The organism is Rhizobium sp. CF142 (assembly GCF_000281145.1).
GTDB lineage: Bacteria > Pseudomonadota > Alphaproteobacteria > Rhizobiales > Rhizobiaceae > Rhizobium.
This window is the reverse complement of sequence record NZ_AJWE01000037.1, coordinates 1-52,976: the sequence shown is the minus strand read 5'-3', so window position 1 is coordinate 52,976 and position 52,976 is coordinate 1. Positions and strand designations below refer to the sequence as shown.

The 52,976-nt window shown below is 61.5% G+C and carries 65 protein-coding genes and 1 pseudogene (1 of these 66 running past the window's edge); 37 read left to right on the top strand and 29 right to left on the bottom strand.

Features of this window, described 5'->3' with window-relative positions; all coding sequences use genetic code 11:
• Together PMI11_RS10425 and PMI11_RS10420 are read left to right on the top strand one after the other, a co-directional pair.
• Positions 1 to 65 carry the 3' portion of an ABC transporter permease gene (locus PMI11_RS10425; protein ID WP_007816414.1) on the top strand. Its footprint begins 697 nt before the window's first position, so 65 of the gene's 762 nt are visible here — the last part of the coding sequence; the start codon falls outside the window, past its left edge; the stop codon is at positions 63 to 65.
• Positions 66 to 173: 108 nt separating this feature from the next.
• A complete protein-coding gene (locus tag PMI11_RS10420) occupies positions 174 to 1,016 on the top strand; it encodes an isocitrate lyase/PEP mutase family protein (RefSeq protein WP_007816411.1) in 843 nt (280 codons plus the stop codon).
• An 18-nt stretch (positions 1,017 to 1,034) separates the two neighbouring features.
• Here PMI11_RS10420 and PMI11_RS10415 read toward each other — a convergent pair whose 3' ends face one another.
• Together PMI11_RS10415 and PMI11_RS10410 are read right to left on the bottom strand one after the other, a co-directional pair.
• A complete protein-coding gene (locus tag PMI11_RS10415) occupies positions 1,035 to 1,508 on the bottom strand; it encodes a hypothetical protein (RefSeq protein WP_244430553.1) in 474 nt (157 codons plus the stop codon).
• Positions 1,509 to 1,658: 150 nt separating this feature from the next.
• Positions 1,659 to 2,213, bottom strand: a complete 555-nt coding sequence (locus PMI11_RS10410) for an NUDIX hydrolase (protein ID WP_037071071.1) — start codon at positions 2,211 to 2,213, stop codon at positions 1,659 to 1,661.
• Between the two features lie 111 nt (positions 2,214 to 2,324).
• Between PMI11_RS10410 and PMI11_RS10405 the strand changes: the two genes are divergently transcribed.
• The 3 genes from PMI11_RS10405 to PMI11_RS10395 all read left to right on the top strand — a co-directional run bounded on the left by PMI11_RS10405 (position 2,325) and on the right by PMI11_RS10395 (position 4,643).
• On the top strand, positions 2,325 to 2,969 hold the full coding sequence (locus tag PMI11_RS10405) for a DUF47 domain-containing protein (protein WP_007816404.1): 645 nt from the start codon (positions 2,325 to 2,327) through the stop codon (positions 2,967 to 2,969).
• A complete protein-coding gene (locus PMI11_RS10400) occupies positions 2,969 to 3,973 on the top strand; it encodes an inorganic phosphate transporter (RefSeq protein WP_007816402.1) in 1,005 nt (334 codons plus the stop codon). Before PMI11_RS10405 ends, PMI11_RS10400 begins: the two co-directional genes overlap by 1 nt.
• Before the next feature lie 79 nt (positions 3,974 to 4,052).
• Entirely contained in the window at positions 4,053 to 4,643 is a 591-nt protein-coding gene (locus PMI11_RS10395; protein ID WP_081493233.1) for an NUDIX domain-containing protein, read from the top strand.
• 65 nt (positions 4,644 to 4,708) lie between these two features.
• On the opposite strand, the gene PMI11_RS10390 is transcribed toward PMI11_RS10395, so the two are convergent.
• The 4 genes from PMI11_RS10390 to PMI11_RS10375 form a co-directional block, all read right to left on the bottom strand.
• On the bottom strand, positions 4,709 to 5,260 hold the full coding sequence (locus PMI11_RS10390) for a DUF1062 domain-containing protein (RefSeq protein ID WP_244430552.1): 552 nt from the start codon (positions 5,258 to 5,260) through the stop codon (positions 4,709 to 4,711).
• A gap of 481 nt (positions 5,261 to 5,741) precedes the next feature.
• On the bottom strand, positions 5,742 to 6,482 hold the full coding sequence (locus PMI11_RS10385) for an SDR family oxidoreductase (protein WP_007816397.1): 741 nt from the start codon (positions 6,480 to 6,482) through the stop codon (positions 5,742 to 5,744).
• Positions 6,483 to 6,818: 336 nt separating this feature from the next.
• Positions 6,819 to 7,802 carry an aldo/keto reductase gene (locus PMI11_RS10380; RefSeq protein ID WP_007816395.1) on the bottom strand — a complete coding sequence of 328 codons (984 nt, stop codon included), beginning with the start codon at positions 7,800 to 7,802 and terminating at the stop codon, positions 6,819 to 6,821.
• A complete protein-coding gene (locus PMI11_RS10375) occupies positions 7,802 to 8,209 on the bottom strand; it encodes a (R)-mandelonitrile lyase (RefSeq protein WP_007816394.1) in 408 nt (135 codons plus the stop codon). The genes PMI11_RS10380 and PMI11_RS10375 overlap by 1 nt, the downstream gene beginning before the upstream one ends.
• A 108-nt stretch (positions 8,210 to 8,317) precedes the next feature.
• Between PMI11_RS10375 and PMI11_RS10370 the strand changes: the two genes are divergently transcribed.
• Entirely contained in the window at positions 8,318 to 9,211 is an 894-nt protein-coding gene (locus tag PMI11_RS10370) for a LysR family transcriptional regulator (protein ID WP_007816393.1), read from the top strand.
• Positions 9,212 to 9,213: 2 nt separating this feature from the next.
• On the opposite strand, the gene PMI11_RS10365 is transcribed toward PMI11_RS10370, so the two are convergent.
• The gene (locus PMI11_RS10365; protein WP_007816392.1) at positions 9,214 to 9,897 is read right to left on the bottom strand and encodes a glutathione S-transferase family protein; all 684 of its coding nucleotides are present in this window, start codon (positions 9,895 to 9,897) and stop codon (positions 9,214 to 9,216) included.
• A gap of 192 nt (positions 9,898 to 10,089) precedes the next feature.
• Between PMI11_RS10365 and PMI11_RS10355 the strand changes: the two genes are divergently transcribed.
• Positions 10,090 to 11,037, top strand: coding sequence for a LysR family transcriptional regulator (locus PMI11_RS10355; RefSeq protein WP_007816391.1), 948 nt, complete (start codon positions 10,090 to 10,092; stop codon positions 11,035 to 11,037).
• A gap of 39 nt (positions 11,038 to 11,076) precedes the next feature.
• Here the strand turns inward: PMI11_RS10355 and PMI11_RS10350 are convergent, their stop codons facing one another.
• On the bottom strand, positions 11,077 to 11,787 hold the full coding sequence (locus PMI11_RS10350; protein WP_007816390.1) for a DNA helicase: 711 nt from the start codon (positions 11,785 to 11,787) through the stop codon (positions 11,077 to 11,079).
• 379 nt (positions 11,788 to 12,166) lie between these two features.
• Here PMI11_RS10350 and PMI11_RS10345 point away from each other — a divergent pair, with 379 nt between their 5' ends.
• Positions 12,167 to 12,895, top strand: coding sequence for a glyoxalase superfamily protein (locus PMI11_RS10345; protein ID WP_007816389.1), 729 nt, complete (start codon positions 12,167 to 12,169; stop codon positions 12,893 to 12,895).
• 24 nt (positions 12,896 to 12,919) lie between these two features.
• Here the strand turns inward: PMI11_RS10345 and PMI11_RS10340 are convergent, their stop codons facing one another.
• Positions 12,920 to 13,135, bottom strand: coding sequence for a hypothetical protein (locus PMI11_RS10340; RefSeq protein ID WP_007816387.1), 216 nt, complete (start codon positions 13,133 to 13,135; stop codon positions 12,920 to 12,922).
• Between the two features lie 50 nt (positions 13,136 to 13,185).
• On the opposite strand from PMI11_RS10340, the gene PMI11_RS10335 reads away from it, so the two are divergent.
• The 6 genes from PMI11_RS10335 (at position 13,186) to PMI11_RS10310 (ending at position 17,086) form a co-directional block, all read left to right on the top strand.
• Positions 13,186 to 13,554 (top strand): NIPSNAP family protein, encoded by a 369-nt coding sequence (locus tag PMI11_RS10335; RefSeq protein ID WP_007816385.1) that lies wholly within the window; start codon positions 13,186 to 13,188, stop codon positions 13,552 to 13,554.
• 121 nt (positions 13,555 to 13,675) lie between these two features.
• Positions 13,676 to 13,942: a PepSY domain-containing protein gene (locus PMI11_RS10330; RefSeq protein ID WP_007816383.1), complete on the top strand. Its 267-nt coding sequence runs from the start codon at positions 13,676 to 13,678 to the stop codon at positions 13,940 to 13,942.
• A gap of 3 nt (positions 13,943 to 13,945) precedes the next feature.
• Entirely contained in the window at positions 13,946 to 14,512 is a 567-nt protein-coding gene (locus PMI11_RS10325) for a cytochrome b/b6 domain-containing protein (RefSeq protein WP_007816381.1), read from the top strand.
• Positions 14,509 to 15,186: a response regulator gene (locus PMI11_RS10320; RefSeq protein WP_007816379.1), complete on the top strand. Its 678-nt coding sequence runs from the start codon at positions 14,509 to 14,511 to the stop codon at positions 15,184 to 15,186. Before PMI11_RS10325 ends, PMI11_RS10320 begins: the two co-directional genes overlap by 4 nt.
• Entirely contained in the window at positions 15,183 to 16,505 is a 1,323-nt protein-coding gene (locus tag PMI11_RS10315; protein ID WP_007816377.1) for a sensor histidine kinase, read from the top strand. The genes PMI11_RS10320 and PMI11_RS10315 overlap by 4 nt, the downstream gene beginning before the upstream one ends.
• A 50-nt stretch (positions 16,506 to 16,555) precedes the next feature.
• A complete protein-coding gene (locus PMI11_RS10310; RefSeq protein WP_007816375.1) occupies positions 16,556 to 17,086 on the top strand; it encodes an AAA family ATPase in 531 nt (176 codons plus the stop codon).
• Positions 17,087 to 17,099: 13 nt separating this feature from the next.
• Here PMI11_RS10310 and PMI11_RS10305 read toward each other — a convergent pair whose 3' ends face one another.
• Positions 17,100 to 17,723 carry a TetR/AcrR family transcriptional regulator gene (locus PMI11_RS10305; RefSeq protein ID WP_007816372.1) on the bottom strand — a complete coding sequence of 208 codons (624 nt, stop codon included), beginning with the start codon at positions 17,721 to 17,723 and terminating at the stop codon, positions 17,100 to 17,102.
• A gap of 196 nt (positions 17,724 to 17,919) precedes the next feature.
• Between PMI11_RS10305 and PMI11_RS10300 the strand changes: the two are divergent.
• Positions 17,920 to 18,658 (top strand): annotated as a pseudogene (locus PMI11_RS10300) (SDR family oxidoreductase).
• A 15-nt stretch (positions 18,659 to 18,673) separates the two neighbouring features.
• Here the strand turns inward: PMI11_RS10300 and PMI11_RS10295 are convergent.
• The gene (locus PMI11_RS10295) at positions 18,674 to 19,006 is read right to left on the bottom strand and encodes a hypothetical protein (RefSeq protein ID WP_007816355.1); all 333 of its coding nucleotides are present in this window, start codon (positions 19,004 to 19,006) and stop codon (positions 18,674 to 18,676) included.
• A 101-nt stretch (positions 19,007 to 19,107) separates the two neighbouring features.
• On the opposite strand from PMI11_RS10295, the gene PMI11_RS10290 reads away from it, so the two are divergent.
• From PMI11_RS10290 to PMI11_RS10275, 4 genes are all read left to right on the top strand, one after another.
• Positions 19,108 to 19,572: a hypothetical protein gene (locus PMI11_RS10290; protein ID WP_037071069.1), complete on the top strand. Its 465-nt coding sequence runs from the start codon at positions 19,108 to 19,110 to the stop codon at positions 19,570 to 19,572.
• 108 nt (positions 19,573 to 19,680) lie between these two features.
• Entirely contained in the window at positions 19,681 to 20,496 is an 816-nt protein-coding gene (locus PMI11_RS10285) for a chromate resistance protein ChrB domain-containing protein (protein ID WP_007816351.1), read from the top strand.
• Between the two features lies 1 nt (position 20,497).
• Positions 20,498 to 21,895, top strand: coding sequence for a chromate efflux transporter (gene chrA / locus PMI11_RS10280; protein ID WP_007816349.1), 1,398 nt, complete (start codon positions 20,498 to 20,500; stop codon positions 21,893 to 21,895).
• 117 nt (positions 21,896 to 22,012) lie between these two features.
• Positions 22,013 to 22,750, top strand: a complete 738-nt coding sequence (locus PMI11_RS10275) for an SDR family oxidoreductase (protein WP_007816347.1) — start codon at positions 22,013 to 22,015, stop codon at positions 22,748 to 22,750.
• On the opposite strand, the gene PMI11_RS10270 is transcribed toward PMI11_RS10275, so the two are convergent.
• Positions 22,713 to 23,636 carry a LysR family transcriptional regulator gene (locus tag PMI11_RS10270; protein ID WP_007816346.1) on the bottom strand — a complete coding sequence of 308 codons (924 nt, stop codon included), beginning with the start codon at positions 23,634 to 23,636 and terminating at the stop codon, positions 22,713 to 22,715. The genes PMI11_RS10275 and PMI11_RS10270 overlap by 38 nt on opposite strands.
• A gap of 218 nt (positions 23,637 to 23,854) precedes the next feature.
• On the opposite strand from PMI11_RS10270, the gene PMI11_RS10265 reads away from it, so the two are divergent.
• Positions 23,855 to 24,844, top strand: coding sequence for a hypothetical protein (locus tag PMI11_RS10265; protein ID WP_007816344.1), 990 nt, complete (start codon positions 23,855 to 23,857; stop codon positions 24,842 to 24,844).
• Positions 24,845 to 24,885: 41 nt separating this feature from the next.
• On the opposite strand, the gene PMI11_RS10260 is transcribed toward PMI11_RS10265, so the two are convergent.
• Positions 24,886 to 25,266, bottom strand: a complete 381-nt coding sequence (locus tag PMI11_RS10260; RefSeq protein ID WP_007816342.1) for a DUF4180 domain-containing protein — start codon at positions 25,264 to 25,266, stop codon at positions 24,886 to 24,888.
• A 16-nt stretch (positions 25,267 to 25,282) separates the two neighbouring features.
• Positions 25,283 to 25,705: a helix-turn-helix domain-containing protein gene (locus PMI11_RS10255; protein ID WP_007816327.1), complete on the bottom strand. Its 423-nt coding sequence runs from the start codon at positions 25,703 to 25,705 to the stop codon at positions 25,283 to 25,285.
• Positions 25,706 to 25,853: 148 nt separating this feature from the next.
• On the opposite strand from PMI11_RS10255, the gene PMI11_RS10250 reads away from it, so the two are divergent.
• Entirely contained in the window at positions 25,854 to 26,306 is a 453-nt protein-coding gene (locus PMI11_RS10250; protein WP_007816326.1) for a pyridoxamine 5'-phosphate oxidase family protein, read from the top strand.
• 50 nt (positions 26,307 to 26,356) lie between these two features.
• Here PMI11_RS10250 and PMI11_RS10245 read toward each other — a convergent pair whose 3' ends face one another.
• Positions 26,357 to 27,214, bottom strand: a complete 858-nt coding sequence (locus PMI11_RS10245; protein ID WP_007816325.1) for an MBL fold metallo-hydrolase — start codon at positions 27,212 to 27,214, stop codon at positions 26,357 to 26,359.
• Positions 27,215 to 27,336: 122 nt separating this feature from the next.
• On the opposite strand from PMI11_RS10245, the gene PMI11_RS10240 reads away from it, so the two are divergent.
• A complete protein-coding gene (locus tag PMI11_RS10240) occupies positions 27,337 to 27,957 on the top strand; it encodes a TetR/AcrR family transcriptional regulator (RefSeq protein WP_007816324.1) in 621 nt (206 codons plus the stop codon).
• Between the two features lie 148 nt (positions 27,958 to 28,105).
• Positions 28,106 to 28,501 carry a Rap1a/Tai family immunity protein gene (locus tag PMI11_RS10235; RefSeq protein ID WP_007816323.1) on the top strand — a complete coding sequence of 132 codons (396 nt, stop codon included), beginning with the start codon at positions 28,106 to 28,108 and terminating at the stop codon, positions 28,499 to 28,501.
• 3 nt (positions 28,502 to 28,504) lie between these two features.
• Here the strand turns inward: PMI11_RS10235 and PMI11_RS10230 are convergent, their stop codons facing one another.
• Positions 28,505 to 28,942 carry a hypothetical protein gene (locus tag PMI11_RS10230; protein ID WP_007816321.1) on the bottom strand — a complete coding sequence of 146 codons (438 nt, stop codon included), beginning with the start codon at positions 28,940 to 28,942 and terminating at the stop codon, positions 28,505 to 28,507.
• Positions 28,943 to 29,118: 176 nt separating this feature from the next.
• Positions 29,119 to 29,511 (bottom strand): Rrf2 family transcriptional regulator, encoded by a 393-nt coding sequence (locus tag PMI11_RS10225; RefSeq protein ID WP_244430551.1) that lies wholly within the window; start codon positions 29,509 to 29,511, stop codon positions 29,119 to 29,121.
• A 172-nt stretch (positions 29,512 to 29,683) separates the two neighbouring features.
• Between PMI11_RS10225 and PMI11_RS10220 the strand changes: the two genes are divergently transcribed.
• The gene (locus PMI11_RS10220) at positions 29,684 to 30,655 is read left to right on the top strand and encodes an alpha/beta fold hydrolase (protein WP_007816318.1); all 972 of its coding nucleotides are present in this window, start codon (positions 29,684 to 29,686) and stop codon (positions 30,653 to 30,655) included.
• Between the two features lie 67 nt (positions 30,656 to 30,722).
• Here PMI11_RS10220 and PMI11_RS10215 read toward each other — a convergent pair whose 3' ends face one another.
• The 4 genes from PMI11_RS10215 to PMI11_RS10200 all read right to left on the bottom strand — a co-directional run bounded on the left by PMI11_RS10215 (position 30,723) and on the right by PMI11_RS10200 (position 33,339).
• Entirely contained in the window at positions 30,723 to 31,568 is an 846-nt protein-coding gene (locus PMI11_RS10215; RefSeq protein WP_007816316.1) for an NAD(P)-dependent oxidoreductase, read from the bottom strand.
• A gap of 77 nt (positions 31,569 to 31,645) precedes the next feature.
• Complete coding sequence (locus PMI11_RS10210; protein WP_037071068.1) at positions 31,646 to 32,347, bottom strand: TIGR02281 family clan AA aspartic protease; 702 nt, start codon at positions 32,345 to 32,347, stop codon at positions 31,646 to 31,648.
• Entirely contained in the window at positions 32,344 to 32,541 is a 198-nt protein-coding gene (locus PMI11_RS10205; protein ID WP_007816313.1) for a DUF1289 domain-containing protein, read from the bottom strand. Before PMI11_RS10205 ends, PMI11_RS10210 begins: the two co-directional genes overlap by 4 nt.
• Positions 32,542 to 32,559: 18 nt before the next feature.
• On the bottom strand, positions 32,560 to 33,339 hold the full coding sequence (locus tag PMI11_RS10200; protein ID WP_037071066.1) for an adenosylcobinamide-GDP ribazoletransferase: 780 nt from the start codon (positions 33,337 to 33,339) through the stop codon (positions 32,560 to 32,562).
• Positions 33,340 to 33,513: 174 nt separating this feature from the next.
• On the opposite strand from PMI11_RS10200, the gene cobT reads away from it, so the two are divergent.
• The gene (cobT, locus tag PMI11_RS10195; protein WP_007816305.1) at positions 33,514 to 34,530 is read left to right on the top strand and encodes a nicotinate-nucleotide--dimethylbenzimidazole phosphoribosyltransferase; all 1,017 of its coding nucleotides are present in this window, start codon (positions 33,514 to 33,516) and stop codon (positions 34,528 to 34,530) included.
• Between the two features lie 124 nt (positions 34,531 to 34,654).
• Entirely contained in the window at positions 34,655 to 35,035 is a 381-nt protein-coding gene (locus PMI11_RS10190) for a diacylglycerol kinase (protein WP_007816303.1), read from the top strand.
• 12 nt (positions 35,036 to 35,047) lie between these two features.
• On the opposite strand, the gene PMI11_RS10185 is transcribed toward PMI11_RS10190, so the two are convergent.
• Positions 35,048 to 36,583: a sensor histidine kinase gene (locus PMI11_RS10185; RefSeq protein WP_007816301.1), complete on the bottom strand. Its 1,536-nt coding sequence runs from the start codon at positions 36,581 to 36,583 to the stop codon at positions 35,048 to 35,050.
• 106 nt (positions 36,584 to 36,689) lie between these two features.
• Between PMI11_RS10185 and PMI11_RS10180 the strand changes: the two genes are divergently transcribed.
• The 5 genes from PMI11_RS10180 (at position 36,690) to PMI11_RS10160 (ending at position 41,710) form a co-directional block, all read left to right on the top strand.
• On the top strand, positions 36,690 to 37,235 hold the full coding sequence (locus tag PMI11_RS10180; protein ID WP_007816299.1) for a thermonuclease family protein: 546 nt from the start codon (positions 36,690 to 36,692) through the stop codon (positions 37,233 to 37,235).
• Complete coding sequence (locus PMI11_RS10175) at positions 37,235 to 37,876, top strand: uracil-DNA glycosylase family protein (protein ID WP_007816296.1); 642 nt, start codon at positions 37,235 to 37,237, stop codon at positions 37,874 to 37,876. The genes PMI11_RS10180 and PMI11_RS10175 overlap by 1 nt, the downstream gene beginning before the upstream one ends.
• A 70-nt stretch (positions 37,877 to 37,946) precedes the next feature.
• Positions 37,947 to 38,435, top strand: coding sequence for an Lrp/AsnC family transcriptional regulator (locus PMI11_RS10170; RefSeq protein WP_007816294.1), 489 nt, complete (start codon positions 37,947 to 37,949; stop codon positions 38,433 to 38,435).
• A gap of 864 nt (positions 38,436 to 39,299) precedes the next feature.
• Positions 39,300 to 40,343, top strand: coding sequence for a porin (locus PMI11_RS10165; RefSeq protein WP_007816293.1), 1,044 nt, complete (start codon positions 39,300 to 39,302; stop codon positions 40,341 to 40,343).
• A 434-nt stretch (positions 40,344 to 40,777) separates the two neighbouring features.
• The gene (locus tag PMI11_RS10160; RefSeq protein WP_007816292.1) at positions 40,778 to 41,710 is read left to right on the top strand and encodes a LysR substrate-binding domain-containing protein; all 933 of its coding nucleotides are present in this window, start codon (positions 40,778 to 40,780) and stop codon (positions 41,708 to 41,710) included.
• A gap of 67 nt (positions 41,711 to 41,777) precedes the next feature.
• Here the strand turns inward: PMI11_RS10160 and PMI11_RS10155 are convergent, their stop codons facing one another.
• Both PMI11_RS10155 and PMI11_RS10150 read right to left on the bottom strand, forming a co-directional pair.
• Positions 41,778 to 42,461: a DNA alkylation repair protein gene (locus PMI11_RS10155; protein ID WP_007816291.1), complete on the bottom strand. Its 684-nt coding sequence runs from the start codon at positions 42,459 to 42,461 to the stop codon at positions 41,778 to 41,780.
• A gap of 13 nt (positions 42,462 to 42,474) precedes the next feature.
• Positions 42,475 to 43,344: an NAD(P)-dependent oxidoreductase gene (locus tag PMI11_RS10150; RefSeq protein WP_007816290.1), complete on the bottom strand. Its 870-nt coding sequence runs from the start codon at positions 43,342 to 43,344 to the stop codon at positions 42,475 to 42,477.
• Positions 43,345 to 43,609: 265 nt separating this feature from the next.
• On the opposite strand from PMI11_RS10150, the gene PMI11_RS10145 reads away from it, so the two are divergent.
• From PMI11_RS10145 to maiA, 6 genes are all read left to right on the top strand, one after another.
• Positions 43,610 to 44,575: an aliphatic sulfonate ABC transporter substrate-binding protein gene (locus tag PMI11_RS10145; protein WP_007816289.1), complete on the top strand. Its 966-nt coding sequence runs from the start codon at positions 43,610 to 43,612 to the stop codon at positions 44,573 to 44,575.
• A gap of 307 nt (positions 44,576 to 44,882) precedes the next feature.
• Entirely contained in the window at positions 44,883 to 45,848 is a 966-nt protein-coding gene (locus PMI11_RS10140; protein ID WP_007816288.1) for an aliphatic sulfonate ABC transporter substrate-binding protein, read from the top strand.
• A gap of 65 nt (positions 45,849 to 45,913) precedes the next feature.
• Complete coding sequence (gene ssuD / locus PMI11_RS10135; RefSeq protein WP_007816286.1) at positions 45,914 to 47,089, top strand: FMNH2-dependent alkanesulfonate monooxygenase; 1,176 nt, start codon at positions 45,914 to 45,916, stop codon at positions 47,087 to 47,089.
• Positions 47,090 to 47,180: 91 nt separating this feature from the next.
• Positions 47,181 to 48,017, top strand: a complete 837-nt coding sequence (gene ssuC / locus PMI11_RS10130; RefSeq protein WP_007816284.1) for an aliphatic sulfonate ABC transporter permease SsuC — start codon at positions 47,181 to 47,183, stop codon at positions 48,015 to 48,017.
• A gap of 11 nt (positions 48,018 to 48,028) precedes the next feature.
• Positions 48,029 to 48,850 (top strand): ABC transporter ATP-binding protein, encoded by an 822-nt coding sequence (locus PMI11_RS10125; RefSeq protein ID WP_007816282.1) that lies wholly within the window; start codon positions 48,029 to 48,031, stop codon positions 48,848 to 48,850.
• Between the two features lie 152 nt (positions 48,851 to 49,002).
• A complete protein-coding gene (gene maiA, locus PMI11_RS10120; protein WP_007816280.1) occupies positions 49,003 to 49,653 on the top strand; it encodes a maleylacetoacetate isomerase in 651 nt (216 codons plus the stop codon).
• Positions 49,654 to 49,668: 15 nt separating this feature from the next.
• Here maiA and PMI11_RS10115 read toward each other — a convergent pair whose 3' ends face one another.
• The 5 genes from PMI11_RS10115 to PMI11_RS10095 all read right to left on the bottom strand — a co-directional run.
• The gene (locus tag PMI11_RS10115) at positions 49,669 to 50,352 is read right to left on the bottom strand and encodes a glutathione S-transferase family protein (protein WP_007816279.1); all 684 of its coding nucleotides are present in this window, start codon (positions 50,350 to 50,352) and stop codon (positions 49,669 to 49,671) included.
• Positions 50,353 to 50,422: 70 nt separating this feature from the next.
• Positions 50,423 to 51,244: a class I SAM-dependent DNA methyltransferase gene (locus PMI11_RS10110; protein WP_007816278.1), complete on the bottom strand. Its 822-nt coding sequence runs from the start codon at positions 51,242 to 51,244 to the stop codon at positions 50,423 to 50,425.
• A 43-nt stretch (positions 51,245 to 51,287) separates the two neighbouring features.
• A complete protein-coding gene (locus PMI11_RS10105; protein WP_007816277.1) occupies positions 51,288 to 51,554 on the bottom strand; it encodes an usg protein in 267 nt (88 codons plus the stop codon).
• A gap of 162 nt (positions 51,555 to 51,716) precedes the next feature.
• Complete coding sequence (locus PMI11_RS10100) at positions 51,717 to 52,547, bottom strand: ABC transporter permease (protein WP_007816276.1); 831 nt, start codon at positions 52,545 to 52,547, stop codon at positions 51,717 to 51,719.
• On the bottom strand, positions 52,544 to 52,976 hold a 433-nt coding region (locus tag PMI11_RS10095; protein WP_007816275.1), incomplete at its 5' end, for an ABC transporter permease subunit. The genes PMI11_RS10100 and PMI11_RS10095, both read right to left, overlap by 4 nt.

Below are 52,976 nucleotides of genomic sequence, written 5' to 3'. Positions count from 1 at the left end.
TTCTGGTGATTTGCCTCAGCACGCTCGGCTGGATCTTCAAGACGGGGTATCGGCTGCGTAACTGATGCTTGGCCGCTGCCACCAGCAAAATCCGAGTAGGCGGCACAAAATCGTTCACATTTTGTTCGCGACTGCTAGTCTGGCCTCGCTGTCATTTGCGCAGGAGGAGAGTCGTGGCGGAGCAACAGGCGAAGTTCGAACGGTTTAAGGCATTGCATCAACGGGATGAGGCATTCGTCATACCGAACCCGTGGGATGCCGGCTCGGCCCGGATTCTGACGAGCCTCGGTTTCGAGGCCCTGGCAACCACCAGCGCCGGTTATGCCTTTTCCAAGGGCAAGCGGGATTCCTTTGCGAGCCTGAAGCGTGGCGAGATCCTCGACAATGCCGGCGAGATCGTCGGGGCAACCGATCTTCCCGTATCGGCCGATCTCGAGGACGGGTTTGGTGCGGCGCCCGAGATCTGCGCCGAAACGATCCGGCTCGCCTCCGCGATCGGGCTCGTCGGCGGATCGATCGAGGATGCCACCGGCGATCCGGCAAGGCCGATCTATGATCTCTCGCAGGCCGTCGAGCGCGTGCAGGCCGCGGCGGAGGCGGCGCGGAAACTGCCTTTCCTGCTGACGGCGAGGGCGGAGAATTTTCTCTGGGAGCGACCCGATCTCGATGACACGATCAAGCGGCTGCAGGCTTTCTCGGCGGCCGGCACCGATGTGCTCTATGCACCAGGCCTGCCTGATATCGACGCCATCCGAACCGTCTGCGCCGCCGTCGACAAGCCCGTCAATGTGGTGATGGGCCTGAAGGGGCCGCGCTACAGCGTTGCCGAACTCTCGGCGGCAGGCGTGCGCCGGGTGAGTGTCGGCGGGTCCTTTGCGCGCGCGGCACTTGGTGCGCTGCTGCGGGCGGCCGAGGAGGTAAAATCATCGGGCACCTTCACCTATGCCGCCGACGCGATCCCGGCAACCACGCTCAGCCGGCTCATGTCGCAGGAGAAGCGGAGCGACCGCGAGTAGGGCTGCATCGACGGCCGCTCATTGCGGATTGGCAATGAAGTCGGGAAATTTGTGGTATATGCAGTCGCTCATTACGAAGAACGACATGCCGGTATCCCCGAGCTCGTAAGATGAAAGCTCCCATTCGAAGGTGTCGTGACCGTCAAACCCGGCCAATAGTGCCATCAGGCTCAACTCCCGGTACGGTCCCGGCGGAAACATTGCGCCATACACCGTCACCTCCTTTCCAGCGAAGTCGCCTTTGATGACCCTCCTGATCTCCAGATCCGCCCGGATCATCCGGGTCGGGAATTCGTTTGTCACGATCAAACCGGATTCACCGATGAACAGCGATTTCACGCTGGCCTCGACCACCACCTTCGCCTTTGCCAGCAGCTCATTCTGCGGAGGACATCGCGGCATTCCGACTGCGGGTCTCAGGCAAAGAACCAGCAGGATGAAAATCGCGTGGAAGCCTGTTTGCATGCGCGCGCTCGATGATGCTCCGGGCATCGGTGTTTCCCCCATTCGGACAGACCAATTCCTGCCACTTGCGCGAAGCTGAACTCCAATTGCGGCTTATCCGCCGTTTAATGATGGCGGCGCGGCGTCAAACAGGTGATGGTTGTAAGTGCGAAATGACGGAACCCGGATGTCAGCCGATCAGCCCTTCTTCTTGCGCTGCCGCCTGCCGTGCCGGGGGCGGAAATCGACGAGCAGGGATTTCAATTCGAGTTCGCGCACGCGCCGTGCCGCTTCGTCGGGGCTCACCCAATCCAGCATGCGCTGGCCGGTTTCGCGGAACTGCCCTTGCGTGTGCTCCACCTCGATCTGGAAGATATCGACGATGCAGGGCGCGACGTCGCCGTCATCCAGTTCTTTCAGATAGGTGTAGCGGCCGACCGGCTGTTTGCTCACCGTTCCGCGCACGCCGGCTTCCTCCCAGGCTTCGATGGCGGCTGCCTCATGCGGTTTCTTCTTTTTCATCGGCCAGCCCTTGGGAATGATCCAGCGGCCGCTGTCGCGCGTGGTGACGACGAGGACTTCGATTTCGGGGCGATCAGCCTCGGGACCGCCGTTTCGGTAACGGAAGCAGAGCGCGCCATATTGCTGGCGAAAGGCGCCGGAGAAAAGCTTCTCGGGTCGCTCTGCAAGCTGCTTCAGCAGGGGCTTTGATGGTCCGGCGGGGGATTTTGCGTCTTTTTTGCGGGATTTCATGACATCTAGCATTGTCAAATTTTACTTTTTCGATCAATTGCCTGCGACGCTTTATGACAGATTTGTGACAGTCTTCTACGACAGTCCCCGGTTCAGGAAGGATCGCCCGAGATGATGAGCGTGTTTCGCAAGATGATGCCGCGGGAGGACCGCTTCTTCGAGATGTTCTGCAGGCATTCGGAAACGGTCGTCGCAGCCGCCCATGCTATGGAAAAGCTGTTGAAGGGCGAGGCGGTCGAAGAGAATTGCGACAAGATCATCGCACTGGAAGACCAGGCTGACGACATTACCCGCGAAGTGCTGGTCGCCGTCCGGCGCAGCTTCATCACGCCCTTTGATCGCGGCGACATCAAGGATCTGATCCAGTCCATGGATGATGCGATCGACATGATGCACAAGACGGTGAAGATCATCCGCCTGTTCGAGCAGACGAGTTTCGACCCGCTGATGCAGGAGATGGGCGGGGAGATCGTCAAGGCGGCGGCGCTGATGGAGGAAGCAATCCCGCTTCTCAACAAGATGGGTGCGAATGCACAGCGGCTCGCTGTCATCGCCGAAGAGATCACCCGGGTCGAGGGGCGCTCGGACGAACTGCATGACGAGGGCCTGAGGGATCTCTATCGCCGGCATGGCGCCAGCGGCAATGCCATGGCCTATATGATCGGCAGCGAGATCTACTCCAGCCTGGAAAAGATCGTCGACCGGTTCGAGGACGTGGCCAACGAAATCAGCGGCGTCGTCATCGAGAACGTCTGATGGAAGCCACACTCTCTCTTCCGTTGCTGGTCTGTCTGATCGGCGTCGCACTGTTCTTCGATTTCCTGAACGGGTTGCACGATGCAGCAAACTCGATCGCGACCATCGTTTCCACCCGGGTTCTGAGGCCGCAATATGCCGTCGCCTGGGCCGCCTTCTTCAATTTCATCGCCTTCCTGTTCTTCGGCCTGCATGTCGCCGAAACGCTCGGCACCGGCATCATCGACCCGGCCATCGTCTCGCCGCAGGTGATCTTTGCGGCGCTGATGGGAGCGATCGTCTGGAACATCGTCACCTGGCTGTTCGGCATTCCCTCGTCGTCCTCGCATGCGCTGGTCGGCGGGCTTGTCGGGGCGGGGTTTGCGAAGGTCGGCTTCAGCTCCATCGTCTGGGGCGGCTTGTTGAAGACGGTCGGTGCGATCGTCATGTCGCCGGCAATCGGCTTCCTTCTCGCGCTGTTTTTCGTCCTCGTCGTCTCCTGGCTTTTCGTGCGCCAGACGCCCTTTGCCGTCGACCGCACCTTCCGCTTCATGCAGTTCGTCTCGGCCTCACTCTATTCGCTCGGCCATGGCGGCAACGATGCGCAGAAGACCATGGGCATCATCGCCGTTCTTCTCTTCAGCCAGGGGCAGCTCGGCCCCAGCTTTCATGTGCCGCTCTGGGTGGTCATCTCCTGTCAGTCGGCCATGGCGCTCGGCACGCTCTTCGGCGGCTGGCGGATCGTTCACACGATGGGCTCGAAAATCACCAGGCTTAATCCGATGCAGGGTTTCTGCGCCGAAACCGGCGGGGCGCTGACGCTGTTTGCTGCGACCTGGCTCGGCATTCCCGTGTCGACGACGCACACGATCACCGGAGCAATCATCGGCGTGGGGGCAGCGCGGCGTCTTTCGGCCGTGCGCTGGGGTGTTGCCGGCAATATCGTCATCGCCTGGGTCGTCACCATGCCGGCCGCTGCTGCTATCGCCGCAGCCTTCTATGGGATTGCAAGCCTGTTTCCCTGAGGCAGGGGGCCGCACGATGCATCGGATACCCTAATTTTAGGGGTTAGCATTTTCGATCTGATGTTGCGCTCTATTTTCCATGCAAGGAGAAGGAGATAACGAGCGGACCATGCAGCTATCCAGGCATTTAATTGAATTGAAAGAGGAAACTCCGTCAAGGGCAGGTCGCCCCGGGGTCGATCAGTGTGGTGCCATCTGCTGCCGTGTCGAGAGAGGCGGAAGGCTGAGCGTTCTGCTCATCACCAGCCGCGATACCGGACGATGGGTGATCCCGAAGGGTTATCTGGAGAGGAAGGAAAAGCCTTATCGCCGTGCTCAGCGCGAGGCCTTCGAAGAAGCTGGAATCATCGGCAAGGTCCGGAAGAAGCCGCTCGGCTATTACAGCTATCTGAAGGATCACAGCACGCCGCTGACGGTCTCGATCCATCTGCTGCGACTGGAGAGCGAGGCCGCCCATTTTCGCGAATATGCGGAGAGGCAGAAGATCTGGATTTCCGCGGGCGAAGCGGCGCTTCTCGTCGAGGAGCCCGAACTGCAGGATATCTTCCGGGCAATCGAAACGGATAATCCGCTGACATCGCAAGACCGGCTGAAACCCCATCGCATTCATGGACGGCGCCCACAGGCTGATGCAGTCGTCTCGCTCGCCACATCGCCGGGATTGAGCTGATCGCCACCGCCGGCGCGGACAGGCTCGGTGACGAAGGCCCGGCATACAGGCCTTCGCGCTGCAGGCTATCGGGGACTGCCGGTCGCCAGGGGTCCCCAGGAGAGCTCGCGATCCGCGACGGTCGCGAGGTCGACCATCACTTCGATGCCGGTCCTGATACGCCGCCGCAGGATGTCGGTGCGATCGGAATTCGTCCGGAGCAGGCCTTTCTCATGGAGCGTCTGAAGCCGCGTGCGTGAGAGCTTGAGCTCGGATGCCAGCAGACGGTCGAGGCGTGTGCCAGCAGGCAAGGGCACCATCAGCTCGATCTCCAGCCGCGTCCAGCCGGCGGCCTCGCGCAGCACCTCCTTGGCGATCTCGAATTCAGGGAATTCGTCGACGCGCTGCGACTTGCGTTTCAGTGCGTCGAGGTTGAAGCTTTCGGCGCGGATCCATTTGACATCGTTGGACTGGAGTGCGTCGAGCGTTGCCGGACCGATGTCGCGGACATTCTTGCGCTCGAAGAGCGGCCGGTTCCAGGTCTTGTCGCAGGCCAGGCATTTATAGATCAGCCAGGCATCGAGCTTGCGGCCATTGGCGTTTAACCGGATCTTGTCGCTCGATTGAAAGGCTTTCAATCCGCCGCATCCGCCACAGGCAATCCAGGGCTGGGGGGCGGTTTTCGGGGTAATGGTCCATCGGACCCGAAGTGCACAGCACATAGTATCTTGGTCTTCCGTTCGGAAGTCCACCAAGATGGCGCGTGAGAAAACCCATGAGGGTGCGGCGTGGCGATGCTTTCGGGTGGGTGAAGAGCAGAGACAGCGGAGCTGCACTGGCGTTCGGAACAATGCCAAACCGGTCTCTTGCCGCCACCCGATGAACGTGTTCAACCGCCGATAGCCCGCGGCTATCCGGCGATAGGGGTGAAACTGGATTGAGACCGGTACTTACTTAGGCAAAGTCTACCTCGATACGCCTATGCTCTTCGCGGGTATCGATAGCAAATGATCGGCGCAAAGGGGAGAGCAACGCCGCAGCCCGATGATATCGGCTGCGGCATTGCGGCATTTATGCAACTTTGTGCTGAAGGTTGCTTCGTCTGCCAGCTTGTTCCCGTCAGAGTTCCTGCGCCGTCGGCCGGAACAGGATCTCGTTGATATCGACATCATCAGGCTGGGCGATCGCGAAGGCGACGACCCTTGCGAAGCTCTCGGCCGGGATGGCGTAGCGTTCGTAGAAATCCGCAATGCCGGCCGCGACATCGGCCTCGGTAATGCTCTGCGGCAGCTCGGACTCCACAGCACCGGGCGAGACGATCGTCGTGCGGATATTGTAGGGCTTCACCTCCTGGCGCAGGCCCTCCGAAATGATGCGGACGGCAGTCTTGGTCGCCGCGTAAACGGCGCTGCCGGGGCGAACCTTGTGGCCAGCGACCGATGAGACGTTGATGATATGGCCGCTCTTCTGCTCTTTCATATGGGGAAGGGCGGCGGCAATGCCGTAGAGCACGCCTTTGAGGTTCACATCGATCATCCGGTCCCAATCGTCGATCTTGCCGCGCTCCAAGGGCGAGTGCGGCATGAGGCCGGCATTGTTGACGATGACGTCGATGCGACCATGCAGACGGACGGCGTGATCGACGAGGTGCTTGACCTGATCGGCCTGCGTCACGTCGGTCTCGATGGCGGAACCTTCGGGCAGGCCGAGTTCATTCGAGAGCGCCTGCAGTCTGTCGAGCCGCCGGGCACCCAGCACGACCTTGGCGCCGGCATTGGCGAGATGACGGGCGGTCGCTTCGCCGAGGCCGCTGCTGGCGCCGGTGATGACGACGGTTTTTCCCTTGATGTTGTCAGACATGGTCATTCCTTTTGCAGAGCATCGTCGGCCTGTTTTGATAACGGAAATGCTCTATCTCGTTGTTTTCACAGAAAATCGCTGCGTGCTTCTGCTGGCGCCCGTGGCCCCCTCATCCGCCCTTCGGGCACCTTCTCCCCGCAGCGTAGAAGGGGGAGCCTGTAGCGCTGTCTGCAACGAATCAGGACGCTTTGAGGGGTGGCTGGACGTCGCTGCGCACCCCTTCTCCCCATCGGGGAGAGGTGGCCCGAAGGGTCGGATGAGGGGCCACGGGCTCAACCTTGCCCACTATCCGACCTGATATTGTCAGCCATGACAAGTCCTCTCGGTGCCTTCCGCTTACCGCCCAACACGCGCCTGCAAATGAGCCGGGTAGCGATCTCCCTGCACGGTGACATCCGCCAACGCCGCTTCGATATCCTGCAGATCCTGCGCCGTTAGTTCGATTGCCGCGCCGCCGATATTCTCTTCCAGCCGGTGCAGCTTGGTAGTTCCGGGGATCGGTGCGATCCACGGCTTTTGCGCCAGCAGCCAGGCGAGCGCGATCTGGGCCGCCGTCGCTTGCTTGGCGGCGGCGATGCCTGATAGCACCGCCACGAGGCCTTGATTGGCCTTACGGTTTTCTTCCGAAAAGCGCGGCACGACGTTACGGAAATCCGTCTTGTCGAAACTGGTGTTCTCGGTGATCGCGCCTGTCAGGAAACCCTTGCCGAGCGGGCTGAACGGAACGAAGCCGATGCCGAGTTCTTCGAGCAGCGGCAGGATTTCCTTCTCGGGCTCGCGCCACCAGAGGGAATATTCGCTCTGCAGGGCGGCGACGGGCTGGACCGCATGCGCCCGGCGGATCGAACCGGCGCCGGCCTCGGACATGCCGAAATGCTTGACCTTGCCGGCGGCGATCAGATCCTTCACCGCACCGGCGACATCTTCCATCGGCACTTCGGGATCGACGCGGTGCTGGTAGAAGAGATCGATGCAATCCGTGCGCAGCCGCTTCAAAGCGGCATCGGCGACCTCACGGATGCGCTCGGGGCTGCTGTCCTGGCCCTTGCTGACATCACCGTCGCGAAAGCCGAATTTGGTGGCGATCACCACCTGGCCGCGGAAGGGTTCGAGTGCTTCGCCGAGCAGTTCCTCATTGGCGCCCTGGGCATAGGCTTCGGCCGTATCGAAGAAGGTCACGCCGCGGTCGAAAGCGGTGCGGATGAGGGTGATGGCGGCCTGCTTTTCAGTCGCCGGGCCGTAGCCATAGCTCAGCCCCATGCAGCCGAGGCCGAGGGCCGAGACTTCGGGGCCATGCGTTCCGAGTTTGCGCTTCTGCATTATCGTGTCTCCATCAGGTGATATTGTTCGTCCGTGACCTTCTCCATCCAGTCGACGGGACTACCGTTCAGCTTTTCAGCGATGGCGATGTGGCTCATGGCCGTGCTTGCCGTGGCGCCGTGCCAGTGCTTTTCGCCAGGTGCGAACCAGACGATGTCGCCCGGCCGGATCTCCTCGATCGGGCCGCCTTCGCGCTGCGCCCAGCCGAGGCCGGAGGTGACGATGAGCGTCTGGCCGAGCGGATGGGTGTGCCAGGCGGTGCGCGCCCCCGGCTCGAAAGTCACCGTGGCGCCGCCGACGCGGTCGGGATCATCGTTGTCGAAACGGGAGTCGAGACGCACGGTTCCGGTGAAATAGGCCTCCGGACCCGGAACGGAGGGTGCGAAGCCGCTTCGTTTGATCTGCATGTCTGATGTCCTTGCCTGCGGATAATTTCTGTTGATCTTCATTTAGCGTCTACGCAGTTCTGCGATTAGGAGCTAAATTCCGCATGAACCTATTAGGACACCTTATGAATGAGCCGGACTAACCTTGACGACATCTCCGCTTTCCTGACCGTCGCGCGCGAGGGCAGTTTTACGCGGGCTGCTGCCATGCTTGGGGTTTCGCAATCCGCACTCAGCCAGACGGTGCGCGGCCTCGAAGAGCGGATGGGCCTGCGGCTGCTCACCCGCACGACGCGCAAGGTTTCGCCGACCGTTGCCGGCGAGCGGCTGATCCAGTCGGTCGGGCCGCGGCTTGAGGAGATCAACGCGGAGCTCGCGCAACTATCGGCGCTGCGCGAAAAGCCCTCGGGCACAGTGCGCATTTCGGCAGGCGAGCAGGCAGCAGAGCTGATCCTCCTCCCGACCGTGGAGAGGCTGCTGCCGCAATATCCCGATATCGCCATCGAAATCCTTGTTGATAACGGCTTGACCGATATCGTCGCCGAACGCCTCGATGCCGGCGTGCGGCTCGGCGAACAGGTTGCGAAGGACATGGTGGCCGCGCGCATCGGCCCGGATGTCAGGATGGCCGTCGTCGGCTCCCCCGGTTATTTCGAGGGGCGAGATCGCCCGCACACACCGCATGACCTGACGGAGCACAATTGTATCAATCTGCGACTGCCGACGGCGGGCGGCTTCTATGCCTGGGAATTCGAGCAGGGCGGCCGGGAGCTGCGCGTGCGAGTGGAGGGCCAGCTCGCGGTCAATACCGGCGCGCTGGCCGTGAAGGCGGCCATTGCGGGCGCGGGTCTCGCCTTCGTGCTGGAAGACCGAATTCGCGGCGATCTCGAGGCGGGCCGACTGACCCGCGTGCTTGCAGACTGGTGCCCGCCCTTTTCAGGCTTCCACCTCTATTATCCCAGCCGGCGCCAACCGACGCCGGCCTTCGCCGTGGTGGTGGATGCGCTGCGCTATCGCGGCTGAGTTCAGAAGCCCAAGCGCTTGAGATCGTCGGGGAGAAAGTTCTGGCCGCTGCGGTTCTTGACGGCGGGCAGATCAGCCATGCGCGCCTGCCACTGCGTCAGTGCGTCGAGGCCTGACGGGACGATGCCGGCGACTTCGGCGAAGGCGAGGCCGGCGAGCAAGGTGATGTCGGCCATCGAATAGGTCTCGCCTGTCAGGAAGGCTTGCTTGCCGAGGATCTCGTTGAAATAGCGCAGACCCTCCTTTGCCTTCTCGCCCTCGCGCTCGCCCATTTCGGTGCGGCCCGGCCATTGTGGGCTCTTGAAGGCCTGCAATGCCGCGCCGAGGCCGGGTGTGGCGTGATGGAAGTAGATGCCGACGGGGTCGAGCACATAGGCCTCGGCGCGCCGCTGCATCATATGGATGAGAGCCTTTTCCTTCGGGGTGCGGCCGGTGAGCTCCGGCTTTCCATCGAGATTGTCGAGATATTCGGTAATCGCTATGCTTTCGGAAATCAGCGTGCCGTCATCCAGTTCCAGCACCGGCAGTACGCCCGATGGGTTCTTCGCAAGGAAGGCGGGCTGCTTGTGCTCGGCGGCGATAAGGTCGACCGGCACGAACTCGATTTCGGAATCCAGACCCTTTTGCGCCAGCACGATGCGGATGCGCATGGGGTTTGGGAAGCCCGGTCTGTCGTAGATTTTCATGGAATTCTCTTTTTTTAGGGTAGGCGTGAAGGCGCGCCTCTTCGATCGAGAGGACACCGAGCCCGAGGGATTGCCGATCAAGGTTTGGAAGGGCGGAAAGCTGTTGGCCGCGCTTCTTGCCAAGATATGGCATGCAGCCTATTGTTTGATAATTAGCCCCTATCTGATCACGCTGTAAAGCAAGGCTGCACAATGGACCGAGCGGAACTGGATGGTCTTGCCATATTTCTGGCAGTGGCCGAGCAGAATGGATTTCGCGCAGCCGCACGTCAGCTGGGCCTGACCCCATCGGCGATCAGCCAGGGCATCCAGACGCTGGAACGGCGGGTGGGGGCTGCGCTGTTTGCAAGGACGACCCGCAGCGTGCGGCTGACGGAAGCGGGCCAGAAGCTGCTTGCGCATGCCAAGCCGGCAGCAGCGATGTTTCAGGCCGGCGTGAACGCCGCCCGTGATCTCGGCGAACAGCCGAGTGGTAACCTGCGCATCAATGCGCCGCGCCCGGCGGTTTCGCTGCTGATCAACAGCCTGCTGCCTGATTTCCACGAGGCCTATCCTGGCATCAGTCTGGAACTTGTCGGCGATGACGAGTTCACCAACATCGTCGAGCAAGGGTTCGATGCCGGCATCCGGCTCGGGCATACGATCGAGCTCGATATGGTCTCGACCTGGCTGACGCCGCCGGACAAGTTCGTTGTTGTCGGCGCGCCGAGCCTGCTCAGGAAATATCCCAGGCCCGGCCATCCGCGAGAGCTGCAGGGGTTGCCCGTTCTCTTGACCCGGCGAGGCGGGCAGGTGTCGCGGACCTGGGAATTCGTCGATGGCAGCGAGAGCCTGAAGGTTGCGGTCGATGGTCCGCTCATTCTCAACGACTACGAAGCCTCGATCCGGGCAGCCCTTCGCGGCGTCGGCTTTCTCTACACGGTCGGCTCGGTCATCAGGCACTATATCGAGCAGGGAAGCCTCATTCCGGTGCTGGAGGATCACGCCCGCGATGTGCCGGGGCTCTGCCTCTATTACCCGAGCCGCAGCCAGTCGCTGCCCAAGCTCAGGGCCTTCGTCGACTTCGCGACGAAGCGCATGCGGCAGGGAATGACGTCGGATGCATTCTCGGTGCAGCCGCAGCGGTCACCAGAAAGCTGAGGGCCGGCGTCCGGCGGACACTGGCCCTCGCTTTACGATTTAGGCCACGCGCTGAAGCCGGACTTCGCGATCGTGCAGGAAGCAGGCCTTGGTGAACAGGCTGAGATCGAGCTGGTTCGGCAGACGGATGTCGGTCAGATCCGGCAAGCCCTTGCCATCGGCTTCGAAGGACCGGTCGATCTGTGAGATGAAGGCCAGCACGATGCCTGTTTCACGGGCAAAGCTGCGAAGCGCGGTCACCTGTTCCGAAAGGCTCGGCTTGATGCGCTGCTGGTCGAGAATCTGCAGATAGTCGATGACAGCGACCGTTCCCCGCGGGGCACCGGCGAGATGGCGCATGATGTAATCGGCGCTGATCTCGTCCGAGGTGACGATCTCCACCTTATCGCCAAGCGCTTCCCCTTCGGGCAGGGCATGGATGCGCTGCAGGGTCTGCTGCTTGGTATATTCGAGCGTGAAGAAGGTCGCCCTTCGCTCCTTTGCAACGGCGTCGAGGAGAAGCTGCAGGCCAAGCAGGGTTTTACCGTGTCCCGGACGAGCGGCGATCAGCAACAGGTCGCCATCCGCAAGCTGTGACAGCATGGATGTTGTCGATCCCTCGGTTTCATAGCGCGAGGCAAGCAGGCTCCAGGCCGGAAAGCCTTCTTCCTCGGCGATACGGTCCAGCGCCTGATGGAGCGGGATCGTATCGGTCCGCGCCAGCACTTTCGCCCGGCGCTTCAATTGATAGATCGGTGCAGACAATTTCATTCAAACCTCCATTGCGAGCCGGAAACGCAACCCCTCCTTATGCGGTGCTCGAACAGATGGTTCTGTCGTCGATTACCCCGCATGGACGATGCTTCCCGGATGGAGGGAGGAGGCTTGGGTAGAGCCTTGTCCAAGAGGTAGCGGCCGGCGCGATTCGCGACAAGCCCGAAATTGTGGGGCCGGAAATTGCAGCAGCGGCTCCGCTTGACGCCGATATTGGGCCTGTTACGCTTCGAATCAGGCCAGTGTTGCCTGCCGCTCGCTTCCCCCCCGGGGAATGGTGAACGCACTGATATTATCATGGTCTGATCCGCCCCGGCGATTCATCAGCAATGCGAGCACTGACCTCTTTCAGAGTCGCCCGGGTGAGGATGGACCGATGAAAAGCTTTCTGGAATCGAAGGCGATGGCACGGGTGCTGCGGCAGTCGCTGGCGGCCCGCAATATCGACATCTCCCACAGCGAATGCCTGGAACTGGTGGCGCGGCAATTCGGCCTGACAGACTGGAATGTGCTCTCGGCACGGATCGAGACCGCCAGGGCGAAGATGGAGCCGCTGCCGATGCCTTCGGGCTGGTTTGCGACCAGCTTCACGAACCCGCAGCGCTTCCGTTTCGGCCTCGATCAATCGTCGCCAGGCAGCGCGCTGATCGAATGCATTGCCGAGCGCAGCCTCGATCTCGGAAACGAGCGCTTCGCCTGCATGATGCAGAGCATCGATGCCGATCTCTATCGCGGTTCGAGGCTTTGCCTGACAGCGCAGATCCGCTGCGAGGAGGCCGAGCTCGGCACGATCTGGATGCGCATCGATGGGGCCGAACGCCAGCCGCTGCGCTTCGACAATATGCTGACGCGGCCGGAAGGCGGGCCTGTCTCCGGCACGGTTGGCTGGACGGCACGTTCCGTTGTGCTCGATATTCCCAAGGAGGCCGCCAGCATCCATTACGGCTTTCTGCTTCGCGGACACGGCAGGCTCTGGGCGCGCGGTTTCCGGCTTGAGCGGGTTGCCGACACTGTCGCGACCACCGAGATCGCAGCGGAGATGCAGGACCGGCGAAACCTGCCGCAGCAGCCGATCAATCTGGATTTCCGGCCGGTTGTCAGGTGAAAATTGCGGCCGCCATGGCCCGCATCAATCCGTTACACCCGCAATATCCTCCTGAATGAACTTTATCAGCATCAGGCTTGCGCACTGGCTGAGCAGGCGGTCCCGCTCATCGGCAAGATCGTCATCGAAGCGCCGGCAGAGACGCTCATAGCTCTGCCGGAACGGCGAAGCGGGGAGGTATTTCGCCTCCAGGCGCTGCCGCGTTTCCTGCAATTCCCTTAGATCTGGCGGTGTGTGCATGGCCGGCATCTCCTGATGAGCTATATGCTGACATGGGAGGAATTTTCTTGATGTCGACCATGCCCGTCACCTGCGAGGTGCGCTACCGCCTCGATCCAAAGAAACGCGCGGAATTCGAAGCTTATGCCGAGGTCTGGGTCCAGCTGATCGAGCGCTATGGCGGAACGCATCATGGATATTTCATGCCGCGCGAAAAGCCAGGAGGGGCGGGCTTGAGTTTTCCCGGTGCCGGGGCGGATGGGGCGAGCAATATTGCCATCGCTCTCTTCACCTTCCCGGATGAGGAAACCTATCTCGACTACCGCGCCAGCGTCGCCACCGATCCTGACAGTATCGCGGCCAATGCACGCTTCGGGGCCGATCCGCCGTTCAGGAGTTACGAGCGCCTGTTTCTGCGACCGCTGCCGCGCAGCGGATAGGGCGTGGAGGATATTTCTCGGCGGCGAGAGGTCGTCTGCGATCCCCGACAGCAAACAGACAGCTTCGCCGCGCTACCCCTCTGCCCGTCGCCCGCAAGGGGCAGCAGCAAAGGGTAAAATCATGAAGCTGAAACTGATCGCCGCTCTCGCAATCCTGTCGTTTTCGCCGGCCTTGGCGCTGGCAAGTCCAAGCTGCACGAAGGAGCCGAAATCCAAATGGATGCCCGAGGCGGCCATGAAGGCGAAGATCGAGACCATGGGCTACAAGGTCAAGACCTTCGAGATCACGGGCAACTGTTACGAGATCTACGGCAAGGACAAGAACGGCGACCGCGCCGAGGTCTATTTCAATCCGGTTTCCGGCGACATCGTCCAGAAGGGCGATTGAGCGATGACGGGTATCTCGTCGAAAAGGGAGGGCGCCCAGCCCTCCAACGCCGCCCGGCAGACGATTCGGGTGTGGGACCCGGTCGTCAGGCTGTTTCACTGGACGATCGTGACTGCCTGCGCGCTCAACCTCTTCATTCTCGAAGAGGGCAAATACTGGCACCGCATCACGGGTTATGTCGTCGCTGCGGCAATCGTCATTCGCATCCTCTGGGGTTTCGTCGGTACAAAACACGCTCGCTTTTCCGATTTCCTGCCGACGCCAAGCAGGGTGATGGAGCAGATACTCGATATGATCGATAGCAGCGAGAAACGTTACCTGGGTCACAATCCTCTGGCATCGGTTATGATGCTGCTCCTGATGGCATTGCTGGCCGCAACGGCGCTGACCGGCTGGATGACGACGCTCGACGCCTTCTGGGGCGAAAAGTGGCTCGAAAAACTGCACGGCACTATCGCAAACGGTATCATGGTGCTTGCCTTCGCCCATGCGGGCGCTGCCATCATCGAAAGCTGGAGACACAGGGAAAATCTCGTCTGGTCGATGGTCACGGGTCGAAAGAAGGCATGAGGATACTGCTGATCGAGGATAGTTCCCGGCTTCGCGAACTACTTTGCGAAGCCATCCGCGATGCCGGCTGGAAGATCGATGCTTTTGCGCTGGCGCAGGAAGGTCGGCTTGCCCTTGAGGGAACGGACTACGACCTGCTGCTTCTCGACCTCGGCCTGCCGGATGAGGATGGGATCGCGTTTCTGCGGTCGATCAGGGCCGCCAAGGTTCAGATGCCGGTGCTGGTACTCACGGCGCGCGGCGCGGTCGACGAACGCATTGCAGGGCTCGATGCCGGTGCCGACGACTATCTCGTCAAACCCTTTCACAATGGCGAGCTGATCGCTCGCATCCGCGCGCTGACGCGGCGTGCGCCGGCAACCGCTATGCCTGTGCTGGAATTCGCCGCGCTGCAATATGATGTGGCCTCGCGGCGGGTGATGTGCGGCGGCGGCGAGATCGCGCTCGCGCCTTCAGAAAAGGGTCTGCTCGAACTGTTGATGCGCAATGGTGGCCAGGTGGTGCCCAAGCCGAAGATCGAGCATGCCTTCTCGGAATTCGGCGACGAGCGCAGCAGCAATGCCGTGGAGCTTGCGGTTTCGAGACTGCGCAAGAAGCTCGACGGACACCCGACCAAGGCGCTGATCGAGACCGTGAGGGGTGTCGGCTACATGATGCGGGAGGCGCGCGGGTGAGCGTGAAATCGCCAACGCTGGGCGCGATCCTGACTCAGCGCATCGCCTTCTTTGCGGTGCTGGCCATGGTGGTGCAGCTCGTGGTGATCTTTTCGGACTATTACTGGAATGTCGGAGAGCTTTCGCGCCTCTTCGTGGAGCAGGAGACCGAGCGGCTTGCCTCCGGCATCACGGCGGAGGAGAACGACACCGTGCACTACCGGCTTCCCGACAGCGTCGAGGGTCGTTACGGGCAGGCACAGACCGGCTATGTGGCGCGTATTCGCGGGGCCGATGGCGACCTGATTTTCCAGTCCTGCGATTCCGCCTGCGAAAGCCGCTTCCTACCGCCCGATGTGAACCCGCCGGATTTCTGGCTGCGGTCGCTTGCGCCGGGCAAGCCGTTGACGCTGGTCGGAGGGCGGGCCTTCACGATCGGCGGCCAGCGCTTCGTCGTCGATGTCGCGACGATGGGCGATCCGCAGGACGTGATATCTGATGTCCTCTGGAATGAAGTGATCGCGCATATGATCGTGCCGATGAGCATCCTCCTGGTGCTGGTGCTCGGCGCCACCTTGCTTTCCGTGCGCCAGGCGCTGAAGCCGGTGCGGATTGCGGCCGAGGCGGCGGAACGGATGGATCCGATGGATTCGCGCTCGCATCTGCAATTCCAGGACATGCCACGGGAGGTCGCGCATCTCGCCGTGGCCGTCAACCGGGCCTTCGAGCGTGTCGGCGAGCTGATGAGATCCCAGAAGATCCTGACATCGGGCATCGCGCACGAGGTGCGCACGCCGCTTGCAGCAATCAAGCTGGAGCTCGGCCATATCGACCATCCGCGGGCACGCAAGGCTGAAGCCGATCTCGACGATCTCGTGCGCTTCGTCGGCCAGATCACCGCGCTCGCAAGGCTCGATACTTTCGATCACGGCATGTTCGAGGAGGTTGACCTCGTCGCGCTTGCATCAAGCGTGGTGGAGCAGCTGGCGCCCTGGGTCTACGAGAACGATCACTCGCTGGAATTCTCCGCGCAGGTGGATGCTGCCATCGTGCAGGGTGTGCCGGCCCTGCTGAAGGATGCCCTGCGCAACCTTATCGACAATGCCGTTCGCCACACGCCCGCGCATACCGATATCGTCGTGCGGGTCAGCCGTAATCTGATCCGTGTCGAGGACCGGCACCCCGCCGGCATCCGGCAAGCATGCGATGTCACTGCCCATACGGACGGCCTTGGGATCGGCCTGAAGATCGTGGAGCGCATTGCCGCGATCCACCGGGGTTCGCTTCGTCGCTCTGCCGGCAGGCAGGGCCACATCTTCGATCTGGAAGTCGGCAGATAATCGCGTCTGCGCCACGCTTCATTTTACATCATCTGTCATCGGAGGGTTCCATGATCAAATCCGTCGTTATTTCCGGCTGTTCGGGTGGCGGAAAATCGACATTGCTCGAAGAGCTTTCCCGGCGCGGTTACGCGACCGTCGAAGAGCCCGGACGCCGGATCGTGAAAGAGGAGCTGGCCGGGCAGGGCGCAGCCTTGCCCTGGGTCGATCCGGTGGCTTTTGCCCGGCGGGCGATCGCGATGGCGCTCGAGGATCAGAAGCTTGCAGAAGCGCAGACGGGCTGGACGTTTTTCGATCGCGGCCTGATCGATGCCGCCGCCGCGCTGCAGGCCACGACCGGAGAAGCGGTGCTGGAGACGCTGCGGGATCGGCATCGTTATCATCAGACGGTGTTCCTGACGCCGCCCTGGCCGGAGATCTATGTCAACGATCCGGAGCGACGGCACGGCTTTGAAGAGGCGGTTGCCGAATATGACCGGTTGACTTCGGCCTATCCTGAGATCGGCTATGAGGTCGTCCTTCTGCCGAAGGTCGATGTCGCGGCGCGGGCGGATTTTCTGCTGAGCCAGCTGCGGGAGTGACCGGCGATCGCGATCACGCGCTGTCCAAGGCGGCCTTTAGATAGCCGATGACGGCGCGTTTGACGCGCAGCGCCAGCCCGTTCCTGTCTTCTTCGCCATGCTCGCCCGCTGCATCAATCATGCCCTTGATGATCGCCACCACATCGCGCGCAGCGACATCGATATCGGGCTGCGGCGGCATGTCCGGCCGCAGGAGCGTATTGCGGGTGAGCTCGAAGAAGCGCTGCTTGACCTGCTCGGTCTCCGCATCGAGCGGCAGGCGCGCCTCTTCATAGTCCAGCAGGCGGGCTAGGGCAGGGCGTTCAAGCTGCTGATGGACGCATGGGTTGATGAGGGCAGAGAGCGCCTCTTCGCCGGTCGGCTGATCGGCCGCACTTTCCGCGTCTCCGACCAATGACATCGTCTGCCGCAGGATCAGTGCGCCGATCAGCGCATCCTTGCGCGGGAAATACTGGTAGAGCGAGCCGACGCTGACGCCGGCCTTTTCCGCCACCGCATTGGTGGAAAAACCCTCGTGGCCGCGTTCCTCCAGAATGCGAGCCGCAGCCTCGACGATCGCACTCACCGTGGCGAGCGAGCGGGCCTGTTTGGGCGCTTTTCGGGGCGAGGAGCGGCTCTGGTAGGGGCTTTCGGACATTGTTGGAAATGGCGCCTGAAATGCGAGTAGCGGGAAAGCGAGTTATCGCTCACATTACAGGCGTCAGATCAAGCGCACAAGCGATCGGGCAACACAGCGGGATCTGAGATCTTCTAGCGCCTTACCGGAACCGGCGACGCGCATACGACGTGCTGTGCCTTCGATTACTCGCGCCGCAGGAACAGGAGAGTTACATATGTCAAACGAGATCAAGACCGCCATCGTCACCGGCGCATCCAGGGGCATCGGTGCGGCGATTGCCAGAGAGCTCGCAGCCGACGGCTTCCAGACCGTCGTCAATTATGCGGCAAGTGCCGCGCAGGCCGAAGAGGTGGTTGCGGCCATCGCAACGGCCGGCGGCCGCGCGCTGGCGCTCCACGCTGATGTCTCCGACCCGCAGGCAGTCGCCGACCTTTTCGAGCGCACGGAAGCGGAATTCGGAACCGTCGAGGTTCTCGTCAACAATGCCGGCGTGACCACTTTCGGCCCGCTCTCCGACGTGAGCGACGAAGACTACCATCGCCTGGTCGCCGTGAACCTCACCGGCACCTTCAACGGCATGCGCGAGGGCGCAAGGCGGCTACGCGACGGCGCGTCGTATCATCAATCTCTCCACCAGCATCATCGGGCATTATTCGCCGGGCAATGCCGTCTACGCGGCGACTAAGGCGGCGGTGGAAGCGATGACGCATATCCTTGCGAAGGAACTCGGCCCCCGCAGCATCACCGTCAACGCCGTGGCGCCGGGGCCGGTCGCGACGGAACTGCTTCTCGCCGGCCGCTCCCCGGAGCTGATCCAGCGCCTGACCAACGAGATCCCCCTCGGCCGGCTCGGGCTGCCGGAAGATATCGCCCGGATCGTTTCGTTTCTGGCGAGCGCTGAGAGCGGGTGGATAAACGGGCAGGTGATCCGCGCGAATGGCGGGCGGAACTGATGGGAGGGCGAGGCTTCATCCTGCGGGCAGGGCATAGCCGGTCGGGCTCAGTTTCTCGAGCACGTTGAGAACCGTCCAGTCGGCAGCCGCCGCCGCCCAATCCGCCATGTCCGGCTTGCCCTGCACACGCCCCGCGACCGCCAGCGCCGTCTGTCGCGCGAGCGCATGGATGGCGATCTGCGTGGCCGCGCAGCGCGCCATTCCATAGGCTTGCGCCACCACCTCCAGTCGCCGGATCTGTTCGTCGCCGGTATAGTCGTCGTCCCCGAGGTCGAGCCAGGCAAAGGCGAAATAGCCGAGATCCCAGAGGCGAAGGCCGGGAGCGAGCGTGTCGAAATCATGCCGCACGGCAGGCGATCACGGAACACCGCGTTCGTCGGACCCCAGTCGTTGTGGCACATGACTTCCGCGCCCGTGTCCCGAACAAGCGGAAAATCCGCAGTCGCGTCGTGGAAGCGTCTGATGAGGCGAGCGGCAGCTGCAAGCTGGGCATCATCGAAGTGGCCGAGATCGTCAGGCACATGGCCGGAAATGAAGCTCAGCACTTCGCGCTGCTGATCGTCCACGCCCAGGAAGCGTGGCACAGCATCAAAGCCACGCTCTTCGAGGTGAAGGAGAAGACCATGCACATGCGTCCTGTCCCTCGTGACCGGGCGCCTGACGGTATCCCCGACCCGGACCACGCCAGCAGTAATGCGACCGCCGGTCAACGGGGTTTCTTTCGTGCTCATCCGACAAGACTAGCCGCAATCCATGAAGGGAGGAATGGCCCGTTTGCCAAGCATGGCGCTATCCGAGTATCCGATGACGGCATGGTTTCTTCCACCGCGGCGTGGGGATTTTGCCGCCTGCCGGACAGACGCTTCAACGTCGGCGGATTACCGCCTAAAAGACAGTATCCTCCCACAGCTTGACACGAAAAACGACGGCGCGCATAAAAACCATATGGGGTTGCGATCACCCCACGAGGCGACATGCCGAAGAATCGCGTCCATCGAAACCGAACAACGGAGGGACGCGTCTTGCCTTCATTTCTCGAAATATCCTCAGACAAACTCAACCGTATCGTCGGCATACCCAATGCGCCTGTCATCGTCGATGTGCGCATCGAGGATGACTTCGCCCGCGATCCGCGGCTTGTGCCGGGCTCGATCCGGAAATCTCACACCGATGTTACGGAATGGGCTGCCAGCCTTGCCGGGCCGGTGGTTGTCGTCTGCCAGGCGGGCGGCAAGCTCAGCCATGGGGTTGCCGCCCATATCAGGCATGCCGGGGGCACTGCGGAAGTGCTGGAAGGCGGCTTTGAGGCCTGGATAAGGGCAGGCGGCTCGGCTGTGCCCGTCGACAGGCTGCCGCCGCGCGACCGGCAGGGCCGGACCGTCTGGGTCACGCGTGCGCGTCCGAAGATCGACCGCATCGCCTGTCCGTGGCTTATCCGGCGCTTCGTCGATCCTTCGGCGGTTTTTCTCTTCGTGCCGACATCAGACGTCGCCATGGTTGCCGACCGCTTCGGTGCCGTGCCGTTCGACATCGAGGACGTCTTCTGGAGCCATCGCGGCGAGCTCTGCACCTTCGATGTTATGATCGAGGAACTCGGCCTTGCTTCCGGGCCGATGTCGAGGCTCGCAACGATCGTTCGCGGCGCCGATACCGCCCGGCCGGACCTTGCTCCTGAGGTTGCCGGGCTGCTGGCCGCTTCGCTCGGCCTGTCGCGCATGTTCGTCGACGATCTCAAGCAGCTGGATGCCGGCATGCTACTCTATGATGCCTTCTATCGCTGGTGCCGCGACGCCACGGACGAAACGCACAACTGGCCTTCCGCGAAAAAGGGAGGCTGACATGAGCAGCGCCGTCACCCATGCGACGCCCGATACCAGGGCGTCGCCAAACCCGCATGGCGTTACCTTCGGCGAGGCCTTTCGTGTCTGGCTGCGCGTTGCAGCCCTCAGCTTCGGCGGACCGGCCGGGCAGATCGCGGTCATGCACCGCATCGTCGTCGATGAGAAGAGGTGGATCGGCGAACAGCGTTTCCTGCATGCGCTGAACTATTGCATGCTGCTTCCGGGACCGGAAGCGCAGCAGCTTGCCATCTACATCGGCTGGCTGATGCATCGGACCGCCGGCGGTCTGGTTGCAGGCATCCTGTTCGTGCTTCCGGGCTTCCTGTCCATCCTGGCGCTCAGCTATCTCTACGTGACCCTCGGCAGCGTCGATGCTGTCGAGGGGCTGTTCTTCGGCCTGAAGGCGGCCGTGCTTGCCGTCGTCATTCAGGCGGTGGTCAGGGTCGGCGGCCGCGCGCTGAAGAACAGGGCGATGATCGGGATCGCAGCCGCCGCTTTCCTGGCGATCTTCCTCTTCCATGTGCCTTTTCCGGTCATCATCCTGGCAGCTGCCATCATCGGCTTTCTGGGATCGAAGTCGGGCTCCCGTCTGTTCCAGGGTGGTGGCGGGCACAAGGCAGCCGGCGGCGCGGTTCTGTCCGACGCGGACGCGCTGCTTGGAGAGGAGATACCGGATCACGCGCGACCGAATCTTCGCTGGTCGCTGAGGATCTCGTCGGTGTTGCTGGCGCTCTGGCTGTTGCCGCTGCTGCTGCTCTATCTCTTCCTTGGACCGAACGACATCTTCACGCAGATCGGCGTATTCTTCAGCAAGATGGCGATGGTGACTTTCGGCGGCGCCTATGCCGTGCTCGCCTATGTCGCGCAGGAAGCCGTCCAGCATTTCGGATGGCTGAAGCCCACCGAGATGCTCGATGGTCTGGGCATGGCGGAAACGACGCCCGGGCCGCTGATCATGGTTCTCCAGTTCGTCGGCTTCATGGGGGCCTATCGCGATCCCGGCAGCCTCAGTCCGATGACGGCAGCCACGTTCGCCGCCATCCTGACGACGTGGGTGACCTTCGTTCCCTGTTTTCTCTGGATCTTCCTTGGCGCACCCTTCATCGAGAAGCTGCGCGGCAATGCGGCGCTGGCAGGGGCGATGTCGGCCATTACGGCAGCCGTCGTCGGCGTCATCCTCAATCTCGCGATCTGGTTCGGCCTGCATTTCCTGTTCCGGAGTGCGGAGGTGCACAGCCTTGGCCCCTTCTCGATCGAGTTGCCCGTCTGGGCGTCGCTGTCGCTGCCATCGCTGCTCCTGAGCCTTGCGGCAGCTATCGCGATCTTCCGGTTCAAGCTAGCGGTCATTCCGGTCCTGCTGGGCTGCGCGGTCGCCGGGATGGTCTGGCCGGTCTGAGACATCGCCAGCGTGGTGGGCCGCACCATCGGAAGAGCCGATGGCGCCATCGGTTTCTTCCGTTTTTCTTCCGGCCCGGTGCAAGGCATCTGCTCTCCAGCCAAGAAGGAGATGCAGATGACGGTTACAAGGATCGAAGGCGCGAACATCATCGTTATCGGCGGCAGTTCCGGCATGGGGCTGGCGCTGGCGCAGCGGCTGCTGACCGAAGGAGCGCGGGTGACGATTGCCGGGCGCAGTGCTGAGAAGCTTGGGGCGGCACGGCGGGAGCTCGGCGATCCTGCTGATCTCAGGGCCGCCGTCCTCGACCTCACGCGGGAAGAGGAGGTTGCCGCCTTCTTCCGCGATTGCGGGCCGGTCGATCATATCGTCAGCACGGCGGCGGATATCGAGGGGGCTTACCAGCTTCTGCCGGATCTGCGGCTTTCGGCGGCTCAGCGGGTTATCGAGAGCAAGTTCTACGGGCCGCTGCTGCTCGCCAAATACGGCGCGCCGTGCCTGCCGCCGTCTGGCTCGATCACCTATACGTCAGGTGTTGCGGCCTATCGGCCGGCGGCGCGGGGTTCGGTCGTCGCTGCCGTCAATGCGGCGCTGGAAGGGCTTGTGCGGGCGCTTGCCGTGGAGCTTGCGCCTCTGCGCGTCAACGCGGTATCGCCGGGATGGGTGGATACGCCGATCTGGACTTTCGTGGCCGGTGACGCCAAGCAGGCGACGCTGGAGGCGATGGCCAGGCGCCTGCCGGCGGGCCGCGTCGGCCGGCCCGAGGATATTGCCGATGCGATCCGCTTCCTGATCGGCAACGGCTTTACGACAGGCACTATCCTGCACGTCGAAGGCGGGCATCGGCTGGTCTGATTGGCCGCAGATCCGCGCTCGCCGACGCGAGCAACAGGGAAAGCGCCGGCGGCTGCACGCGCCGGCGCCGCCACAGCATGATCAGCGAGGCGGTGGGCCTGTCACCCGGCCAAGGCAGTTCCACGACATCGCCGCGCTCGACAGCCGGATTGGCGGCGAGATACGGGACAAGGCAGTAACCGGCGCCGGACGCAACGAGGCGGATGATCGTCCGGATGCTGTCAGCCTGAGTGACGATATCAGGTGCGGCAATGCCCGCATCGGCGAAGGCAGTGTCGAAGAGGCGGCGGTAGACGCAACCTGTTTGCGTGGCAATGAAAGGTAGCCGGCTCAAGTCCCCAAGGCTCTCTGGCGGTACCGCTTCGGCATTGCGGCCTGCAATCAGCACCAGCGGCTCACGCGAGACGAGGCGGGTCACGAACCGCTCGTCCTGTTCTCCGCGATCGAAGGTGAAGGCGACGTCGATCGAGCCATCTTCCAGCCGGCGCTGCAATTCACCGCTGCCAGCGATCTTCAGCGCCAGGCCGATATCGGCATGGGCCTCGCGAAAGCGAGACAGGAAGGGCGTGAGCTTCTCTGCAGCGATGGTTTCGAGCGTGCCGATTGCAAGCGATTGTGCTCCGAGGCCGGCCGCTGCACGGGTTGCCGCTTTTGCCTCGTCGTTCAGCGCAAGGATCTCCTCGGCATAGGCCTTAAGCGTGTCACCGGCCGGTGTCAGGGTCACACCCTGCCGGGAGCGCTCGAAAAGCTGGACGCCCAATTCCTCTTCAAGCGCCTGCATCTGGTCGCTGAGGCTCGACTGGGCGAGGTTCGCCTCGCTGGCAGCACGGGTGAAATTGCCGTGCCTTGCGACCGCTAGGAAGGTTTTCAATTGTCGTGGGTTCATCTCTGGCTCCGTGCTCCCCAGCAAGGATGGGCACTCCCTGGCTATATCAGGCGGCTGGGCGCAGCGGGAGTCTTTCCGCCTGGCCATCGCCGATAGCCGCATAGCAGGTCTGGGCCTTCGGCCGGGCGCCATCTCTGCGCCGAGCCCTGCGATATTGACACAGCCACCAGCTTGACCAAACTGTGCCGCGTATTTGCAAGCCACGAGGAGCCTTGCCAATGCCATCAGAAACTTCCGTGATCGACTGGCTGCTTGCCTCAGATCCCGCCATCAGCTGGCAGGTGCTGCGCGATCTGCTCGACGCACCGGAGCCCGTATGGTCGGCCGAACGGCAGAAAGTCGAGCGGGAGGGGTGGGGCGCCAAGCTATTGTCCTTTCAGGATGCCGATGGCCAATGGGCGGGCGGATCCTTTCTGCCCAGCGATTTCACGCGCGAGGAATGGCAGGCGACCGGCCAGCCCTGGACGGCGACGAATTTCTCGCTGACGCAGCTTCGCGAATTCGGTCTCGACCCGCGTTCCGAAAGCGCAAGGAGAACCGTCGCGCTCATCGGCGCCAATTGCCGCTGGGACGAAGGCGGGCAGCCCTTCTGGGAGGGCGAGGTGGAGGAATGCATCAATGGCCGCACGGTTGGCGACGGCGCCTATTTCGGCGTCGATGTTTCGCCCATCGTGGAAAGATTGCTCGGCGAGCGTCAGTCGGATGGCGGCTGGAATTGCGAGCGGGCGAATGGCTCGATGCGGTCCTCCTTCCACACGACGATCAATGTGCTGGAAGGGCTTCTGGAATATGAGCGGGCAACCGGCGGCACGGAGCAGTCGCGCGAGGCAAGACGGTCGGGCGAGGATTATCTGCTGGCGCGGCACCTGATGCGGCGTCTCAGTACGGGTGAGCCGGTGGACGAAAAATTCATGCAGTTCCTGCATCCGAACCGCTGGCGCTTCGATGTGCTACGGGCGCTCGATTACTTTCGCGCCTCAAGCCTGCTGACGGGGGCTGCGCCCGACATTCGGCTGAAAGAGGCAATCGAATACCTCCGCCTGCGGCGACTGGAGGATGGTCGCTGGCCGCTCGACTGGCGCGTGTCCGGCAGGGCCTGGTTCGTGATGGATGACGGTGAGGGAGAGCCTTCACGCTGGGTGACGCTCAGGGCGCTCAGGGTGCTGAAGTGGTGGGATGGCCGGCAGGCTGAACATGCCGTTGCGTGAGGTTGTTGCGACATCCGGCATTGTCTTGGGTAATCCGTGGTTTAGGCCGGCGTGCTGAAAGCCGAAAGCTTGGCCTCGAACTCTTCCATTGTATCGAGAAACCAGCAGGTCGTGCCGCGATTGGCTTCAAGAACGAAGCTTTGCAGCGCCTTGCTGGCGGCAAGCTCCGCATCGATCCTGCCGATGATGGCGATACGAACCTTGTAGTTGACGAATTTCTGGATCGCAGCACCTGCAATGCCAGAGCGGAGCGTGAGGAAACCCTCGGGCAGGCGGGCGACAGGCAGCACTACCCAATCGACGGCTTCGCCGAGTGCCTGGCCGATCAGATCGTTGATGCCGCTTTCAGCCGATAACGGCTTGCCATCGGGATTGCGGAGGAGCACGCGAAAGCCGTGCGAGAGCCTGATATCATTGCTCACGGCATGTCCTTTCTGGTCAGCGGAGCGCCTTCAGATAAGCGTCCAGGCTGTTCAACAGTTCCGCCGTATCCGACGGCGTGCCGATCAGGATGAATTTCTGGAGCTGCCGTTCCGCATCATAGGCGGCGTTGAACTGCATGACGTGCGGACGCCGATGCCGCGAGATCAGCATGGCCTGCATCAGCACCGTCAGGCGGTTCGACATTTCGGCGGAGAGATCGGGCACCTCGACGACGCTGGTAACATAGACCTCGGCCTGCAGGGCCGGGGCGCTGTTGCTGACACCGGCAAAGGCTTCGAGGTCGGAACGCAGGATGCGGTAGGATTTGCCGATGCGCGTGGCGCGCAAACGCTCTTCGCGGATGAGCCGCAGCACGGTCTTCGGGTGCAGTTTCAGGCGCTCGGCCGCCTGTTCAGCAGTGTAGAACTCTTCCGACATAATCCGTATTATTCTCTATCATGATTTTCATTTCGGATAATAAGGAATATTTCGGAATAATCCAGATCGATATTCGCCTTGATGAGGATCAATGCGGAATGCCCGATAGCCGCACATGCTTCAGCCATCAAACCGAACGGAGCAAGCCATGGATGAAGCGATCAGGAAGACGATCCAGGCGATACTGGATGGGCAACGGATCATGAGTGTTGCGACGCTCCGGCCAGACGGCTGGCCGCAGGCGACGACGGTCGGTTACGTCAATGACGGGCTGACGCTCTATTTTCTCTGCGGCCCGGACAGCCAGAAGGCCGCCAATCTGGCGCGAGACAACAGGATGTCGCTGACGATCAACCCGGATGCCGGCCAGTTGATGCAGATCACCGGCCTGTCGATGGCCGCGCATGCCGAGAAAGTGGAAGACCCTGACGAGGCCGAGAAGGTGCTCCAACTGATGCCTGCGAAATATCCTGTTCAAGAGGGTCTGGCGATCGCCATGCCAACGCGGGACCAGATCTGCATCTTCCGCGTCGTGCCGAAGGTGATTTCGGTGCTCGATTATTCCAAGGGGTTCGGGCACGCCGATCTCGTCACGCTCTGATGCGGCGTGCCGCGCAGAGGCGCGGCAGCCTGGTGCTGACGGCGTGAAAGTCAGGCGCCCTTGGCGACCTTGGCAGCGCCCCAGAGCGAGCCGGGATTGGCACGGTTGGGGTGAAGCGCCAGCATGGCGTCGAACAGTTCTCGCGCTGTCGTCGTTTCCAGCTCAAGCCTGTTGAAATCACGCAGATATTGCTGAGTCTCGTCGATGATATGAGGATCGTCGTCATTTTCGGGGATCTTGTGGCCGGCGACGACGGCCTTGGGCCTCAGCTCTTTCAGCCTGTCCAGCGTTTCGATCCAGTGCAGCCGGCTCTCACGCGTGGTTTCGCCGAGGTAGCAGTGGATGCCGTTATAGACGACGTCTCCGCCGACGATCAGCCCGATCGAGGGAACGTGGAGCGCGGTCGAGTGCGACATGTCGGTATGGCCGGCATCGATCGGGATCAGCTTGTGGCCTTCGAGTTCCAGGTCCGGCGCCTCGAGGACGTCGGCTACGGCCATGTTCTCGGCGATCTCGCCGGGGAAGAGTTTGCGCCAGAAGCCGTCGAGCATGTCGGGTGCGCTCTGGCGGCGCATCGCCTCCACCACATCCGATACGGCATAGGCCTTCGCATCGGGGAAGCGTTTCAGCAGAGCACCAATGCCGAAGAAGTGGTCGCCGTGGCCATGGGTGATGTAGATCGCCTTCAGCCGCTTGCCGCTCGCTTCCACCCAGTCGGCGAGCGTCTTCGTCTGCGGTTCGGTCAGGAAGGTATCGACGAGCACGGCATCGCGTTCGCCCGAGATCAGCGTGGCGGAATTGGCGACCCACTGAAGGGATGGATCGCCAGCCGGCACATCGCGGCTGAGGCCGGGGCGGCGGATTGTCAGGACATCATAGCGCAGGTTGGGAGTGGGGCTTGAGGTCATGGGGGCAATTCCTTGAAAAAGTTGGAGTTAAGGCGGCTGAGCGAGCGGGAAAGCCCTTGATTTTTGTCGTCAGGCAATAAATATATGACCGGTCGTCTTTAATTATTCAAGAGGAAACGAACGTGGAAAAGCAGACCCGCCGCGGCCCCAAGCCGAATATGCAAATGCGGGAGAAACTCATCGAGGCGGGTCTGAAGGAGATCCATGCCAATGGGTTTGCCGCGACCGGCATCCAGAAGATCGTCGATGACATCAAGGTCCCGAAGGGCTCCTTCTACAATTACTTCGACAGCAAGGAGGCCTTCGGCGCAGCGGTTTCCGATCGCTATTCCGAACAGGCACTTGCCCGGCTCGTGGGCTTTCTTGCCGATGCCGACAAACCGCCCCTTCGCCGCCTCAAGGCCTATTTCGACGATCGCGTCGCATCCTTCGCCTTGAGAGGCCATACGCAGGGCTGCGTGCTCGGCAACTTCAGTGCTGAGACGGTCGACCATAGCGAGTTGATCCGCCAGCACGTTGCAGCGCATTTCGGCCGCTGGAGCGAGGTGATTGCGGCCTGCCTGGCCGAAGCACAGAGAGACGGCACATTAACCGGCGAGCTGCCGGCCGGAACACTTGCGGATTTCATCCTGAACAGTTGGGAAGGGGCGATTCTGCGCATGCGCGCCGAGCGCAGCGGGGCGCCGCTCGAGACATTCAAGCACATGGTCTTTGATGTGCTGCTGCACGGCAAGGCGCATTGAAGCCTATTTACCTCGGTTAAGGAGAAATCTCCATTCCGGTTCGAGCATTTACCATCTTTTCCGGCGTCACAGATCGGCAATAGTTCCAGCTTAATTCGGACATGTTCTGGCTGAAATTTCCGGCATCGATATGCGGGCGAGGGATCAGATGCCGGGCATTCTCATTGCAACCCTGTTGGCGACTGTTTCGGCCAAGGCGCCAATGGAATATGCGAGCGGCGATCTTCTCTTTTCGGATTGTGGCGGCTCGCGGCAGTTCGTCACCGGCTATGTTTCCGGCTGGCTCGACAAATGGAACCGCGATGAGTTTCTTGCGCGGCGTGCATTCGCGGATGCAATCCACCGTCCGGAGGCAATGGTCAACTTCGCTCGTTTGGGCAATGGGATCGGCATGAATATCTGCCTGCCGCCGGGCACGACGGCCATCGTCATAGGCGACATGCTCTGCCGCTTCCTGCAGGACAATCCCGACGTCCGCGGGGGCGAGGGCGACGAGCTGCTGATGACTGTCATCTCCCGCCACTACAATTGCCGGGCGCAATAGGCGTCACGCATTGCTGACAAGGATGGCGCCGCCGATGATAAGCAGGGTGCCGGCCGAGAGTTTCATGAGATCGACCTCAGCAGCCTCTCCCAGAAACACCGCGCCGACGGCCAGCGTCACCAGCACATTGCAGCTCCAGATCGGCGCGAGTTTGGAGACCGGCACGCCGTAGGCAAAGAGCGCGAAGCTGATGAGGCCGGTACCGAGGGCGAAACAAAGACCGGCGATGGCGGCAAAGCCGATGCCTTCTGCCGTCCAGGGCGCGGGGCGCCAGATCAGGGCGGAGATCCCGCCGGCTACCGCGAGCGTCAGGCCGAAAGCGATGAGATAGGCGGAGGAGCCGGCGCCCGATACGGCACTCTGCTTCTGGAAAATAGCGGTAATGCCCCAGAGAACAGCGGGCGCCACGCCGCCGACGAACAAGGGCCAGAATGCAGTCATGATAAAACTCCTGTCGCACCGGACATGCTGAGGCCTTCAGGGAAGGCGATCGGGATGTGGTGCCACCAGACTAGGAGTTTCTTCTTGTTCTTTGTGGTCTTGTTGTTTTGCTGAAGGTTGGCAGATTCACGCGCCGTCAGCAAGCAGCCGGATGGCTGTCACGCCCGCTTTTCTGCCTAGGCGGTGGCCATGGCGGTCTCGCCGATTTCGGCCAGCGTCACCTTCTGGAATTCTCGCTCAAGCGTCTGCTCCGCGCTTTCAAAGGCGCGCTGCAGCTTGGCATTGGCGGCGCGTTCGACAGGGCAGGATGGGTGATCGTTTGAGAGCGGCGCATCAAGGATCGTTTCGCCCTGCAGGGCGCGTTGCACATCCAGAATGGTAATCTCTGCCAGCGGCCTTGTCAGCGACCAGCCGCCGCCGCGGCCGCCTTCTGATTCGACGATGCCGTATTGGCGCAGCGACGCCATGGTGCGGCGAACGACGACGGGGTTGGTATTGAGCATCTGGGCGATACGCTCGCTTGTTTCCCGGCCGCCAAGCAGCCCCATATGGACGAGGACATGGATCATCCGCGCTAGTCTTCCGTCTTGCCGCATCTGTGCTTCACTCTACAGCGTAACAAATAGTGTTACGGTATATTGACTCCCGTTTTCTGTAACGTAAAAAGATACGGAATTAAAGATTCGATGTCGCCCGGATGCGATTTTTCCGGAGGCGACGGCTATTGTCGAGGAGGCAGCGATGCAGCAGCGTATGATCCAAACCGCAACCTTGAGGATGAACATTGCCGAAGCGGGCGAGGGGCCGCTGGTGCTCTTCTGCCACGGATTTCCGGAGACGTCGCATGCCTGGCGCCATCAGATAGCGGCATTGGCCGAGGCGGGCTTCCATGCCGTGGCGCCTGATATGCGCGGTTATGGCGGAACGCAAAGCCCGGAAGAGACAGGCGCCTATACGATGTTCGATCTCGTGGCTGACATGGTGGCGCTTATTGATGCCCTTGGGAAGGAGAAGGCGATCATCGTCGGCAACGACTGGGGCGCGACGGTTGCCTGGCAGGCGGCGCTGATGCGTCCGGACCGGTTTCGCGGCATTGTCGCCATGAGCGTGCCCATGATGGGCCAGCCGCCCGTGCCGCCGACGAAGATCTTTCCCGCGACACCGGATCATCTGCTCTATGTGCTCTATTTCCAGCAGCCGGGAGTGGCGGAAGCCGAATTCGGGCGGGATGTGAAACTCACACTGCGCAAGATCTATAGTGCCGCCAGCGGCGAGGCGGGTGCGCGGGTGCCGGGCGACGGGACGCCCAATCCGTTCGGCATGGTATCACGCGCATCGGGTCTGCTTGCCGATCTGCCAGACGTCGAAACATTACCCGCATGGCTGCCGCAGGCCGATCTCGAGGCCTTTGCCGCTGCATTCAAGGCATCGGGCTTTCGCGGCGGGCTGAACTATTATCGCAACCTCGATCGAAACTGGGAATTGCAGAAGGCTCTCACAGGACTGAAGGTCGAAGTTCCCGCGCTGTTCATGGCCGGCGAACGCGATACAGGCCTTGCGATCCCCGGAATGCGGCAGATTATCGATGCCATGCCGGCGCTGGCGCCTGGCCTGAGAACGACACAGTTCGTACCCGCTGCGGGCCATTGGCTGCCGCAGGAGCAGCCGGAGATCGTCAGCCGCGCAATTATCGATTTCGTGCGGGGCTTGTGACGGGCTCTATCTTTTGAAACTACGCATCAGGCTTTCCGAAAATCAGTTTCGATTTTCGGGCCGATGCTTAGCGCCCGTCTTCCAGCATCCGGTCGAGAACAGCGATCAGTTCCTGGCTGCCATTGCGGTCGTCGGTGATGGTCTGGAAGACACCGGCCATGCCCTTGAAGATCAGGGCGGCGGGATCGTCAGGCCCCAGGAATTCGGAGATCTCTTCCATTTCCGCCACCCAGCGATAGGCTTTCGGAAACATGTCCGGGATGGATTGGCGCAAGCGCATCAGATGCTCGGCCTGGCTTTCGGCCAGTTCAACCTTCAGCGCCTCACTGGCGCCGTTGCGGGAAGCAGCCAGCAGCATGGCGGCGGAAAGGCCTGTCATGCCCTTGTTGATGCCGGCGTAGCACATCTTCAGTGCAGAGGCGGCTCCAACGGGGCCTTTCACAGCGCGGATCTTCAGGCCGAAGCGGGAGAGGAGATCGGGTTCGCCGGCGAGATCGCCGCTGAGGCAGACGACCGGGCCGGCCTTGCCGGGAACCGGCGGCCCGCCGATGATCGAGCCGTCGAGGACCTTGGCGCCTGACGGAGCAAGGCCCGCCGCAAGCTTTTCCATGGTCTTCGGACTGATGGCGTTGAGATCGACGAAGGCCGGCTTCCTGCTGGCCTGCTGTAGCACGGGGGCGATGAGATCAGCCACATCAAGGGCTTCAGCCGGAGGAACGATTGAGAGGATGATACCGGCCTCGGCGAAGGCGGACAGTGGGGTGGCGACGAGGCCTGCGGCGCGGGCGCGCTCGACTGTTGCGCTGCTGCGGCCCTCGAGAAAGGTGATGACCTTGGCGCCTGACTCGACAAGGCGGCGGCCGACAGCGCTGCCCATGGCACCGGCGCCGAACAATGCAATGGTGGTGGACATTGACGGATGAGACCTCTTTGGCGGGGATGCCGGAACACTAGGGCCTGAGGGGCCGTGCTGCAAGGCGGATGCGGCTGTTAGTCCCGCATCCTGAGCTCGTCCGTCTGCATCTGCAGAGAACCCAGCGTTTCGAGGAAGCTCATGCCGAGCAGGCTCTGGTCGAGCCTGCCGTCTTCGGCAACGGACGCGGCGACATTGCTGCGCACGATCGGGCCGATCGCGACCTGATCGAGGGTAACAGGGGCGGCGCGGGCGCGGCCGTTGGCGGTCATCACGGTCATGGAATAGGTAAGCTGCTTCGGATCTATGCCGATGCGCAGCGCATCGGCATGCGAGAGCGCCACCATGCTGGCGCCGGTATCGACCAGCATCGGTACCGACCGGCCGTTGACCGAGACCTCGGCCTCGAAATGGCCGTTCAGCATCTTGTGGACGATGACTTCCTGCCCGCCTTCACTCGTCGTGACGACCACGGCGCGGCCTGGCACGAGGCCGGCGAGCAGCCGGTTGCCGACCGCCATCGCATCCTGACGGTAGAGGTAGGCGGTAGCGAGCGCCAGGATGATGACGAGCCAGATCATCAGCTGGCGCAGGGTCTGGCCGATATTCTGGCGGCTGCCCCAAATGCCGGCCGCCAGCATCATCGCGATCGGCAGCAGGTAGACGAAGCGGCCGAAATCGTCGCTTTCAAGGCCCATGATGCGGCTCTGGTCATTGTTGAGGAGCAGGACGGCAAGGCCGATGACGATGACGGCAAGCAAGAGGATGAGGCGCATCAGCCGATGGCCTCCAGGGTTTTCGTCGATTCAGGAGCGAGTTCCGCCAGGCGGATGGGCAGGTTTTCCATGATGGTCTCGCGTTCCTCGTCGGAAAAGCGCATCCAGCCGGCAATTTCATCCGTTGTGCGGCCGCATCCGGTGCAAAGACCGGTGAGAGGATCCAGGGAGCATACGCGGATGCAGGGTGTTCGCATGGGCGATATATCGGGATTTCAGAGGGCCATGGCAAGGGCGCAGAAGGCTGCGACCTCGCAAATCTGCTGGTTGGCGCCGAGCGTATCGCCGGTGTGTCCGCCAAGCCTGCGGCGGATGAACCAGGTGAAGGCGAGCGTGGCGAGACCGGCGGCGAGAAGGGCCGAGACGAACGGTAACAGACCGAGTGCCGGCCAGACGAGGATGGCGGTGATGAAGCCCGCCGTGACGAGGGCGATCTGCATGGTCACTTCCGCCGGGCTTCCGGCGGAGGCTGCAAGTCCGTCCGGTTTTGCGGCAGGAAGACACTGCCAGTGCCAGGCAATGGCCCCGCGGCTGAGTGCGGCGACGGCGGGAATGGCAAGTGCTGCTGCAAAAGGCGATGTTTCACGCGCAATGGCGGCAAGTGCCGAGGCCCGCAGGGCGAAAGAGAGGATGAGGGCGATCGCGCCGTAACTGCCGATGCGGCTGTCCTTCATGATAACAAGGCTCTGCTCGCGGGATTTGCCGCCGCCGATACCGTCAGCCGTATCGGCAAGCCCGTCCTCGTGCAGTGCGCCGGTCAGCATCGTCTGCACGGCGAGTGCCACGAGCGCTGCCATCAGCCGGTCGGCGCGAAATGCCAGCATCAGCAGGAAGACGAGAGCGGGCAGGGCGCCGATGACGAGCCCCGCCAAGGGGAAGACACGGACCAGCCGGCCAAGCTTGCCGTCATAGCCGGCAAAGAGCCATGGCGGCATGGGAATGCGGCTTAAGAAAGCCACCGCGCGCGCGGCATCGACCACGATATCCTTTATCATTCCTGGGATCATTCTCTGCTGCCCCCGCCTCTCCGCAGCGTCTTTGTCTCCCTGCGGCTTTTGGCGCTGTGTGCTTTTTCACATTGTTCGCCTGGGCCGCTCGCTTTAAGAGAGTCGCCACGCAAAGAACCCGATTTGCCGGGAAAAGACAAGAATACAAGGAAAGCCATTCAGATGAGCGTTTCAGGCCTGCCGTTCGACGATTTTCGCGCCCTTCTTCGTGACCTGCCGGGACCGGATGGTCGCGCGCTGGTCGCCGCCCGCGAACGCGACGCGCAACTGACCAAGCCGCCGGGTGCGCTTGGCCGACTGGAAGAGATCGCTTTCTGGCTCGCCGCCTGGACGGGCAAGCCACCCGCTGTCAACCGGCCGCTGGTGGCGATCTTCGCCGGCAATCATGGCGTCGTGCGGCAGGGCATCACGCCTTTCCCGCCTGAAGTCACGCAGCAGATGGTGGAGAATTTCGCCGCCGGCGGGGCTGCGATCAACCAGATCTGCGTTGCCTATGATCTCGGCCTGAAAGTCTTCGACCTGGCGCTCGATTATCCGACCGGCGACATCACCCAGGAAGCAGCGCTGACCGAGCGCGACTGCGCCGCCACCATGGCCTTCGGCATGGAAGCGATTGCCGGCGGCACGGATCTGCTCTGCATCGGCGAAATGGGCATCGGCAACACGACGATCGCGGCTGCCATCAACTATGCGCTCTACGGCGGCACGGCACGCGACTGGGTCGGACCCGGCACGGGTTCCGAAGGCGAGATGCTGGAGCGCAAGATCGATGCCGTCGAGCGCGCCGTGGAACTGCACAGCGATCACCTCGACGATCCCTTGGAAATCATGCGCCGGCTCGGCGGACGCGAGATCGCGGCGATGGCGGGCGCGATCCTTGCGGCGCGCATGGAGCGCATTCCGGTGCTGATCGACGGTTATACGGCGACGGCTGCCGGCGCAATCCTGCGGGCAGCCAATCCATCTGCCCTCGACCACTGCCTGATCGGCCATGTCTCGGCCGAGCCGGGGCATCTGCGCGCCATCGAACAGCTCGGCAAGACGCCGCTTCTGGCGCTCGGCATGCGGCTTGGCGAGGGCACGGGGGCAGCGCTTGCGGCCGGCATCGTCAAAGCGGCTGCCGCCTGCCATTCCGGCATGGCGACTTTCAGTCAGGCCGGCGTTTCCGGCAAGCATTGATGCGGTCGGAGCCGCCACCCGACCAGCGCATTGCTTGCGCTGAGATCGGGGAAACGGTATCTGCGTATCCGCTCATAAATGAAAGCGTCGGCAAAAAGACCGGCGTGGAGGAAACGAGGCGCCTTTGACGAAACCTGCCGTGACCAAGGAAACGGGATTTCGCCATTTCGTGGCAGCGGCCAGCTATTCCTGGGCAGGCTTCCTGCGGGTCTTCAGGGAATCGGCCTTCCGGCAGGAGCTCGGCTTCTTCGCCGTAGCGCTGATTGTGCTTTTTCTCGTCGGTGCGGATGCCACTGAATTCGTCATCACGACGGTGCTTTTCCTCGGGCTCTTTTCCATCGAGGCGATGAATACGGCGGTCGAGGAAGTGATCGACCGGATTTCACCCGAGATTTCCATCGTCGGCAAACATGCCAAGGATCTCGGCTCCTTCGCCGTCACCTGCATGATCGCCGCCTGCTGCCTTTATCTCGGCTTCGTCATCATCAGGCATCTGTTCTTTTAAATTATGGGATGACTAAGCGAAGCTGCGGCGCTTCTTGGTGACCGGCTGAGCTTCTTCCACGGCCGGGATGCTCTGCAACACGCGCTTGGCCGGCAGGATGGCGATGACTTCGGTGCCTTCGCGCAGCCTGGATTTCAGGATGAACTGACCGTCATGTTTGGCAAGGATCGCCTGAACGATCGGCAGGCCAAGGCCGGTGCCCTGTTCGGCACTCTTGATGGCGATCGAACCCTGACCGAAGGCCGACAGCACGATCGGGATTTCGTCTTCGGGAATGCCGGGCCCATTATCCTTGATGGAGATGTACTGGCCGCCGCCAGCCGTCCAGCCAACCTTGACGTTTATTTCTCCACCCTGAGGCGTGAATTTCACGGCATTGGAAAGTAGATTAAGCACGACCTGGCGCATGGATTTCTCATCCGCCCAGATCGCCGGGAGCTGGCGCTCGACCTGATCGTGGATGGCGATGTTCTTGGCGCGAGCGCGAAGTTGCACCATGCCGATGCAGTCCTCTGTTATATCGAGCAGAGAAATCGCCTCTTCGCTCAACTCATACTTGCCGGCTTCGATGCGCGAGAGATCGAGGATTTCGTTGATGAGATCGAGCAGATGCTGGCCGGAGCGATGGATATCGCCAGCATATTCCTTATAGGTCGGATTTGCGAGCGGCCCCATGACCTCTGCCGACATGACTTCGGAGAAGCCGAGGATGGCATTCAGCGGCGTGCGCAGCTCATGCGACATGGAGGCGAGGAAGCGCGACTTGGCGAGGTTTGCCTCCTCGGCACGGCGGCGAGCCTCGTCCGACATGGATTTGGCCACTTCCAGCTCGGCGATCAGATCATCCTTTTCCGACTGGAAGGAAAGGATCCTCAGGCTGAACTGGAAGAGCCGGTCGCTGATGTAATTGAAGAAGACCACCGTCATGGTGAAGACGACGGTCAGGGAGAGTTCCAGAATATCGCGCGACAGGCCGCTTTTTGCGGCAAGTGCCACGACAGCAGGCGCAAAGCCGACGAGCACGGCGCGCGTCAGCATGAAATTCGACATGGTCGTGACCGACAGCGCGATCAGCAGCGTGGCACCCTTATAGAGCGTGAAGCTCGAGGGTTCGCAGGCCGAACAGCCCTGCAGGGCAAAGACCGCCCAGCAGCAGCCGATCAGGAACTGGCCTGCCAGCAACAGGTTGCGCCAGCGGCGCACAGTTTCTGCGGTAATTTCCTGTTTCCTGGCGCGGCGGGCCAGAAGAATATTGGCGGCATGGCAGGTCAGCGTTAGCAACGCCCAGAAGAACAGGCTCGCATCCTCGGTGAAATAGGTGCCGAGTGCTGCAACGATGATGACGAAAAGCGGCATGATTGCCGCACCCTGCAGGACCGCAGTGATATACATCTGCAGCACATCACGATCGAAGGCAGAGCTGGAGGCATGGCCGGACTGCAGGCGTTCGCGTGTCTGCCGCACGGCCTTGGAAACCGCCTTGTTGCGGTGGCCGCGCGATTTGTCGACAATGATCTTGTCGGTCGATGTGCTGACGCCGGTACTCATGTGCACGTTGAAATTTGTCCCGCAGATGAATAAGAGCTTAACCGGAAAGTCTTAAGAAGATGTTTGCCATCTTTGCCAAGGGTTTGTTTTGCAAGGAGGCAAAAGCGTGGCACGGCTTCTTGTGTTGACCCGAGACGGTGCAACCGCGCTGGCTTTTCTTGCTCTCGTTGCATTAATTGCTGCCAAGCTGAATGACAGGCCCGACATCCAGCACCAGGGCGCTTTTCACGCCGCCGATGGCGATAGCCTCGTTCTTGATGGTGAGCGCATGCGGCTGAAAGGCATCGACGCACCGGAATTGTCGCAGACTTGCGAGCGGCAGGAGCAGGGCTGGGCCTGCGGCAGGCGGGCGCAACAGGCGCTTCAGCAACTGGTTTCTGACAAAGCTACGCAATGCGGTGGAAACGAGCGCGATCGCTACGACCGGCTGCTGGTCACTTGCCGAAACAATGCCGGCAATATTAATGCGCGCATGGTGGCTTCCGGGATGGCGGTTTCCTATGGCGGCTATCAGCAGGAGGAAGGGCAGGCGAGGACGCAAAAGCTCGGGCTCTGGGCCGGCCATTTCAAAATGCCGCGCGATGTCAGGGATCAGGCCCGGCATGAAAGCTCCGGCCTGCAGCGGCTGATCGGCGGATGGACGGGATGGTAATGAATAGTGCGCTGAGCGAGGACCGACTGGATGGGCTGCGGGCCGAGATTGCCGCCTGCCGGATCTGTCGCGATGCGCCGCTGCGCGGCATCGAGGATTGGCTGCCGCACGAGCCGCGGCCGGTTGCCGTGCTCTCGTCGCGCGCCCGCGTGCTGATTGCGGGCCAGGCGCCGGGGCTGCGCGTGCATGAAAGCGGTCTGCCATTCGACGATGCTTCCGGCGACCGGCTGCGGCAGTGGCTGCAGGTGGACCGGCCGGCCTTCTACGACCGGGATCGATTCGCGATCGTGCCGATGGGCTTCTGTTTTCCCGGCTATGATGCCAAGGGCAGCGACCTGCCGCCGCGGCGTGAATGCGCGCCGATCTGGCGGGATCGCGTGCTTTCGGCCATGCCGCAGATCGAGCTGGTTCTTGCCGTCGGCGGCTATGCGCAGGCCTGGCATATGGGGGCTATGAGGCGTGAGAATATGACCGAGACGGTACGGGCATGGCATGACAGCCTGGCAGCGCCGGGCAAGCCTCTGATTCTTCCGCTGCCGCATCCGAGCTGGCGCAATACCGGCTGGATCAAGCGACACCAGTGGTTCGAAGAAGAACTGCTTCCTGAGTTGCGCCGGCGAATCAAAATGCTTGCCTTCTGAAACAAAATTCTTTTCGTCGGCCGGAATCGCGCTATACAAAGAAAATAATTCGAAAGGGACTTAGTTTCGTATGGATCGCCTCGACCGAAAGATACTGCGCCTGCTTCAGGAAGATTCGACGCTCGCCGTTGCCGACCTCGCCAAGAAGGTCGGGCTTTCGACGACGCCCTGCTGGCGGCGTATCCAGAAAATGGAGGAAGACGGCGTCATCAAGCGCCGGGTGGCGATCCTCGATCCGGAAAAGGTCAATACCAAGGTCACGGTCTTCGTGTCGATCCGCACCGCGACCCATTCCATCGAGTGGCTCCGCCGCTTCTCCGAAGTCGTGGCGGAATTCCCCGAAGTGGTCGAATTCTACCGGATGAGCGGCGATGTGGACTATCTGCTGCGCGTCGTCGTGCCCGATATCGCCGCCTATGACGCCTTCTATAAGCGGATGATCGCCAAGATCGAGATTCGCGACGTCTCGTCTGCCTTCGCGATGGAACAGATCAAGTATTCGACCCAGCTGCCGCTAGACTACATGCTTCTCGAAAACGCCAAGTCCAACGAGGACTGAGTCGGGCAGGCGCTTTCAAGACAGCGCATATGATTTAAGGCAGGCGCGAACGAATCGCGCCCGCTGGTGAGGAAGCAGAAGCTCCTCTGGAGACTGCTCAGGTAAGCTGGGCAGGGAGACTCAGAAGTTCATCTGTGACTTCTGAGGGTGCTCGTGAAGCACCAGCCACTTGACGGCGGCGCGAAACCTTTCCAAATTGTAATCTTCCTGTCATGGAACTATGCGAAGCCACGCAAGCTATGAATTGGCCCAAGCGTTGGGAGGCACGGGTGCCGATTCAGAAGGGTGGTCCGGGGGTGTCTGGAACACTTTTATAATGTCCGTGCAGCGCAATATCGCGCTGTGCACGATTTTTTGTGCTGTTGGCGAAACGTTTAAGCGACGCCAAAACGCGTGCCTATGGTTGTTTCCACAACAAAAAGTAGGCCTCAAATCGATTAATGGTCGCTATCTGCACCATTAGGTTCGATTTCAGGACACTATGTCCTAATCTCCCATCTTTATATAGTCCTTAGCCGGCGCTAGAGTTCGGTTGCTTCGCGAAAACGTTTGAGCTTTGCTCCTTTTTTGCGGTGCCTTGGGAGGAGCATTTCGGCCGCTTGCGATAGCCACTGGTTACCGCAGCGGCATTTGTGCGTTATCTATTTATCCCCTTGAAATTGTTGTATAAAAACCACGCCTCACGCAGAAAGCATGCTCGATCTGTGGGTTGGCACCCTTCACGAATTGCTACAGTCAGATGTCTGTGGGATGAACGTTCGGCGGTTCGATCGATCCGCACGCCGTGAGGCTGTTCAAACGGGTCGGCTTTGGATCTTCGGAGACAGGGTAAAGCCCCGATCGACAAAGGAGTGGAATTCTACAATGAACATCAAGATGGTATTGCTTGCGTCGGCAGCAGCATTTGCTGCATCGACCCCGGTACTCGCAGCAGACGCAATCGTTGCTGCCGAGCCGGAGCCGGTTGAATATGTTCGCGTCTGCGACGCTTACGGCACCGGCTACTTCTACATCCCGGGCACGGAAACCTGCCTGAAGATCGAAGGCTACATCCGTTTCCAGGTTAACGTTGGCCCGAACGCCGGTGGCACCAGCGCCACCAACGATTCGAGCTGGGATGCTGTAACCCGTGGTCAGGTTCAGTTCACGGCTAAGAGCGACACCGAATACGGTCCGCTCACCGGCGTTATCGTTCTCCAGGCCAATGCTGACAACGCGTCCAGCCAGGAAACGATCCTCGACTCCGCTTACCTCGACGTCGCGGGCTTCCGCGCTGGTCTCTTCTACTCCTGGTGGGACGATGGTCTCTCCGGCGAAACGGACGATATCGGTTCTGTCGTAACGCTGCATAACTCGATCCGTTATCAGTACGAAACTGGCACATTCTACGCTGGCCTCAGCGTCGACGAACTGGAAGACGGTGTCTTCAAGACCGGCGAAGCTCCGAACAACGTTGGCGTTGCCTTCGGCATCGGCGGCACGGCTGGTGCCTTCAGCTACCAGATCACCGGCGGCTGGGACTTCGACAACGAAGACGGCGCAATCCGCGCTATGGGTACGGCTGAACTCGGCCCGGGCACGCTCGGCCTCGCTGCTGTCTACTCCAGCGGCCCGAACTCCTACTACTCGCAGGCTGAATGGGCAGTTGCTGCCGAATACGCCATCAAGGCAACTGACAAGCTGAAGATCACTCCTGGTGTTCAGTACTATGGCAACTACTATGGTACCCCGGTCACGACCGGTGTTGCTGACGACTTCGAAGGTCTCGGCGATGCCTGGAAGGTCGGTCTGACGGTTGACTACCAGATCGTTGACAACTTCTACGCCAAGGCTTCCGTCCAGTACCTGGATCCGGAAGATGGCGACGACGTCACGACCGGTTACTTCCGTCTGCAGCGCTCGTTCTAATCTGAACGACGGAACCCCCGGCTTCATGCCGGGGGTCTCCCAACCCACGAGTTTCTGATCAGAATGACCTCCGATCAGTAACGAGGGACTGGTCCGGTTTTCCCTGCTGGGCCAGTCCTTTGCAGTTGGAAGCCGGTGCTAAGCCAGGAGCGCCGCCACGCTTACCGGTTTCAGCAGGCTTTCCTCCTGATTTTTCCCGACGTCGAGCACATTTAGAAATTATTCGTGTATTCGTTGCCTCCGATCAATCGCGCCCTATTTTATTGCGCGATATACACCTTTTCGTTGCACAGATTCATCCGATGAACTACGCGTCTGGATAGGTTCTATTCCTCGGGAATCGATGCCAATAATGTGACTGTAACGTGACAGGTGAGGCGCTATAAGCATTTCAGAGGCTGGCATTCACTACTACTCTCGGGTAGGTTTCGATAATGGACGATCTTAACGACTATTTCTATTTTGCTGCCGTCGTCTCCAGCGGTGGTTTTGCATCCGCAAGTCGAACATTAAAAATACCCCGCTCCAAGCTGAGCAGGCGCGTCAGCCGTCTGGAGGATTGCCTCGGCGCCAGGCTGATCGAGCGCTCCACGCGTCATTTCCGGGTGACGGAGATCGGTCAGGCCTTCTATGAGCAGTGTCAGACGATTCTGAGAGAGGCCGATCGAGCCAAGTCGATCGTCACGGAGGCCCAGTCCGATCCGCAGGGGATCGTGCGCATGGGCTGCCCGCTCGGTCTCATCGATATTTCGCTCGGAGCCGTGCTGCCGGAATTCCTGGAGCGCTACCCCAAGATCAAGCTGCAGATCATCGGTTCCGACCGGCGCACAGACCTCATCAACGAGCGCATCGATGTCGAAGTCCGTGCGGCGAGCGAGCCGGAAACACAGACGAGCCTGATGATGCGCAAGCTCGACCGGGCGCGGCGCATCCTCGTCGCCAGCCCCTCGCTCATCGAGCGCATGGGCGAACTCGGCTGCGTCGACGATCTCGGCAATGCGCCGACGCTTGCCATGACCACCTGGATGTCCTTCCATACCTGGGAGCTGGTTGGGCCTGATGGCGAGAAGAAGGTCGTGCGCCATCAGCCACGGCTCACCTGCCGCAGCATGACGGCTATCCTCGATGCTGCGCGGGCAGGTGTAGGCTACGGGCTCATCCTTGAACATGCCTGCGCGTCGGATCTCCAGTCCGGCCGGCTGGTTCGCGTGCTGCCGGAGTGGCAAACGGTGGAGAGCCAGTTCTATCTGGTCTTCACAACGACCAAGGGCATGCCGCCGGCGGTGCGGGCGCTGATCGATTTCCTCGTCGAGAAGTCCAAGCAGCATCAGATCGTTACGACAGGGGCCGCGATCGCAGCACAATAAGGCTTTGTTCCATGCAAGTGTTACCGCAAAACCGCGGCACAGTTTTGCTGGAATTGCTCCGTGCGCGTTAGACGAGCCGGGCCAGCAGTTTTTCGCTCGTCAGTTCCCTGACCGCATCCTTGCCGATCCAGCGAGCCGTCTTGTCCGTGCTTGCGGCGAGGCGTTCGGCGAAGGCGAGCGCCTGACCATGGCAGGCGCGGTTGCGCTTGCCGATGTTGCGGAGCGCCCAGTTGACGGCCTTGCGGACGAAGTTTCTGTTATCGGTGGAATGCGCTTCGATCAGCGGCAGGTAGGTTAGCAAGCTTTCATCCGGGTCCTTCTTCCAGTGTACGGCCGCACCGGCGATCATCGCGAAGGCGGTTCTCCTGACGAATTCACGCTCGTCAGCGGCAAAGTCCGGGATCAGCGCGTCGAGTTTCGCCTCGATGAAGAGGTCGGCGGCGCAATCGACGATTTCCCAGGAGTTGAAGTCGACGACAAGTGTGCGGGCCTCGGCTTCCGTCAGACTTTTCGGATCGAACGTGTAGAGCGCCAGCAACCGCGCTTCGCGGATGCCACTTGCCCAGAGCGCTTTCGCTCTGATGTGATCCTTCTTTGCGAGCCGGGCGATCCTCTGCAGATCAGGATTGGAGATGCCGATGGCGGTCGCGGTAACGATGCCGAAGCGCGCCATGCCGGCGATATTGTCTTCAGAGCGCAGCGTCTGAAGATGCGCGATCAGCTCTGCTGCACTCGAAGATGGCGAGATCATTGACAGGGCTTGGTCATTTTTCGAGACGGGCGAGCAGTGAGGACGTGTCCCACCTGTTGCCGCCGAGCGCCTGGACATCGCCGTAGAACTGGTCGACAAGGGCCGTCAGCGGCAGCTTGGCGCCGTTGTTGCGGGCTTCGGTCAGCACGATGCCGAGATCCTTGCGCATCCAGTCGACAGCGAAGCCGAAGTCATATTTGCCCTGGTTCATGGTCTTGTGACGGTTTTCCATCTGCCAGGAACCGGCCGCCCCCTTGGAGATGACGTCGACCACCTTTTCGATATCGAGGCCGGCGCGCTTGCCGAAATGCACGGCTTCGGCGAGGCCCTGGACGATGCCGGCGATGCAGATCTGGTTCATCATCTTGGTGAGCTGGCCGGAACCGGCCGGACCCATGAGGCCGACCATACGGGCATAGGCGTCGATGACGGGTTTTGCCTTTTCGAAGACGGCTCCATCGCCGCCGCACATGACGGTCAACATACCGTTTTCAGCACCTGCCTGACCGCCGGAGACGGGAGCGTCGATGAAGTCGACGCCCTTTGCCTTGGCGGCTTCATAGAGTTCGCGGGCGACTTCGGCGCTGGCCGTCGTGTTGTCGATCAGCACCGAGCCAGGCTTCATGGTCTTGAGCACACCGTTTTCACCTGAAGTCACCTGGCGGAGATCGTCGTCATTGCCGACGCAGACGAAGACGAAATCGGCGCCCTCGGCAGCTTCGGCAGGGGTAGGGGCCGACTTGCCTGAGAACTTTTCCGCCCAAGCGGCCGCCTTTTCGGCCGTACGGTTATAGACGGTGACATCGTGGCCGCCCTTTGTCTTCAGATGCCCCGCCATCGGGAAACCCATGACACCGAGACCGATGAAAGCGACTTTCGCCATATGCTGTCCTCCATAACTGCTTGCAAACAGGCTCCGAGGATTAGCGGAAACGGCTGATGACGGAAAGCCACTGACAAAAGAGAAGCGACCTCTCTTGGAACAAAATTTCTCCAAGCCGGACGAAACGGGGTCGGGAAAGTTTCAGATATCGCGAATATGATAAATTTAGTTGTCGATCTAATTTATAGACTAAATCATCATCAATCTATCGAAACGGACCGGCCAGCGCAGCAGGAGCGCCGGCCTGCCAGAAAAGGGGATAGAGATGATCACACGTCGACAAACGCTGGGGCTTTTCGGAGCTGCCGCAGCCACGGCCATTCTGCCGTCCGTCAAGCCGGCCCGTGCTGCCGCAACGGAATTTCGCATCGGCTGGCAGAAGAATGGCGTGCTGGCGCTCGCCAAGCGTCGCGGTGCCTTGGAAAAGCGGCTTGCCGATCAGGGGATCACGGTGAGCTGGTCGGAATTCACGTCCGGCCCGCCGTTGCTCGAAGCGCTCGGCGCTGGCGCGCTTGATTTCGGTGCGACGGGCGACGTGCCGCCGCTCTTTGCGCAGGCGGCAGGTGGTGCGCTCTATTATGTCGGCGTCTACCGCGGCAGCCCGGCGGGCTCGGCGATCCTCGTTCGCAAGGATTCGCCGATCAAGTCGCTGGAAGATCTGAAGGGCAAGAAGGTTGCCTTCAAGCGCGGTTCAAGCGCCCATAACGTAACCGTCAAGGCCTTGCGTAAGGCGGGGTTGAAGCCCGAGGATGTCCAGCAGGTCGATCTTGCGCCGCCGGATGCGGCAGCCGCCTTCAAGAATGGCAGCATCGATGCCTGGTCGATCTGGGATCCCTATCTCGCTATCGCCGAGGCCGATCCCGATACGCGCATCCTGACGACGGCGGAAGGTATCGTCGATTCCTACAGCTTCTTCCTCGCCAACAAGGATTTCACCGACGAGAATGGCACGGTCATCGTCAACGTGTTGGATGAGCTCGCCAAGGTCGGCCGCTCGGCGCAGGACAATCTCGAGGCGACGGTCAAGGAGCTTTCGGAAATAACAGGTGTTCCCGCCGAAGTGACGCGGGTGACGCTGCAGCGCCCCGGCGCCGATCTCGGCAGCGTGACGACGGTGAGCGATGCGGCGGCCTCTTATCAGCAGGCGCTGGCCGACGAGTTCTACAATCTCGGTATCGTGCCGAAGAAGCTGACCACCGGCGATATCGTCTGGCGTCCGAAGGCGAGCTGACCAAGTCTGCCGCCGAGGTAGCTGACTTCGTCAGCCCCCGGGCGAGCTGATAGCCGCCGGGCGAGATGATCTCTCCTGTAGTTTGGGGTGGGCGCTGGGGCAGGGTCCTGCGACCGCGGCATGGGAGCGTACCCATGCCGTGGAACCGGGGAAAATTATTCTCCTGACCGAGTTAGAATAGCAAATTGATATTGTCGATCTAATTAGTCGTCTATGTCAGTATCTCCGCATGATCAGGCGCGACCGGTTCGCGACATTGGTTCGCAGCAGGAACGGCCGAAAGCCACCAGAACGGAGAAGAGATTTCATGTTCACTCGCAGACAAACGCTCGGCCTATTCGGCGCTGCGGCCGCCGCCACCATCCTGCCGCAGGTTCGCTCCGCAAAGGCTGCGGCCACGACGCTTCGCATCGGCTGGCAGAAGTTCGGCGTGCTGCCACTCGCCAAGGCCTCGGGCGCGCTGGAAAAGCGGCTTGAGGCCAAGGGCGTCAGCGTCGAGTGGAATGAGTTCACGTCAGGCCCGCCGCTGCTCGAAGCCGTGGGTGCCGGAGCGCTGGATTTCGGCGTTTCCGGCGATGTGCCGCCGCTCTTTGCTCAGGCAGCCGGTGGCGATCTTCTCTATGTCGGCGCCTATCGCGGCCCTGCCGCCTTCCATGGGCTTCTCGTCCAGAAGGATTCGCCAATCCAGAAACTCGAGGATCTGAGGGGTAAGAAAATTGCCTATAAGCGTGGCTCCAGCGCTCATAATTTTGCGCTCAAGGTGCTCGCCAAGGCCGGGCTTTCGCTTGCCGATATTACCGAAGTCGATCTGCCGCCGCCGGATGCGGGAGCCGCCTTCAAGACCGGCAGCATCGATGCCTGGGCGATCTGGGACCCGTTCTTTGCGGTGGCCGAAGCCGATCCGCAGACGCGGGTGCTGACGACCTCCGAAGGCCTGCTCGACAACTGGGGCTATTTCCTCGGCAACGGTACCTTTACCGGCGCCAATCCCGAAGTGATCGTCGATGTGATCGATGAGCTCGCCAAGATCGGCGCGGCCGCCCAGGCCAATCTTGACGACACGGTGAAGGCGCTGGCCCAGATCACCGGCGTACCTGCCGATATCACCCGCGTCACGCTCACCCGCAGCCAGGCCGATCTCGGCAAGATCTCTCTCGTGCCGGATGCCGCGCTCACCTATCAGCAGGCGCTCGCCGACGATTTCTACAAGCTCAAGATCGTGCCGAAGCAGCTCAAGGTCAGCGATATCGTCTGGCACCCGAAGGCGAGCTGACAGCCGCTGGGCGAACTGACAGCCGCACCGCCGATTTCAGACAGTTATAAGAAAGGAATGCGCTTATGACCGCTTCATCCGACCCGATCAATTTCCTCTGGTTCATCCCGACCTCAGGTGACGGCACCTATCTCGGCTCCACCGATCTCAACCGCGCCCCTGAGATCGGCTACCTGACGCAGATCGCCCAGGCCGTCGACCGCCTTGGCTATTCCGGCGTGCTCTTGCCGACCGGTGTCGCCTGCGAGGAATCCTTCGTGATGGCTTCGGCGCTGGCAGCGCGGACCGAAAAGCTGCAGTTCCTGGTGGCGATCCGCCCGGGTACCGCGTCACCTGCCTATTATGCCCGCCTTGCGACGACGCTCGATCGCATCTCCAACGGCCGCCTGCTGCTGAACATCGTGGTTGGCGGCAGCCCCGCCGAGCTTGCCGGCGATGGCATCCATCTGGAGCATGATGAGCGTTACGCCCATGCCGACGAGTTCTTCCATGTCTTTGAAGAACTGCTCGAAAAGGGTGTCGCCAGCTATGACGGCAAATACATCAAAGCGACGGATGCCCGCCTCGGCTTCCCCTCTGTACAGTCGCCACGCCCGCCGCTCTATTTCGGCGGCTCTTCGGATGCCGGCATCGATTTCGCCGTCGGCCGCGTCGACAAGTACCTGACCTGGGGCGAACCGCCGGCACAGGTAGCCGAAAAGGTGCAGAAGGTGCGCGCTGCCGCTGCCGGCAAGGGCCGTGACGTTTCCTTCGGCATCCGCCTGCACTTCATCGTACGCGAGACGGACGAGGAAGCATGGGAAGCCGCTGACCGCCTGATCCGCCATCTCGATGACGAGACGATCGCTGAGGCGCAGGAACGCTTCGTCAAGGAATCCGACTCGGTCGGCCAGAAGCGCATGGCAGCCCTCCATGGCGGTCGCCGCGACAAGCTCGAAGTCTCCCCGAACCTCTGGGCCGGTATCGGCCTGGTGCGCGCCGGTGCCGGCACTGCGCTCGTCGGCTCGCCGAAGACCGTTGCCGCGCGTCTGCGCGAATATCAGGAGGTCGGCATCGATACAGTCATCGGCTCCGGCTATCCGCACCTGGAAGAGGCCTATCGCGTCGCCGAACTGCTGTTCCCGGAACTCGGTATCGAGAGGGACGAACAGCGCCTGAGCTTCAACAACGAGTTCGGCCGCAAGAAGGTTTTTGCCGGCGGTAGCCATGGCGGCAACCTGAAGGTCGTTTCCGGCTCCTGATCGGGGCCGCTTTTCCCAACGCAGTTCCGGACACGAAGCCCCGCACAGCTTAGCCGGAATTGCTCAGAACCGAAGCGCGAGGAAGATATCCATGTCGACTTTCGATACGCCGTTTGCGCGGGCTGCCGCCGAGACGCGTGAGGGTAGGGCGGGTTTCCGCCTGCCGCTGCCCGGCGGCGACAAGCTGCTGCCCTATCTGGTGCCGGTTGCGATCATCGCACTCTGGCAGCTCGGCTGTTCGGTCGGCTGGATTTCCTCACGCATCATGCCGTCTCCGGCCGATGTCGCCTCTGCCTTTTGGACGACGACGATCTCGGGGCAATTGCCTGAGGACGTACTGGTCAGCGCGGCGCGCGCCTTTGCCGGCCTTCTCGTCGGCGGTTCCATCGGCTTCCTGCTCGGCATTGCCAATGGCGTCTCGAAGCTCTCGGAACAGCTGACGGATACGACGCTGCAGATGCTGCGCACCATTCCGCATCTGGCGATGATCCCGCTCGTCATCCTCTGGTTCGGCATCGGCGAGGAATCGAAACTGTTCCTCACCTCACTCGGCGTGCTCTTTCCCGTCTATCTCAACACCTATCATGGCGTGCGCAATGTCGATCGCGACCTGATCGAGATGGGCAAGGTCTATGGCATGAGCGGCTGGACGCTGTTCCGCAAGGTGATCTTCCCCGGCGCGCTGCCATCGATCTTCGTGGGCCTTCGCTACGCGCTCGGCATCATGTGGCTGACGCTGATCGTCTCGGAATCGATCGCCGCCTCCGCTGGCATCGGCCACATGGCCAACAATGCCCGCGAATTCATGATGACCGATGTCGTGGTGCTGGCGCTCGTCATCTATGCGGTGCTCGGCAAGCTCGCCGATGTCGTCGCCCGCGCGCTGGAGCGTCAGACGCTCAAGTGGAATCCGGCTTACGCCAAGTAGGAGTTGAAGCCATGACCGTCGTCACGCACGAACGTTTTCATGCCGCCGAAGCTGTAGAATTCTCCGAGAACCAGCCGGTTGCCGCCGGTGAAGGCGCTGCGGCCATCACACTTTCCGGTCTTGAAAAGAGCTTTGGCGCCAACCGGGTGCTGCGCGGCATCAATCTGCATATACCGGCTGGCCAGTTCGTCGCTGTTATCGGCAAGAGCGGCTGTGGCAAGAGCACGCTGCTGCGCATCCTGATGGGCCTCGATAAACCTACGTCGGGCGATCTACACTTCGAAGGCGCTGATGGCAGCGAGACGCAGCCGAATGCCCGCATCGTCTTCCAGGAACCACGGCTTTTGCCCTGGCTCAGCGTCGCCGACAATGTCGTCGTCGGTCTCGGCGAAGGCGTCGAGAAGAAGCGGGCGCGTGAGGAAGCGAGGGCCGTGCTCGATGAAGTGCAGCTCGCCGAAAAGGCCGGCGAGTGGCCGGCGCGTCTTTCGGGCGGCCAGCGACAGCGCGTGGCGCTCGCCCGCGCGCTCGTCAGCAAGCCGGGCATTCTGGCGCTCGATGAACCGCTCGGTGCGCTCGATGCCTTGACCCGCATCAGCATGCAGCAATTGTTGAACCGCGTCTGGCGCGAACTCGGATGCACCACTGTGCTCGTCACCCATGATGTCAGCGAAGCCGTCCATCTCGCCGACCGGGTGATCGTACTGGAAGAGGGCCGCATCGCGCTCGATCTCGCCATTCCCTATCCGCACCCGCGCCGCCATGGCAATCCGGCATTGGCAGAGCTCGAAGGGCGGCTGCTTTCGGCGATCCTCGGTAGCGATGGCGGGCATTAGGCTCGCCATTCGTCGCCTTTCGGAACGCGGGCACCTGAATGCCTACAAGTGACATTGCGTCGCTGCAATGGCGCGAGGGCGGATCATCCGCTAGATAATGGCAGGTTCGCATCATCGCGAGACCTGGCATTCAATCAGAGCGGATCACTCCCATGACCATTCAACTCTACGGCTTCTGGCGCTCAAACGCGGCTTTTCGCGTCCGCGTCGCGCTTGCCCTGAAGAAACTGCCTTTCGAGGAAATCGAAATCGATATTCTCTCCGGGCGTCAGTTCGATGCTGCTTATGCCGAAGTGAACGCCGAGCATGTCGTGCCCACGCTGGTTCACGATGGCCATCGCGTCTTTCAGTCGCTGGCGATCATGGAATATCTCGACGATATCCATCCGCAGCCGCGCCTGATGCCCGAGGATGCCAGGGAAAAAGCCTATGCCCGGTCGTTGGCGCTGGTCGCCGTCGCCGATGCGCACCCGCTGATCGTGCCGCGCGTGCGCAAACATCTCGGCCAGGCATTCGGCGCGGATGCATCCGCGATCGAGACATGGTGCCGGCATTGGACGACGGAGGGACTTGCGACCTACGAGCGCCTGCTCACCCGGCGCCCGCCCACACCCTTTGCGCTGGGCGAGATCCCCGGTATTGCCGATATCTGCATCGCCGGCCAGATCGTCTTGGCCGAGTTCAACAAGATTGACCTCTCTGCCTTTCCGGCCGTGGCGGCGCTTGGGAAGCGCTGCTTCGACATGCCGGAATTTGCGCAGGCCCATCCGTCCCGGCAGGCCGGCTACTCGAACGCTCACTAGCAAGGCAGGCGCCCGCTATTCCTGCGGCCGGAACTCGTCCGGCAGATTTTCCGTGTAGGGGTAGAACTTGAAATAGGGCAGCGCCTCTTTCAGTGCGCGGGCGAAGGAGGGGCGCTCGAGGAGGCGGCGGTAATAAGCTTCCAGCCCCGGGCGTTTCTCGGTGAAGGGCGCCAGCGTTTTCGCATAGAATAGTGCCGGTGCGGCGGCGCAATCGGCCATGGTGAAGGCGTCGCCGGTGATCCAGGCGTTGCCGTCGATCTGCTTTTCCACCATGTCATAGGCGAGAGACAGCATGGCGCGCGCTTCGTTGACGCCGTGCGGATCGGCCGAACCTTCCGGGCGTATCCGGTCTATGACGATCTTCTGCATCGGCACCTGCACATAGAGATCGAAGAAGCGATCCCAGAGGCGGACCTGCAGGCCGGCATTGGTTTCCTCGGGTACGAGCGAAACCGGGCCGGGATAATGCCGGTCCAGATATTCGATGATGATGCTGGTTTCGGGAATCGTGCTGTCGCGCGTCTCATCGCGCAGGATGGTGATCTTGCCGACTGGCCAGAAGCGCAGGAGGTCGGCGCTCGATTGCTCGTCGGCGAGATCGACGAAGCGGTTCTCGAAGGGCGTCCCGTTCTCGTAGAGCGCGATCAGCACCTTGTGGCAGAAGGAGGCAAGCGGATGCTGGTAGAGAACGAGCGCCATGCGTTGACCTTTTCCTGAAGAGATCAGGTCAGGAAATTAGCAAGGCGCCCGTAAAATGCCAGATGCACGTTCAGCCGTTATAACGCGCCGTCACCAGATGGCCGGGGCTCGGCTGGCCCTCCTGCATGCGCACGTTGATCTCCATCATCTCGATGAGCTCGAAGCCGGTGGCGGCCAGGCGCTCGCGGATATAGGTCTCGGTGTGGATGAAGCGCTGGTGCGGACCGACCATATAGGGGCGGCCGTCCGCCAGCCTTTCGGGCAGGGTTTCCGAGGAGAAGATGAAGATGCCGCCGGCATTCATGTTCTCGGCAGCGCCGAAGAACAGCGGCTCCAGCGCGCCGAGATAGGGCAGCACGTCGGTCGCGGTGATCAGATCGAAAGGATCCTCTTCATTGTCGTCGAGGAAATCCTCGACCTCGGCGACGAAGAGCGTCTCATAGACTTCCTTCTCATCGGCGATGACGACCATGTTTTCGGAGATATCGATGCCGATCATCTCCTCGCAGAGGTCATTCAGCGCGCTGCCGGTCAGGCCCGTACCGCAGCCGAGATCGAGCATGCGCTTGAAAGGGCCGAGCTTCAAATCCTGCAGGCGCTGGCGCACGAGCATCGGCACATGATAGCCGAGCTGTTCCACTAGCACATCCTCGAAGACTTCGGCATGCTGATCGAAGAGAGTTTCGACATAGGCGTCCGGCGCTCGAACAGGCGTTTCGCCGCGGCCCATGGAGGCAATACGCACCGCCGCGCCGCCGTGATCTTCGGGATCGATGGCCAGGACTTCCTGATAGGCCTCCACGGCCGCATCGATGTCGCCAGCTTTTTCAAGCGCAAGAGCGCGGTTATAGGCTTCCGCGAGAGCCTCTTCGTCGATCTTCTTTTTGTTCATGCGGGCGTTTTAGAGCCCACAGCTTACCATCGCAACTGCATTTTCAGTGCAATATGAATTCGCCCTTAAGAGAGCGCCACTCCGTTGCCGAAATGAGCCTGCGGTGAATGTAACGCACCGAATGCAGCGGCCCGTCCAGTTTCTCCTGCCAGAACTTCAGGAAACCATGCATTTCCGGAAAGTCCGGAGCGAGGTCGTAGTCCTGCCAGATATAGGTCTGAAGAAAGGCCGGATGATCCGGCATGCGGTAGAGGATCTGGGCCGTCGTCAGCCCGTAACCCTTAAGTTGCTTTTCCATGTCCTTGTGCATGTTGTCTCACTTCTTCTTGTTCCCACTCCGCGCTTATTAGCGCAGCATGATATTAGATCATGCCGTGGTTAACGGAAGCTTGACAGATATCGCATAAAAGCGCTATTTGTTTTTGATTTCAATAAGTTGGCAGCAACATCAGGAGAGTGCTGCCAAGTTTCTTCAGCGCTTCAGGTGGCGCGTCAGTCGGCGCTCGATCCAGCCCCAGAGATGGCGCAGGGCTTCCACGATCGTGAGATAGAAGATCGCTGCCCACAGATAGGTCTGGTAGTCGAAGGTGCGCGAGAAGGCATAACGCGTCTCGCCCATCAGGTCGAGCACGGTGATGATGGCAACGACCGCCGAGCCCTTGATCAGCAGGATGATCTCGTTGCCATAGGGGCGCAGCGCCACGATGAAGGCCTGCGGCAGGATGATCTTGCGGAAAGCGATGATCCGGTGGATGCCCAGTGCATCGGCCGCCTCGCGCTGGCCGTGTGGCACGCTTTCAATGGCGCCGCGCAGGATTTCGGCCTGATAGGCCGCCGTATTGATGGTCATGGCGAAGACGCCGCAAAACCAGGCATCGCGGAAGAACCACCAGAGACCGACCGCTTCCAGCTGCGGCCGGAACGCACCGAGGCCGTAATAGACCAGGAAGAGCTGGGCCAGCAGCGGCGTGCCGCGGAAGAAATAGATGTAGCCGTAGGCGAGCCAGTTCAGCACGCGGTTTTTCGACAGGCGCGCCATGGCGAGTGGCAGAGACAGCACGGCGCCGCAGACGACCGAAATGCTCACAATGCTGAGCGTCATCCACAGGCCGTGCAGATAACGCGGCCCGTAGCGGGTAAACTTCTCCGGATCCCAGCCATTGACGACGGTGTAGATCAGGAGTGCGGCAAGCAGCGCCCAGAAGGCCACGAATATATAGCCGGCGAGGCGTGAGGCCGTCATCGGCTTCACCACCTCGCGGGGTGCCGGCTGCGGCGGGATCAGTGTTTCGGCATAGCTCATCGACGGATCTCCGAACGCTTGGCCCAGCGCTCGACATAGACGAGCAGGAAGGAGGAGAGGATGGCGAGCGCCAGATAGAGGCAGCAGGCCAGGCCATAAAAGAAGAAGGGTTCCTTGGTCACGCGCACGGCAACGCTCGTCTGACGCAGGATATCGGTAAGGCTGATGATGGAGACGTAGGACGTGTCCTTCAGCAGCACCATCCAGAGGTTCGTGAGGCCCGGCAGCGCAATGCGCACGAGCTGGGGCAGAACGATGAGGCGCAGTGTGCGACCGCGATGCAGGCCAAGCGAGTCGCCCGCTTCATACTGCCCCTTGGGAATGGCGCGGAAGGCCGAGAGCAGCACTTCCGAGCAATAGGCGGAAAAGACGACCGACAGCGCGATTACGCCGGCTACGAAGGCGTTGATTTCGACTGGCGGGCCGCTA

What these genes read in the sequence shown, in the direction of transcription:
- PMI11_RS10415 (WP_244430553.1), bottom strand. Translation starts at nt 1,508, where the DNA reads ATGCCCGGAGCATCATCGAGCGCGCGCATGCAAACAGGCTTCCACGCG.
- PMI11_RS10410 (WP_037071071.1), bottom strand. Translation starts at nt 2,213, where the DNA reads ATGAAATCCCGCAAAAAAGACGCAAAATCCCCCGCCGGACCATCAAAG.
- PMI11_RS10405 (WP_007816404.1), top strand. Translation starts at nt 2,325, where the DNA reads ATGATGAGCGTGTTTCGCAAGATGATGCCGCGGGAGGACCGCTTCTTC.
- PMI11_RS10400 (WP_007816402.1), top strand. Translation starts at nt 2,969, where the DNA reads ATGGAAGCCACACTCTCTCTTCCGTTGCTGGTCTGTCTGATCGGCGTC.
- PMI11_RS10395 (WP_081493233.1), top strand. Translation starts at nt 4,053, where the DNA reads ATGCAAGGAGAAGGAGATAACGAGCGGACCATGCAGCTATCCAGGCAT.
- PMI11_RS10385 (WP_007816397.1), bottom strand. Translation starts at nt 6,482, where the DNA reads ATGTCTGACAACATCAAGGGAAAAACCGTCGTCATCACCGGCGCCAGC.
- PMI11_RS10380 (WP_007816395.1), bottom strand. Translation starts at nt 7,802, where the DNA reads ATGCAGAAGCGCAAACTCGGAACGCATGGCCCCGAAGTCTCGGCCCTC.
- PMI11_RS10375 (WP_007816394.1), bottom strand. Translation starts at nt 8,209, where the DNA reads ATGCAGATCAAACGAAGCGGCTTCGCACCCTCCGTTCCGGGTCCGGAG.
- PMI11_RS10370 (WP_007816393.1), top strand. Translation starts at nt 8,318, where the DNA reads ATGAGCCGGACTAACCTTGACGACATCTCCGCTTTCCTGACCGTCGCG.
- PMI11_RS10365 (WP_007816392.1), bottom strand. Translation starts at nt 9,897, where the DNA reads ATGAAAATCTACGACAGACCGGGCTTCCCAAACCCCATGCGCATCCGC.
- PMI11_RS10355 (WP_007816391.1), top strand. Translation starts at nt 10,090, where the DNA reads ATGGACCGAGCGGAACTGGATGGTCTTGCCATATTTCTGGCAGTGGCC.
- PMI11_RS10350 (WP_007816390.1), bottom strand. Translation starts at nt 11,787, where the DNA reads ATGAAATTGTCTGCACCGATCTATCAATTGAAGCGCCGGGCGAAAGTG.
- PMI11_RS10345 (WP_007816389.1), top strand. Translation starts at nt 12,167, where the DNA reads ATGAAAAGCTTTCTGGAATCGAAGGCGATGGCACGGGTGCTGCGGCAG.
- PMI11_RS10340 (WP_007816387.1), bottom strand. Translation starts at nt 13,135, where the DNA reads ATGCACACACCGCCAGATCTAAGGGAATTGCAGGAAACGCGGCAGCGC.
- PMI11_RS10335 (WP_007816385.1), top strand. Translation starts at nt 13,186, where the DNA reads ATGTCGACCATGCCCGTCACCTGCGAGGTGCGCTACCGCCTCGATCCA.
- PMI11_RS10330 (WP_007816383.1), top strand. Translation starts at nt 13,676, where the DNA reads ATGAAGCTGAAACTGATCGCCGCTCTCGCAATCCTGTCGTTTTCGCCG.
- PMI11_RS10325 (WP_007816381.1), top strand. Translation starts at nt 13,946, where the DNA reads ATGACGGGTATCTCGTCGAAAAGGGAGGGCGCCCAGCCCTCCAACGCC.
- PMI11_RS10320 (WP_007816379.1), top strand. Translation starts at nt 14,509, where the DNA reads ATGAGGATACTGCTGATCGAGGATAGTTCCCGGCTTCGCGAACTACTT.
- PMI11_RS10310 (WP_007816375.1), top strand. Translation starts at nt 16,556, where the DNA reads ATGATCAAATCCGTCGTTATTTCCGGCTGTTCGGGTGGCGGAAAATCG.
- PMI11_RS10305 (WP_007816372.1), bottom strand. Translation starts at nt 17,723, where the DNA reads ATGTCCGAAAGCCCCTACCAGAGCCGCTCCTCGCCCCGAAAAGCGCCC.
- chrA (WP_007816349.1), top strand. Translation starts at nt 20,498, where the DNA reads ATGAGCAGCGCCGTCACCCATGCGACGCCCGATACCAGGGCGTCGCCA.
- PMI11_RS10275 (WP_007816347.1), top strand. Translation starts at nt 22,013, where the DNA reads ATGACGGTTACAAGGATCGAAGGCGCGAACATCATCGTTATCGGCGGC.
- PMI11_RS10270 (WP_007816346.1), bottom strand. Translation starts at nt 23,636, where the DNA reads ATGAACCCACGACAATTGAAAACCTTCCTAGCGGTCGCAAGGCACGGC.
- PMI11_RS10265 (WP_007816344.1), top strand. Translation starts at nt 23,855, where the DNA reads ATGCCATCAGAAACTTCCGTGATCGACTGGCTGCTTGCCTCAGATCCC.
- PMI11_RS10255 (WP_007816327.1), bottom strand. Translation starts at nt 25,705, where the DNA reads ATGTCGGAAGAGTTCTACACTGCTGAACAGGCGGCCGAGCGCCTGAAA.
- PMI11_RS10250 (WP_007816326.1), top strand. Translation starts at nt 25,854, where the DNA reads ATGGATGAAGCGATCAGGAAGACGATCCAGGCGATACTGGATGGGCAA.
- PMI11_RS10245 (WP_007816325.1), bottom strand. Translation starts at nt 27,214, where the DNA reads ATGACCTCAAGCCCCACTCCCAACCTGCGCTATGATGTCCTGACAATC.
- PMI11_RS10235 (WP_007816323.1), top strand. Translation starts at nt 28,106, where the DNA reads ATGCCGGGCATTCTCATTGCAACCCTGTTGGCGACTGTTTCGGCCAAG.
- PMI11_RS10230 (WP_007816321.1), bottom strand. Translation starts at nt 28,942, where the DNA reads ATGACTGCATTCTGGCCCTTGTTCGTCGGCGGCGTGGCGCCCGCTGTT.
- PMI11_RS10225 (WP_244430551.1), bottom strand. Translation starts at nt 29,511, where the DNA reads ATGATCCATGTCCTCGTCCATATGGGGCTGCTTGGCGGCCGGGAAACA.
- PMI11_RS10220 (WP_007816318.1), top strand. Translation starts at nt 29,684, where the DNA reads ATGCAGCAGCGTATGATCCAAACCGCAACCTTGAGGATGAACATTGCC.
- PMI11_RS10215 (WP_007816316.1), bottom strand. Translation starts at nt 31,568, where the DNA reads ATGTCCACCACCATTGCATTGTTCGGCGCCGGTGCCATGGGCAGCGCT.
- PMI11_RS10205 (WP_007816313.1), bottom strand. Translation starts at nt 32,541, where the DNA reads ATGCGAACACCCTGCATCCGCGTATGCTCCCTGGATCCTCTCACCGGT.
- PMI11_RS10200 (WP_037071066.1), bottom strand. Translation starts at nt 33,339, where the DNA reads ATGATAAAGGATATCGTGGTCGATGCCGCGCGCGCGGTGGCTTTCTTA.
- cobT (WP_007816305.1), top strand. Translation starts at nt 33,514, where the DNA reads ATGAGCGTTTCAGGCCTGCCGTTCGACGATTTTCGCGCCCTTCTTCGT.
- PMI11_RS10185 (WP_007816301.1), bottom strand. Translation starts at nt 36,583, where the DNA reads ATGAGTACCGGCGTCAGCACATCGACCGACAAGATCATTGTCGACAAA.
- PMI11_RS10175 (WP_007816296.1), top strand. Translation starts at nt 37,235, where the DNA reads ATGAATAGTGCGCTGAGCGAGGACCGACTGGATGGGCTGCGGGCCGAG.
- PMI11_RS10170 (WP_007816294.1), top strand. Translation starts at nt 37,947, where the DNA reads ATGGATCGCCTCGACCGAAAGATACTGCGCCTGCTTCAGGAAGATTCG.
- PMI11_RS10165 (WP_007816293.1), top strand. Translation starts at nt 39,300, where the DNA reads ATGAACATCAAGATGGTATTGCTTGCGTCGGCAGCAGCATTTGCTGCA.
- PMI11_RS10160 (WP_007816292.1), top strand. Translation starts at nt 40,778, where the DNA reads ATGGACGATCTTAACGACTATTTCTATTTTGCTGCCGTCGTCTCCAGC.
- PMI11_RS10155 (WP_007816291.1), bottom strand. Translation starts at nt 42,461, where the DNA reads ATGATCTCGCCATCTTCGAGTGCAGCAGAGCTGATCGCGCATCTTCAG.
- PMI11_RS10150 (WP_007816290.1), bottom strand. Translation starts at nt 43,344, where the DNA reads ATGGCGAAAGTCGCTTTCATCGGTCTCGGTGTCATGGGTTTCCCGATG.
- PMI11_RS10145 (WP_007816289.1), top strand. Translation starts at nt 43,610, where the DNA reads ATGATCACACGTCGACAAACGCTGGGGCTTTTCGGAGCTGCCGCAGCC.
- PMI11_RS10140 (WP_007816288.1), top strand. Translation starts at nt 44,883, where the DNA reads ATGTTCACTCGCAGACAAACGCTCGGCCTATTCGGCGCTGCGGCCGCC.
- ssuD (WP_007816286.1), top strand. Translation starts at nt 45,914, where the DNA reads ATGACCGCTTCATCCGACCCGATCAATTTCCTCTGGTTCATCCCGACC.
- ssuC (WP_007816284.1), top strand. Translation starts at nt 47,181, where the DNA reads ATGTCGACTTTCGATACGCCGTTTGCGCGGGCTGCCGCCGAGACGCGT.
- PMI11_RS10125 (WP_007816282.1), top strand. Translation starts at nt 48,029, where the DNA reads ATGACCGTCGTCACGCACGAACGTTTTCATGCCGCCGAAGCTGTAGAA.
- maiA (WP_007816280.1), top strand. Translation starts at nt 49,003, where the DNA reads ATGACCATTCAACTCTACGGCTTCTGGCGCTCAAACGCGGCTTTTCGC.
- PMI11_RS10115 (WP_007816279.1), bottom strand. Translation starts at nt 50,352, where the DNA reads ATGGCGCTCGTTCTCTACCAGCATCCGCTTGCCTCCTTCTGCCACAAG.
- PMI11_RS10110 (WP_007816278.1), bottom strand. Translation starts at nt 51,244, where the DNA reads ATGAACAAAAAGAAGATCGACGAAGAGGCTCTCGCGGAAGCCTATAAC.
- PMI11_RS10105 (WP_007816277.1), bottom strand. Translation starts at nt 51,554, where the DNA reads ATGCACAAGGACATGGAAAAGCAACTTAAGGGTTACGGGCTGACGACG.
- PMI11_RS10100 (WP_007816276.1), bottom strand. Translation starts at nt 52,547, where the DNA reads ATGAGCTATGCCGAAACACTGATCCCGCCGCAGCCGGCACCCCGCGAG.